This is a genomic window from Tellurirhabdus rosea (assembly GCF_026278345.1).
Lineage (GTDB): Bacteria > Bacteroidota > Bacteroidia > Cytophagales > Spirosomataceae > Tellurirhabdus > Tellurirhabdus rosea.
Genome location: NZ_CP111085.1, coordinates 1814072 through 1870338, shown reverse-complemented (window position 1 = coordinate 1870338; position 56267 = coordinate 1814072). Strand labels below are relative to the sequence as shown.

53 protein-coding genes (2 of these 53 running past the window's edge) are annotated in these 56267 nt (G+C 57.9%); 30 read left to right on the top strand and 23 right to left on the bottom strand.

Annotation, left to right across the window (positions count from 1 at the left end):
* The 3 genes from ORG26_RS07835 to ORG26_RS07825 all read right to left on the bottom strand — a co-directional run.
* Window positions 1-205 carry the 5' end (the start) of an SMP-30/gluconolactonase/LRE family protein gene (locus ORG26_RS07835; protein ID WP_266368231.1) on the bottom strand. 647 nt of this gene lie to the left of the window's left edge, so only the first 205 of its 852 coding nucleotides appear in the window; its start codon is at window positions 203-205; the stop codon falls past the left edge of the window.
* 77 nt (window positions 206-282) lie between these two features.
* Complete coding sequence (locus ORG26_RS07830) at window positions 283-1020, bottom strand: hypothetical protein (protein WP_266368230.1); 738 nt, start codon at window positions 1018-1020, stop codon at window positions 283-285.
* Between the two features lie 104 nt (window positions 1021-1124).
* Window positions 1125-2360, bottom strand: a complete 1236-nt coding sequence (locus ORG26_RS07825; protein ID WP_266368228.1) for an MFS transporter — start codon at window positions 2358-2360, stop codon at window positions 1125-1127.
* A 145-nt stretch (window positions 2361-2505) separates the two neighbouring features.
* Here ORG26_RS07825 and ORG26_RS07820 point away from each other — a divergent pair, with 145 nt between their 5' ends.
* A complete protein-coding gene (locus ORG26_RS07820; RefSeq protein WP_266368226.1) occupies window positions 2506-3153 on the top strand; it encodes a phosphoribosylanthranilate isomerase in 648 nt (215 codons plus the stop codon).
* A 111-nt stretch (window positions 3154-3264) separates the two neighbouring features.
* On the opposite strand, the gene ORG26_RS07815 is transcribed toward ORG26_RS07820, so the two are convergent.
* Complete coding sequence (locus tag ORG26_RS07815; protein WP_266368224.1) at window positions 3265-3675, bottom strand: Hsp20/alpha crystallin family protein; 411 nt, start codon at window positions 3673-3675, stop codon at window positions 3265-3267.
* 255 nt (window positions 3676-3930) lie between these two features.
* Here ORG26_RS07815 and ORG26_RS07810 point away from each other — a divergent pair, with 255 nt between their 5' ends.
* Window positions 3931-5271, top strand: a complete 1341-nt coding sequence (locus ORG26_RS07810) for a tetratricopeptide repeat protein (RefSeq protein WP_266368223.1) — start codon at window positions 3931-3933, stop codon at window positions 5269-5271.
* 68 nt (window positions 5272-5339) lie between these two features.
* Here ORG26_RS07810 and ORG26_RS07805 read toward each other — a convergent pair whose 3' ends face one another.
* Window positions 5340-6035 carry a M15 family metallopeptidase gene (locus ORG26_RS07805; RefSeq protein WP_266368221.1) on the bottom strand — a complete coding sequence of 232 codons (696 nt, stop codon included), beginning with the start codon at window positions 6033-6035 and terminating at the stop codon, window positions 5340-5342.
* A 118-nt stretch (window positions 6036-6153) separates the two neighbouring features.
* On the opposite strand from ORG26_RS07805, the gene ORG26_RS07800 reads away from it, so the two are divergent.
* The 7 genes from ORG26_RS07800 (at window position 6154) to ORG26_RS07770 (ending at window position 14169) form a co-directional block, all read left to right on the top strand.
* Window positions 6154-7389: a nucleoside recognition domain-containing protein gene (locus ORG26_RS07800; RefSeq protein WP_266368219.1), complete on the top strand. Its 1236-nt coding sequence runs from the start codon at window positions 6154-6156 to the stop codon at window positions 7387-7389.
* Window positions 7390-7451: 62 nt separating this feature from the next.
* The gene (locus tag ORG26_RS07795) at window positions 7452-7622 is read left to right on the top strand and encodes a hypothetical protein (protein WP_266368218.1); all 171 of its coding nucleotides are present in this window, start codon (window positions 7452-7454) and stop codon (window positions 7620-7622) included.
* Between the two features lie 584 nt (window positions 7623-8206).
* Window positions 8207-10972 (top strand): beta-galactosidase, encoded by a 2766-nt coding sequence (locus ORG26_RS07790; RefSeq protein ID WP_266368216.1) that lies wholly within the window; start codon window positions 8207-8209, stop codon window positions 10970-10972.
* A 159-nt stretch (window positions 10973-11131) separates the two neighbouring features.
* Complete coding sequence (locus ORG26_RS07785; protein ID WP_266368214.1) at window positions 11132-12328, top strand: PQQ-dependent sugar dehydrogenase; 1197 nt, start codon at window positions 11132-11134, stop codon at window positions 12326-12328.
* 58 nt (window positions 12329-12386) lie between these two features.
* Complete coding sequence (locus ORG26_RS07780; RefSeq protein ID WP_266368212.1) at window positions 12387-12716, top strand: DUF3140 domain-containing protein; 330 nt, start codon at window positions 12387-12389, stop codon at window positions 12714-12716.
* A 92-nt stretch (window positions 12717-12808) separates the two neighbouring features.
* Window positions 12809-13579: an MBL fold metallo-hydrolase gene (locus ORG26_RS07775; RefSeq protein ID WP_266368210.1), complete on the top strand. Its 771-nt coding sequence runs from the start codon at window positions 12809-12811 to the stop codon at window positions 13577-13579.
* 128 nt (window positions 13580-13707) lie between these two features.
* Window positions 13708-14169 carry a GNAT family N-acetyltransferase gene (locus ORG26_RS07770; RefSeq protein WP_266368208.1) on the top strand — a complete coding sequence of 154 codons (462 nt, stop codon included), beginning with the start codon at window positions 13708-13710 and terminating at the stop codon, window positions 14167-14169.
* 45 nt (window positions 14170-14214) lie between these two features.
* On the opposite strand, the gene ORG26_RS07765 is transcribed toward ORG26_RS07770, so the two are convergent.
* A complete protein-coding gene (locus ORG26_RS07765) occupies window positions 14215-14994 on the bottom strand; it encodes a MerR family transcriptional regulator (protein WP_266368207.1) in 780 nt (259 codons plus the stop codon).
* Between the two features lie 176 nt (window positions 14995-15170).
* Here ORG26_RS07765 and ORG26_RS07760 point away from each other — a divergent pair, with 176 nt between their 5' ends.
* Window positions 15171-15587 (top strand): hypothetical protein, encoded by a 417-nt coding sequence (locus ORG26_RS07760; protein ID WP_266368205.1) that lies wholly within the window; start codon window positions 15171-15173, stop codon window positions 15585-15587.
* 27 nt (window positions 15588-15614) lie between these two features.
* On the opposite strand, the gene ORG26_RS07755 is transcribed toward ORG26_RS07760, so the two are convergent.
* Window positions 15615-16058: a hypothetical protein gene (locus ORG26_RS07755; protein WP_266368203.1), complete on the bottom strand. Its 444-nt coding sequence runs from the start codon at window positions 16056-16058 to the stop codon at window positions 15615-15617.
* Between the two features lie 141 nt (window positions 16059-16199).
* Between ORG26_RS07755 and ORG26_RS07750 the strand changes: the two genes are divergently transcribed.
* From ORG26_RS07750 to ORG26_RS07740, 3 genes are read left to right on the top strand one after another with little or no spacing between them, the layout of a single operon-like run.
* Complete coding sequence (locus ORG26_RS07750) at window positions 16200-19178, top strand: glycoside hydrolase family 3 N-terminal domain-containing protein (RefSeq protein WP_266368202.1); 2979 nt, start codon at window positions 16200-16202, stop codon at window positions 19176-19178.
* Window positions 19178-20935, top strand: a complete 1758-nt coding sequence (locus ORG26_RS07745; protein WP_266368200.1) for a hypothetical protein — start codon at window positions 19178-19180, stop codon at window positions 20933-20935. Before ORG26_RS07750 ends, ORG26_RS07745 begins: the two co-directional genes overlap by 1 nt.
* Before the next feature lie 12 nt (window positions 20936-20947).
* On the top strand, window positions 20948-21586 hold the full coding sequence (locus tag ORG26_RS07740) for a hypothetical protein (RefSeq protein ID WP_266368199.1): 639 nt from the start codon (window positions 20948-20950) through the stop codon (window positions 21584-21586).
* Here the strand turns inward: ORG26_RS07740 and ORG26_RS07735 are convergent, their stop codons facing one another.
* Complete coding sequence (locus ORG26_RS07735; RefSeq protein ID WP_266368197.1) at window positions 21587-22159, bottom strand: Maf family protein; 573 nt, start codon at window positions 22157-22159, stop codon at window positions 21587-21589.
* 125 nt (window positions 22160-22284) lie between these two features.
* On the opposite strand from ORG26_RS07735, the gene ORG26_RS07730 reads away from it, so the two are divergent.
* The 5 genes from ORG26_RS07730 (at window position 22285) to ORG26_RS07710 (ending at window position 26798) form a co-directional block, all read left to right on the top strand.
* Window positions 22285-22824, top strand: coding sequence for a GNAT family N-acetyltransferase (locus ORG26_RS07730; protein WP_266368195.1), 540 nt, complete (start codon window positions 22285-22287; stop codon window positions 22822-22824).
* Entirely contained in the window at window positions 22821-24743 is a 1923-nt protein-coding gene (locus tag ORG26_RS07725) for a BamA/TamA family outer membrane protein (RefSeq protein ID WP_266368193.1), read from the top strand. The genes ORG26_RS07730 and ORG26_RS07725 overlap by 4 nt, the downstream gene beginning before the upstream one ends.
* Before the next feature lie 142 nt (window positions 24744-24885).
* Window positions 24886-25344, top strand: coding sequence for a MarR family winged helix-turn-helix transcriptional regulator (locus ORG26_RS07720; protein ID WP_266368192.1), 459 nt, complete (start codon window positions 24886-24888; stop codon window positions 25342-25344).
* 41 nt (window positions 25345-25385) lie between these two features.
* Window positions 25386-26021: a YceI family protein gene (locus tag ORG26_RS07715; protein WP_266368191.1), complete on the top strand. Its 636-nt coding sequence runs from the start codon at window positions 25386-25388 to the stop codon at window positions 26019-26021.
* A gap of 141 nt (window positions 26022-26162) precedes the next feature.
* Complete coding sequence (locus tag ORG26_RS07710; protein ID WP_266368190.1) at window positions 26163-26798, top strand: N-acetylmuramidase family protein; 636 nt, start codon at window positions 26163-26165, stop codon at window positions 26796-26798.
* 15 nt (window positions 26799-26813) lie between these two features.
* Here ORG26_RS07710 and ORG26_RS07705 read toward each other — a convergent pair whose 3' ends face one another.
* On the bottom strand, window positions 26814-27263 hold the full coding sequence (locus tag ORG26_RS07705) for a type I restriction enzyme HsdR N-terminal domain-containing protein (protein ID WP_266368189.1): 450 nt from the start codon (window positions 27261-27263) through the stop codon (window positions 26814-26816).
* Between the two features lie 110 nt (window positions 27264-27373).
* Between ORG26_RS07705 and ORG26_RS07700 the strand changes: the two genes are divergently transcribed.
* Window positions 27374-28144 carry an AMP nucleosidase gene (locus ORG26_RS07700; protein ID WP_266368188.1) on the top strand — a complete coding sequence of 257 codons (771 nt, stop codon included), beginning with the start codon at window positions 27374-27376 and terminating at the stop codon, window positions 28142-28144.
* 21 nt (window positions 28145-28165) lie between these two features.
* Here the strand turns inward: ORG26_RS07700 and ORG26_RS07695 are convergent, their stop codons facing one another.
* Together ORG26_RS07695 and moeB are read right to left on the bottom strand one after the other, a co-directional pair.
* A complete protein-coding gene (locus tag ORG26_RS07695) occupies window positions 28166-28984 on the bottom strand; it encodes a class I SAM-dependent methyltransferase (RefSeq protein ID WP_266368186.1) in 819 nt (272 codons plus the stop codon).
* A gap of 192 nt (window positions 28985-29176) precedes the next feature.
* Window positions 29177-30364 (bottom strand): molybdopterin-synthase adenylyltransferase MoeB, encoded by a 1188-nt coding sequence (moeB, locus tag ORG26_RS07690; RefSeq protein ID WP_266368185.1) that lies wholly within the window; start codon window positions 30362-30364, stop codon window positions 29177-29179.
* Between the two features lie 190 nt (window positions 30365-30554).
* On the opposite strand from moeB, the gene ORG26_RS07685 reads away from it, so the two are divergent.
* Complete coding sequence (locus ORG26_RS07685; protein ID WP_266368184.1) at window positions 30555-31088, top strand: DinB family protein; 534 nt, start codon at window positions 30555-30557, stop codon at window positions 31086-31088.
* Between the two features lie 84 nt (window positions 31089-31172).
* On the opposite strand, the gene ORG26_RS07680 is transcribed toward ORG26_RS07685, so the two are convergent.
* The 3 genes from ORG26_RS07680 to ORG26_RS07670 form a co-directional block, all read right to left on the bottom strand.
* Window positions 31173-31835 (bottom strand): GNAT family N-acetyltransferase, encoded by a 663-nt coding sequence (locus ORG26_RS07680; RefSeq protein WP_266368183.1) that lies wholly within the window; start codon window positions 31833-31835, stop codon window positions 31173-31175.
* A 95-nt stretch (window positions 31836-31930) separates the two neighbouring features.
* Window positions 31931-33724, bottom strand: coding sequence for an aspartate--tRNA ligase (aspS, locus tag ORG26_RS07675; RefSeq protein WP_266368182.1), 1794 nt, complete (start codon window positions 33722-33724; stop codon window positions 31931-31933).
* Between the two features lie 208 nt (window positions 33725-33932).
* Window positions 33933-35414, bottom strand: coding sequence for a gluconokinase (locus tag ORG26_RS07670; RefSeq protein WP_266368181.1), 1482 nt, complete (start codon window positions 35412-35414; stop codon window positions 33933-33935).
* A 138-nt stretch (window positions 35415-35552) separates the two neighbouring features.
* On the opposite strand from ORG26_RS07670, the gene ORG26_RS07665 reads away from it, so the two are divergent.
* The 3 genes from ORG26_RS07665 to ORG26_RS07655 all read left to right on the top strand — a co-directional run bounded on the left by ORG26_RS07665 (window position 35553) and on the right by ORG26_RS07655 (window position 38156).
* Window positions 35553-37055 carry an FG-GAP repeat domain-containing protein gene (locus tag ORG26_RS07665; protein ID WP_266368180.1) on the top strand — a complete coding sequence of 501 codons (1503 nt, stop codon included), beginning with the start codon at window positions 35553-35555 and terminating at the stop codon, window positions 37053-37055.
* 114 nt (window positions 37056-37169) lie between these two features.
* Window positions 37170-37754, top strand: coding sequence for an SET domain-containing protein (locus ORG26_RS07660; protein WP_266368178.1), 585 nt, complete (start codon window positions 37170-37172; stop codon window positions 37752-37754).
* Between the two features lie 60 nt (window positions 37755-37814).
* Complete coding sequence (locus tag ORG26_RS07655) at window positions 37815-38156, top strand: hypothetical protein (RefSeq protein ID WP_266368176.1); 342 nt, start codon at window positions 37815-37817, stop codon at window positions 38154-38156.
* Here the strand turns inward: ORG26_RS07655 and ORG26_RS07650 are convergent.
* Together ORG26_RS07650 and ORG26_RS07645 are read right to left on the bottom strand one after the other, a co-directional pair.
* Window positions 38153-38743, bottom strand: coding sequence for a YdeI/OmpD-associated family protein (locus tag ORG26_RS07650; RefSeq protein ID WP_266368175.1), 591 nt, complete (start codon window positions 38741-38743; stop codon window positions 38153-38155). The genes ORG26_RS07655 and ORG26_RS07650 overlap by 4 nt on opposite strands.
* Window positions 38744-38755: 12 nt before the next feature.
* A complete protein-coding gene (locus ORG26_RS07645) occupies window positions 38756-39241 on the bottom strand; it encodes a YdeI/OmpD-associated family protein (protein WP_266368173.1) in 486 nt (161 codons plus the stop codon).
* 79 nt (window positions 39242-39320) lie between these two features.
* Between ORG26_RS07645 and ORG26_RS07640 the strand changes: the two genes are divergently transcribed.
* The gene (locus ORG26_RS07640; RefSeq protein WP_266368171.1) at window positions 39321-40226 is read left to right on the top strand and encodes an oxygenase MpaB family protein; all 906 of its coding nucleotides are present in this window, start codon (window positions 39321-39323) and stop codon (window positions 40224-40226) included.
* 98 nt (window positions 40227-40324) lie between these two features.
* On the opposite strand, the gene ORG26_RS07635 is transcribed toward ORG26_RS07640, so the two are convergent.
* From ORG26_RS07635 to ORG26_RS07610, 6 genes are all read right to left on the bottom strand, one after another.
* Complete coding sequence (locus ORG26_RS07635; protein WP_266368170.1) at window positions 40325-41581, bottom strand: glutamate-5-semialdehyde dehydrogenase; 1257 nt, start codon at window positions 41579-41581, stop codon at window positions 40325-40327.
* A 42-nt stretch (window positions 41582-41623) separates the two neighbouring features.
* A complete protein-coding gene (proB, locus tag ORG26_RS07630; RefSeq protein WP_266368168.1) occupies window positions 41624-42661 on the bottom strand; it encodes a glutamate 5-kinase in 1038 nt (345 codons plus the stop codon).
* 265 nt (window positions 42662-42926) lie between these two features.
* On the bottom strand, window positions 42927-43553 hold the full coding sequence (aat, locus tag ORG26_RS07625; protein ID WP_266368166.1) for a leucyl/phenylalanyl-tRNA--protein transferase: 627 nt from the start codon (window positions 43551-43553) through the stop codon (window positions 42927-42929).
* Between the two features lie 141 nt (window positions 43554-43694).
* Window positions 43695-45290, bottom strand: a complete 1596-nt coding sequence (locus ORG26_RS07620) for a RagB/SusD family nutrient uptake outer membrane protein (protein ID WP_266368164.1) — start codon at window positions 45288-45290, stop codon at window positions 43695-43697.
* Window positions 45291-45392: 102 nt separating this feature from the next.
* A complete protein-coding gene (locus ORG26_RS07615) occupies window positions 45393-48491 on the bottom strand; it encodes a SusC/RagA family TonB-linked outer membrane protein (protein ID WP_266368163.1) in 3099 nt (1032 codons plus the stop codon).
* Window positions 48492-48526: 35 nt separating this feature from the next.
* Window positions 48527-48661 (bottom strand): hypothetical protein, encoded by a 135-nt coding sequence (locus tag ORG26_RS07610; protein ID WP_266368162.1) that lies wholly within the window; start codon window positions 48659-48661, stop codon window positions 48527-48529.
* A 358-nt stretch (window positions 48662-49019) separates the two neighbouring features.
* Here ORG26_RS07610 and ORG26_RS07605 point away from each other — a divergent pair, with 358 nt between their 5' ends.
* The 5 genes from ORG26_RS07605 to ORG26_RS07585 all read left to right on the top strand — a co-directional run bounded on the left by ORG26_RS07605 (window position 49020) and on the right by ORG26_RS07585 (window position 54688).
* Window positions 49020-49730, top strand: a complete 711-nt coding sequence (locus ORG26_RS07605) for a GNAT family N-acetyltransferase (protein WP_266368160.1) — start codon at window positions 49020-49022, stop codon at window positions 49728-49730.
* A 146-nt stretch (window positions 49731-49876) separates the two neighbouring features.
* Complete coding sequence (locus tag ORG26_RS07600; protein ID WP_266368158.1) at window positions 49877-50410, top strand: hypothetical protein; 534 nt, start codon at window positions 49877-49879, stop codon at window positions 50408-50410.
* 185 nt (window positions 50411-50595) lie between these two features.
* Window positions 50596-51807 carry an argininosuccinate synthase gene (locus tag ORG26_RS07595; RefSeq protein WP_266368156.1) on the top strand — a complete coding sequence of 404 codons (1212 nt, stop codon included), beginning with the start codon at window positions 50596-50598 and terminating at the stop codon, window positions 51805-51807.
* Window positions 51804-52784, top strand: a complete 981-nt coding sequence (argC, locus tag ORG26_RS07590; protein WP_266368154.1) for an N-acetyl-gamma-glutamyl-phosphate reductase — start codon at window positions 51804-51806, stop codon at window positions 52782-52784. The genes ORG26_RS07595 and argC overlap by 4 nt, the downstream gene beginning before the upstream one ends.
* A gap of 206 nt (window positions 52785-52990) precedes the next feature.
* Window positions 52991-54688, top strand: a complete 1698-nt coding sequence (locus ORG26_RS07585; protein ID WP_266368153.1) for an AMP-binding protein — start codon at window positions 52991-52993, stop codon at window positions 54686-54688.
* Between the two features lie 78 nt (window positions 54689-54766).
* On the opposite strand, the gene ORG26_RS07580 is transcribed toward ORG26_RS07585, so the two are convergent.
* A complete protein-coding gene (locus tag ORG26_RS07580; protein WP_266368152.1) occupies window positions 54767-55213 on the bottom strand; it encodes a LytR/AlgR family response regulator transcription factor in 447 nt (148 codons plus the stop codon).
* Window positions 55214-55472: 259 nt separating this feature from the next.
* Here ORG26_RS07580 and cysM point away from each other — a divergent pair, with 259 nt between their 5' ends.
* A protein-coding gene (cysM, locus tag ORG26_RS07575; RefSeq protein WP_266368151.1) for a cysteine synthase CysM crosses the window boundary here: on the top strand, window positions 55473-56267 show its 5' portion. The gene runs 78 nt beyond the window's last position; only the first 795 of its 873 coding nucleotides appear in the window; the start codon lies at window positions 55473-55475; the stop codon falls past the right edge of the window.

Genomic DNA, 56267 nt, shown 5'->3' with positions numbered 1-56267 from the left:
ACCCGGACCCGTCGAGTCCGTCCGGTTTGCCGTCGATGTTGGCTACGTAAATAAAGCCGTCCTTCGGGTTATACAGCGCCGACTCCGGGACACGCAGGGTGGTATCGGTTTCCCAGACTTTAACCAGCTTCTTTTCTTTTTTCGGGGGCGTCATTGCCAGCGCACCGGCAAGGAGGGCAATCAGCAGCAGGGGTAAACGATTCATGCAGGTATGTGATGGATTTTCGGCCAAAGTAAGGAATAATTCAAAAAGTTCCGCCGTCGGCCTTTATACCGCTCCCCTCAGCGGACCCGCCGGATGGTGACAGGCACGCAGACGGTGGCGGGGCAGCAGTCGTTGGTCGGGTCACAGGCGTCGGGCGTTCCGTCGCCGTCGGCATCCTGGGCGTCGCTGCCGGTCGGGCATTTGTCATAACAGTCGGCATAACCGTCGCGGTCGGTGTCCAGCGCCGGGTTTTCGCAGGTTTCCAGGCAGGCTGGCGGGCATTCGAAGGCGTAGTAGACCTTCAGTTTGACCAGCCCTTCGATGACCCCGCCGCCGTAGTAAATCTTGACGAGGTCGAAGTCCCGGGTCGTTTTGAAGCTAAGAATGTATTTGTCGGAACCCAGCGCCAGCGGTCGCACGGTCACCGGGGAGCCGGCTTCCAGAATTTCGCCGTTGCGGTACGTTTTTACTTCGAAAGACCAGCGGACGTCCCACGAAATCGGTCCGCCGATGGGACTGACCACAAAACCGGCCTCGCTGCCCGCCGGGTAATAATGAAGCGAATCTTCAATGGACAGGGCCGCTCCATCCTCCAGGGTCAGAATGCCGTAATCGGTCAGGTCCCCGTCGGTCAGGTCGGCTCCGTTCAGGTCGAATTTGAAGGTATGTTCGTGATCAATCACAACGCCCCGGCCGACGATCGGATCGAGGCAGACTTTATTGTCTTCCAGCGTTTCCTGCCCAAAGGATAACGTAGTCGTGACGGCCAGCAAAAAGGCCGTCCGGAAAAATAAGCGTAAAATGGTCCGGTACATAGATTTCAATAGAACAGGGTCCCGGGTAGGACAGATGTGCTCCTTGAGACCCGGTTCCCCGTTTTTAGTCACAAACCCAGCGGCCTTTACCAGACTTTTCAGGCTCAGGTGAGTTTGACAGACATCAGGTCTTTCGTCCGGACGTAGACAAAAGCGGCCACCAGCAGGGTCAGAACCCCGCCCATCACGACGGACGGCACCGTTCCCAGCAGCCGAGCCGCTACGCCGGATTCAAAGCCGCCGATTTCGTTGGAAGAACTGACAAAAATGCCGTTGACGGCCGCTACGCGCCCCCGCATGTGGTCGGGCGGGAAAAGCTGAAGGATCGTCTGCCGGATCACCACGCTGACGCTGTCGAAAACGCCGGTCATAAACAGGGCAAGCAGCGACAGCGCGAAGTTGGTCGAAAGGGCGAAGATCAGCGTGAAAACGCCGAAGCCGGCAATGGCAATAATCAGATTTCGCCAGGCATGGTAGGTGGGCGGGTAACGGGCCATGACGAGCATCGTCAGGATGGCCCCGACGGATGGCGAAGCCCTGAGCAGACCCAGTCCGTCGGCACCTACTTTCAGAATGTCTTCGGCAAAAACGGGCAGGATGGTAATGACGCCGCCGAACAGCACCGCAACCAGATCCACCGAAATGGAGTACAGCAGTATTTTGGTTTTGAAGACAAAGCGGAAGCCTTCGCGCAGACTTTCCCAGATGCCGGCCTGCGGGCCGGTGGTCGGCGGAGCGGGCTTGCGCTTGATCATCGAAAGCAGGAAAAAGCAGATCAGAAACAGCCCGATGACGATCAGCAGCGTATTGTCGAAGCCGAACCACTGGTAGAAAAAACCCGCAATGCCCGGCCCGACAATGGCCCCGGCCTGCCAGAACGAACTGCTCCAGGTCGACGAATTGCCGTACAGTTCGCGCGGAACCAGAAACGGCTTCAGCGACGAACTGGCCGGAGAATAGAACCCTTTGGCCGTCCCGATGAGCATCAGCACGCCGTAGATGGTCGCCAGCTGCACCGTTCGGGAAAGGTGAACGACCACCGAAGGCTGAAAAACAAGGTACAGAATGACCGAACCGGCCAGAATGACCAGCAGACTGACCTGGAGAATGGTCCGTTTGTCGCGGCGGTCGGCGAGGTGGCCGCCGTAGAGCGAAAGCAGGATGAACGGCAGCGCTTCGGCCAGCCCGACAAAGCCCAGCGCCAGCGGGTCGTTGGTCATCAGGTAAAGCTGATAGCCGACAATCACTTCCTGAATCAGCAGGGTAGCCGTAAGTAAAAAGCTGTTGGAGACAAAATATCGAAATTCGGGATAACGAAGCGCCGCGTACGTGTCACTCATCTTAAACCGGGATTACACTGATTATTGGATTAACTCGGATATTTTAGCGTTCGGTTCGCAGCAAAAGAATTTTATTTGCAAATGGACTCCCGGAAAGCGGGACAAAAGGCGGGGGAGACTGACTTTAGTACGTAAAAATAATCCAATGATACGCGTTAAAATCTGCTGCATCAGCAGCGTGGAAGAAGCCCGGATGGCGGTGTCTGCGGGCGCATCGGCGCTGGGGCTGGTCGGAAGGATGCCGAGCGGGCCCGGCGTGATCGGTGATGAACTGATCCGGACCATTGCCCGGACGGTGCCGCCGCCGGTGGCGACGTTTCTGCTGACCAGCGAGCCAACGGTCGAGGCGACCATCGAGCACCAGCGGCGGGTCCATACCAACACCATTCAACTGGTGGATGCCCTGCCCAAAGGAAGTTACCGGACCTTGCGGGCGGCATTGCCGGACATTAAACTGGTGCAGGTGATCCATGTGCTCGATGACGTGAGCGTGGATGAGGCTCTGGAAGCCGCCGAAGAAGTGGATGCGCTGCTGCTGGACTCCGGCAACCCGAAGCTGGCCGTGAAGGAACTGGGCGGAACGGGCCGCGTGCACGACTGGAAATTGAGCCGACGGATTGTGGAGCAGGCGAAGGTCCCGGTTTTTCTGGCGGGCGGCCTGAACGCCGGTAATGTCAGACAGGCGCTGGACCACGTGCAGCCCTACGGCCTCGACATCTGTAGCGGCGTCCGGTCGGAAGGAAAACTGGATGAGCGCAAGCTCGGGGAGTTTTTTGAAAAAATAAATGATTGAATGAGCGGTCCGCCGCCGCGGTGATTGACTAAATAGCTTCGCAAATTTTAACTCTGCAAAGCCAATCAGCCAATCACCGCGGCGGCGGACCGCTCATTCAATCATTAGATATTACGCAATCGCGATTTGCTTCGCTTCGGGCTGCTTCACTTCCACTTTGGGAACCGTAACGGTCAGGATGCCGTCGGTGTAAGTGGCCTGAATTTCGTCGCTGTTGACGTGCTTCGGCAGCTGGAAGCTCCTTTCGAAGGAACTGAAGCCGAACTCGCGCCGGGTGAACGTCCCGCTGGCCTCTTCTTTTTTCTCTTCCTGACGGGCGCTGATGGTCAGACGGTTCAGCAGCACGTTGATGGAGAATTCTTCTTTTTTATAACCCGGAGCCGCTACTTCCAGGTGGTACGCCTTTTCGTCCTCGCGGATGTTGACGGCCGGGGCCGTGGTACGGGTCTGCGGCACTGTCGGCATGGTGTACAGACGATCAAACAGAGAGGGAAGGCGGTTGTATTTTACAAGCGTTGCCATGGTATGTTACTTTGTTAAGTTTCAGAATTAAATTCGGATACCCTTTATTCAATTTGTGTACCAGGCCGTTTTTGCGGACATTTTGTCTGTTTATTCTTCTTTTGGTAAAATTAGCTGTCAAATTGTCCTGTCTGGAGTGTGTTATTCTGCCATAAGGTTTGCATGAATAAATTAATATAGGCAACTTGTTGCCCTGCCTGAGCGGAACGGTTAACTTTAGCCGCCTAAAGTGATTCTGTCTACCTACCGTCTCGTATGAGAAACCATATTCTATCCTCAGCACTGATACTCAGTCTGCTGGCGGGAGGCTCCGCCGCTTTTGCCCAGCAGAACGCCGCCGAATTCTTCGAGTCGGGCCTTACCAAAAGCAAGGCGGGCGATTTTGCCGGAGCCCTGCAATCCTTCAGCATGGCCATCAACCTGAATCCGGAAAACGCCGTCAGCTATTACAACCGGGGGCTGGCCAAAGCGAACCTCAAAGACCACCGGGGCGCCATTCTAGACTATGACCGGGCCATCGAACTGAATCCGCAGGATGCCCTGGCCTATCTGAGCCGCGGCATGAGCAAAAGCAAGCAGGACGATTACCGCGCGGCGCTGCTGGATTTCAGCCGGGCCATCGAACTGGCCCCCAACGACGCGCAGGCGTTCTACAACCGGGGGATCAGCCGTGCCAAGATCGATCAGAACCGGGGCGCCCTTCAGGATTTCAGCAAAACCATCGAACTGGACCCGTCCAACGTGGCCGCCCTGTACGCCCGGGGAATTACGAAGCAGAAACTGGCCGATTACACCGGTAGTCTGGCCGATTTCGGGAAAGTGATCGAACTGAATCCGAAGCGGGCGCAGGCCTTCGCCGGTCGCGGCGTGTCGCTGGTGCAGCTTGGCGATTACCGGAAGGCCATCGACGATCTGACCAAAGCCATTGAACTGAACGCCGAAGATGCCGAATCGCACTTCAACCGGGCCTTTGCCAAAAGCAAACTGGAAGATTATAAAAGCGCCCTGGCCGACTACGACCGGGCCATTGCGCTCGACGGCAGCAACTACCGGGCTTATTACGGCCGGGGTTTCTGCAAAGGCAAACTCGGCGACCAGCGGGGCGCTATTCAGGACCTGAATCTGGCGATTGAAACCAACAACACCAACGCGGAAGCCAAGGTCGTCTACGCCGGGAAAATGACCCGGGCAACGCTGGACCAGCTGCGGGAAGTGGTGCAGGAGCGGAACAAGATCAATGCCTTATCGACCGACCGCGCCGAGGCGTACTTCAGCCGGGCGGTGAGCCGCACCAAAGTGAACGAAGTGAAAGGGGCCCTGGTGGACCTGAACCGGGCCATCGAACTGAACCCGTCCTACGCGGAAGCTTATTTTACCCGGAGCCTCATCAAGTCCCAGCAGGGCGACCAGAAAGGAGCGATTCTCGACTGCAACAGCGCCATTCAGATCAACCCGCGCTATGCCGAAGCTTACTACGTCCGCGGCCTGATCAAACACAGCCTCGGCGACGAAAACAACGGCTGCCTCGACCTCAGCAAAGCCGGCGAACTGGGCTACACCCCGGCGTATAAGGTAATCAGTGAGTATTGCAATTAATGAAGTCTTTCGGTCGTCAGTCGCTTCGCCTTAATTTAAATCCGGCGGAGCGACTGACGACCAAAAGGCTATTCTACAATTTTATACGTCTGTTTGGCTTTGGCCCTTGAAATGGCGTTGAAATGCCACCATTCGGTTTCGATGGGCGAAAAACCCGCCCGGCGCATGACCGACCGGAGCAGCCGGCGGTTTTCGACCTGCTGCCGGGTCAGTTTCCCCGCTTTTAGAAGCTGTTCTTCCTTCTCGGGATAGGCCAGATGGCCGAAATAATCGAACGGAGTGCCCATGTCCAGCGCCATCGGTTTTCCGTCGCGGCCGTTGACCAGCGCCAGGGTTAAATCGACGGCGCATCCGTAGTTGTGAATCGAGCCGATGCGCGGGTCGGCCACGTACTTCTGCCGTTCCTTCTCCGAATAGTTGGGCAGCGCCTTCCAGAGATTCCACTGGGCCGTACGCGGGCGGGCGGCGTCGTACACCAGCAGCCGGTAGTTCGGCTTCGCCTGTTGCAGAAACCGGCTGGCCTGCGCCAGCTTCCGGGCGGCCATCGGCTGGAGATAAGCGCGGGTCAGGTCGCCGTACACGTCTTTCCCGACAAAATTATCCCGCGTGGAATACTTCAGATCGACCAGAATGGACGGGTCCAGTTTCTGGATGTCCACCAGACCCTGACGAAGCATCGCCTGTTCCAGAACGTCCTGACTGCGGGCCGGAAAGGCGAGGGCGTGGAGGGCGAAAATTAAACTCAGAAAGCGGCTGAAACGCATGAATTTTGGTTCGCAAAAGGTGAAACGTGCGGATTGAACGGCGAAACTACTATTTTTAGCCTTGACAATCGACTCCTGAGAGACGACTTGCCGACGTACCGCCTTACCGACTTGCTTTATGGCCCTCAATTACATCTGGGTAGCATTTTTTCTGATTGCCTTTCTGATTGCGCTCTTCAAGCTGATTTTTCTGGGGGATACCGAAATTTTTAAAACCATCGTGGAGGGCCTGTTCGATTCGTCGAAGGTCGCGGTGATGGACATTGCCCTGCCGCTGGCGGGCGTCATGACGTTCTTTCTGGGTCTGCTCAACATCGCGGAGAAAATCGGGGCTATCAACGTCATTGCCCGGGTAATCGGCCCTTTCTTCAACAAGCTGTTTCCGGAAGTGCCGAAAGACCACGCCGCCAACGGGCAGATGATCATGAACTTTTCGGCCAACATGCTCGGTCTGGACAATGCCGCCACTCCCTTCGGGCTGAAGGCGATGCAGAGCCTGCAGGAACTCAATCCCCAGAAAGACACCGCTTCCAACGCCCAGATCATGTTTCTGGTGCTGCACACGTCGGGGCTTCAGATCATTCCGTTAAGCATTATGGCGCAGCGGGCCATCGTCGGGGCGCAGAACCCGGCCGACGTTTTCATTCCCTGCGTCATCGGCACCTACGTTACCACGGTAGCCAGCGTCCTGATTGTGGCCCTCAAACAGCGGCTGAATCTGTTCAACGGCGTCGTGATGGGCTGGCTCGGCGGCGTGACGGCCTTCCTCGGACTGGCGCTCTGGTATCTTTCGGGCCTGCCCAAAGAACAGGTCGAACAGGTGTCGAAGGTGGTCGGCAACGTGCTGTTGCTGGGCATCATTACCACGTTTCTGGTCGGGGCCATCCGCAAAAAGATCGACATCTTCGACACCTTTATCGAAGGAGCCAAAAGCGGGTTTGAGACCTCCGTGCGCATCATTCCGTATCTGGTCGGGATGCTGGTCGCCATCAGCGCCTTCCGCAACTCCGGGGCGATGGAGTTTCTGGTGGGCGGATTAAAATACCTCTTCAGCCTGACCGGACTGAACACCGATTTCACGGATGCCCTGCCGGTAGCCCTGATGAAGCCGCTGAGCGGCAGCGGTGCCCGGGCGCTGATGATCGACGCCATGAAACAGTTTGGTCCCGATTCGTTTGTGGGCCGCCTCGTTTGTATTTTTCAGGGTTCTGCCGACACCACCTTTTACATTGTTGCCCTGTATTTTGGCTCGGTAGGCATCAAGAAAACGCGTTATGCGATTGTGGCGGGCCTGATCGCCGACCTGATCGGGGTATTGGCGGGCATTGCGCTGGGCTATCTGTTCTTTCATTAACAAACGTTTCCAAACGTTCTGCCGAACACCGGGTTTTTGGCATAAAACAACAGAAATTACTTATGAATATCACCGAAGTTCGCGAGCAACTGCACCAGTTGATTGATGAAATTGAGGATATCTACGTCCTTAACGGTCTGTACCGGAACCTGGTAGCGGAGAAACGCCACCGGGACGAATACGAAAAAGAGCAATCCGAGCGGAAGCAGAAAACGGCGGGCCGGAAGCGGTAACCGCCGGGGTATAGTCCTGACAGTCGGGAGGTAGCCACATTTTTTTGGCGGCCTCCCGACTTTTTTTTCGGCCGGTCGGCGCAGAAGGTTGGTTCTTTGCCATACAAAAAAAAGAGGGTCGCCAGAAACGCTTAATTAGAGCGAATCGGCAAAAAACGCTTCTTGTCTGATAATTACCGATCAATAAAAAGGGCTTTGATAATTAGAAAATTACCCGATTAGCACTAAATCAATATATGTCTATTGAAACGACAGGGTTTGTCTGGTAAAAACCGATTAAATTAAAGTTTAAAGCGAGCAAATGGACCTAAATGGCTATACATGAAGGATTTGTAATATATTTTTTATAGTGATTTTAATGCTGGGGCTGATTTGATTGTGAGATTTCGTCTTTAGTTTTGTGTCCGATAAACGACCGGCGAAACAAAGCCGCCGCATCAGTTTAACGTACTTAACTCATATTAAAAACAGCGTAACTTACTTAACACCGTAACGTGATGAAGAACGCAATGAGACCGGCGTCAAAGACCGGGGGAGGCTTTTTTGCCTTTATTTCACTACTTTGCCTATTGGCAATACAGGCAATGGGGATTACCCCGCCCGCCTCTCCGCTGGCCCTGAACCGGGCCATGAACCTGCCCGGTCAGCAACGCTACATTGGACCGATCATTTACAATTACGATGATGGAATAGGATTTGGTCTCGACCGCGTCGACAACGCCGCCAACAACGGATGTAACATGGTCGAACTGAGTGTACACTGGGACAAAATTTATTCTTCACCCGGTGCCGCCGCCGACTGGCAGAACGTAGACGCCCAGATTGAACGGGCCCGCCAGCGCGGACTGAAAATCGGTATCCGCATTCTGATCGCCCGCGAAATCGGCAAAACGGCTGGTTTCTGGAACGAAAACGAAGAGCAGCGGGGCGCGGACCATTCCCGCCTGTCGCGGGGTCGCCTGACCATCGGCAGCTTCGTCAACCAGAGCTGGCACGACAAAGCCTCCAGCTTTATCCGCGAAGTGACCAACCGGTACCAGTTTCTCCAGGGCGAAGGCCGGCTGCTGTTTATGTCGGTGGTAACTTCCCCGATCCAGGAAAACGAATTCTCCATTCTGAACTCCGACAGCAACGGCGAATATTTCATGCCGTTCGACTATAACGATTCGATGCTGAACGCTTACCGCCAGTGGCTGCAGGGCCGTTTCGACCTCAACACGCTGAACGCACGCTGGGGCTCGAGCTACAACAACTGGAATCAGGTAGAGCCGATCCGCGTCGGACGCGGCAACGCCTGGGATTCCTTCAGCGGCCAGCGTGGCCTCGACTGGTACGTCTTCCGCAGCAACGTGCTGAAAAACTTCCTGGTGTCGATGAACAACGCCATCCGGAGCGTCAACGGCTCGATCTCGATCGTCAACCAGTTCGGTTCGGTCTTCGATCCCCTGAGCAGCCTGCGCGGTACGTTCGCCTTCCGGGGCATGTGCGAAAACACCGACGGTATCAAGGTAAACGACGGCCCGGAATACAACCACCGCTTCTCGATTGACCTCGCCCGCAGTAACGTCCGCCCCGGTGCCTGGGTTGCCCAGGAAGTGGACGGCATGTACGATAACCTCCCGGTTGATGACTTCTACCGCTACGTTTCCGAAAGCTACGAACACGGTGCCCAGCTGATTATCCTGGCGAACTTCAACTCGCCTTACCAGATGGACCGCATGAACCAGCTGATGGCCCGCGTCCGCAACGCCGGATGGCTGAACCAGCCGGTTCCGAATATCCAGCCTTCCCAGACGGTTTACTGCAACCTTTCGACGGTCGTTCGTCAGGGTTATGCCGAAAGCGGCTACATGGGCCAGTGGAGCAGCGCCTACTGGAACGGCGGTCAGCGTCCGGTGAACATCGTCCTGAACGAAGACCTGATCAACTCCGCTCCGGGTGCCGCTCCGTCACAGCCGATTCCGGCCCCGGTTCCGGTAGCGCCGACTCCGGCTCCGGCTCCTGCCCCAGCCCCGGCTCCCGCCCCCGTACAGCCTTCTCAACCAGTGACCGGCAGCGGCGAGTTCGCCATCCTGGACCCGGCCTACGACTGCCAGTCGGGTCAGCTGACCTTCCGCACCAGCGGCGGCAACGGCTCCGAAGTGCAATACATGGCTCCGGGCCTGACCGGCTGGACCACCAACGCCACCCACATTATTGACGCCTGGCAGCGCAACGGCACGACGTTCGACCTGCGTGCCCGCCAGAGTGGCCAGACGGTTTCCCGTTCGTTCACCACGAGCTGCAACACGGCTCCGAGCAGCACGCCGGCTCCGGCTACCCAACCGGCTCCGGGCGGCTCAACGACCTACCAGAACCCGGCCGGTTTTGTGGACGCATCAAGCTGCAACAGCATCATCGGCTGGGCCGCCGACCGCGGTCGCCCGAACCAGTCGATCGAAGTAGACGTGTACATCGACGGCCAGTTTGCAGGCAGAACGCCGGCTAACCAGCACCGTCCGGATGTGGGCGCTTCGATGAACGACAACGGACTGCATGGCTTCGCCTTCTCGGTTCCGGCCCAGTTCAAAGGCAACGGCACACATACGGTTGAGGTTCGCTACGCCGGTTCCAACCAGGCGCTGAACAACAACAGCCGCCAGTACAACGGTTGTGTCGAAGGCACCGTCAACGCAGCTTCCACCCCGGCACCGGCTCCCACGACGACCACGTCCGGAAACGTTTCGGCAGCCAGCACGGCGACGACCTACGGCAGCCCCGAAGGCCACCTGGATTACGCAAGCTGCGTGTCTCTGGGCGGTTGGGCGGTTGACCGCTCACGGCTGAACCAGTCCATCAGCGTAGACGTGTACATCGACGGTCAGTTCGCCGTAACGGCCAAAGCCGACCAGTACCGCGGCGACATCGCCAGCTACCTGAACGACAACGGCAACCACGGCTTCCACGTCAACATTCCTGCCCGTTTCCAGACGGCCGGAACGCATACGGTAGAGGTATTCTACGCCGGTTCACAGCGTCGCCTGAACACTTACACCCGCCAGTTCAGCGGCTGCGGCCAGCAGGCCCGTGTCGGTGGCAAGTCGGAGCTGGTAAACGGCGGCTACAAACTGTACCCCAACCCGATTGCGGACGAGTTCCACATCGAAGTGCCGACCGAAGTACCTGCTGCCGAACTGACGGTGGTGATGAGCGCGCTGACGGGTGAAATCATCCTGAAAGAAAAAGCGACGGTCGAGAATGGTGTCATCGACGTGGTTCTTACCGACCGCATCCTGCTGCCCGGCGTTTACCTGGTATCACTGTACCAGAACGGCCAGCTGCTGAAATCCATGAAAGTAATTAAGCGCTAAGTGGCTTCTGATTTCTCAACGTTATAGAAAGCGCAGGCCCGTTCGCAAGGACGGGCCTGCCTGTTTTGGGGCGAAAAAGAAAAGGCAACAAGTTTTCTGAACGCGGGGTTTACCGGTCAGAGAATCCCTTTCGTTACCATAGAACAATCCGCTCCTCCGATGAAAACCTGGTTTATGCGACTGCTGCTGGGCGGCAGTTTTCTCTGGCTAATAGCCTGCGATTCCGGCGAAACTCCTTCGGCCACCACGCCCACTACCCCGACGCCGGGTAATCCAGCGGCCCGCTGGCAGGTGACCGACGCCTTTCCGAACCTGACCTTTGCCAGCCCCGTCGAGCTGCTGGCGGCAGGCGACGGCTCCAACCGGCTGTTTGTGCTCGAACAGCGGGGCGTTGTCCGGGTGTTCCGCAATGCCCCCGCCGCCACGGGCAGCGACGTTTTTCTGGACATCAGCAGCCGCGTGGCCTCGGGCGGCGAAACCGGGCTGCTCGGCATGGCCTTTCACCCCAATTTTAGCACCAACGGGCAGGTATTTGTGCATTACACGCGCCGCCAGAACGGACAGTTGCAGTCGGTCATCGCGCGCTTTGGGTCGGACCGGACCCGTGTCGATGCCGCCAGCGAGGAAGTGCTGCTGGCCTACGACCAGCCGTTTGCCAACCATAACGCCGGGTCGATTCTGTTTGGAAAAGACGGGCTGCTTTACATCACCACCGGCGACGGCGGCAGCGGCGGCGACCCGCAGAACAATTCCCAGAACCTGAATACGCTGCTGGGAAAAATCCTGCGCATCGACGTCAACAGCCGCACCGGAAACCTGCCGTATGCCATCCCGGCCGACAACCCGTTCCGCACCACGACCAGCGCCCGGCCCGAAATCTACGCCTACGGCCTGCGCAATCCCTGGAAAATGACCGCCGACCGCACCACGGGCCGCATCTGGATTGCCGACGTAGGGCAGAGCACCCGCGAAGAAATCAGCCTGCTCGAACGGGGCGGCAACTACGGCTGGCGCCTGACCGAAGGCAGGGAATGCTTCAATCCGTCCAGCAACTGCAACCGCGCCGGACTGGTAGAGCCGGTCTTCGACTACGGCACCTCCGAAGGGCGGTCCATCACGGGCGGTTACGTATATCGCGGCAAACGCTGGCCTACCCTTCAGGGGCAGTACATCTACGGCGATTACGTGAGCGGCAACCTCTGGGCCCTGCGCTACGACGAGGCTACCCGGCAGGCCACCAACACGGCGCTGACCCGGCTCATCGGCTCGCTGTCGTCGTTTGGAGAGGATGAGGCGGGCGAACTGTATCTGCTCAACCACCAGTCAGGCCGGATTCAGCAGCTGGAACTTAAGTGAGACGGTAAACCCTGGTGGAGCACAAGTCGTTAATCCCGCAAACCAAACCGCAAGCGGTATGACGGACAACGAGAAAAAGGAGATTTACGCCGAATTTGACGAACTGGTCAACATGTCGGCGTCGCAGCTGAAGAAGTGGCTGCAAAGCGAAGAGTCCTCCAACGTAGGGATGGACAGCGGTGACGGCGAGTCGGTGGGCCATAAGTCCGGCGAACACATCATCGAGATTCTGGACAGAAAAAAGGCCGACCTCAGCGACGACGATTACGCGCACATGCGCAAAGTGGTCGGCTATATCAAACGCCACCGGGCGCAGCGGCCGAAGGAAGTGGCGGGCAGCAACTGGGCTTATTCCCTCAAAAACTGGGGTCACGACCCGGAGAAGTAGCTTTTCGGCGGGCCGTGTTCGCACGGCCTGCTTTTTCAATTCGTTTTGTAAAAAATGTACCCAAAAACCGTAAAAACCCGTTTCTTTGCTGTATGAGGCCACTTTTTATTACCTCCCTCAATTCGGGCAGCAACGGAAACTGTTATTACATAGGCAACGAGCAGGACGCCGTTCTGGTCGATGCGGGAATTTCCTGCCGCGAAACCGAGCGGCGCATGGAGCGGCTGGGCCTGACGATGCGGAAGGTCCGGGCCATTTTTATTTCCCACGAACACAGCGACCATATCCGGGGCGTTTCGCGCCTGGCCGGGAAGTACCACCTGCCGGTCTACATCACCCCGCTGACCCACCAGCAGACGCGCTGGCCGGAGCCCAGTTTTCCCATCCGTCCGCTGCGGGCCTACGAGCCTGTTCCCGTGGGCGAGCTGAGCGTGACGGCCTTCCCCAAACGGCACGACGCCTGCGACCCGCACAGCTTCGTGGTCGCCTACCACTCGACCAAAGTGGGCGTTTTTACCGACATCGGCCATCCCTGCCAGCACGTCATCGACCATTTCAGCCAGTGCCATGCCGCTTTTCTGGAAGCCAATTACGACGAGGAAATGCTGGACCGGGGCCGTTATCCGTATTTTCTGAAACAGCGCATCCGGGGCGGCGACGGACACCTGTCCAACGGGCAGGCGCTGGCGCTTTTTCAGCAGCACCGGCCGCCCTACATGAGCCACGTGCTGCTTTCGCACCTTTCCAAAGACAACAACTGTCCGCAGCGGGCGCTCGACCTGTTCCGGCCGCATAGCGAAGGCACCGAAGTGGTAGTAGCCTCGCGGTTTGAGGAGTCGGCCGTGTACCGGGTAGGAGCCTGAGGCCGGGGCGTGGAACCTGCGCATTGGCCTTGAACACCGGTTCTGGCACCGGAAAAATGTATTCCCTGAAAGAACAAAAGCGTTGAGTGAGTCTTTAGCGGGCTTATCCATCAAATCCTTTTCTGAAAATGATTACTCTTCGCCGAACCACCGCCGCTGACCCCGATTTTCACTCGCTGGTGGCCGAACTGGACATTGTCCTGCGCGAAATTTACGGCGGCAAGCAGGACCAGTACGATGCCCTGAACAAAGGGCTGGATAATGCCTGTGTCGTGGTTGCCCTGCAGGACGGTGTCCCGGCAGGCTGCGGCTGTTTCAAGCGGATTAACCGGCCCGACGCCGTCGAAATCAAGCGGATGTACGTCCGGTCCGCCGTCCGCCGAACGGGGATTGCCCAGGCCCTCCTGACAGAACTGGAACAGTGGGCGCAGGACCTTGGCTACCCGGCAACCGTTCTGCAAACCGGCAACAAACAGCCCGAAGCGATTGAACTCTACCGCAAAACCGGCTATCGGACCATCTCACCGTACGGCTCCTACGCCGACGACCCGGATAGCGTGTGCATGGAAAAGGCGCTCAGCCGCGGGTAATCCGAAAGACAACCGGGCCGGATGGCTCCGGCCCGGTTTGAACGTTTATTGACTTAGGTTCGTGTCCGCAAAATGAACCATCGCCTGTTGCAGAAAGGCCGCGTACGCGGGGTTCGGTTCGCCCCCAAAACGGGTGTAACGCGGGTCGTCCAGGTACAGTTGGGCGAGACCTTTGTAAGCGGCGGCCATGTCCTTGCCGGCACAGACCGCTTCGCCCCAGAAGCCCCGGATGTTGGCGTAATGCCGGGCGATCTGCTCCTGCACCGCCGGACTGGCCGGGTCCTGGCCGACGAGGGACAACAGCTTCGTGGCGATGTCCTGCGCATCGGTTTTCAGTTGCTCGAAACCTGTTTTCCCGAGCTGGCGGAGGTTGGTTTCACTGGCGGCCACCTCGTTTTCTCCGTATCTGGCGACGGCTTCCGCGCGGTAGGCTTCCGTTTGTTCTTTCGAAAAGCCCGCGTATAGTTCTTCGTTGGTTAACATGTCTCTTTCTCCTTTTACTGTGGAAATGGTTTTGTCAATCGTCGTCAGCAGGGTGGTCAGACGTTCCTGTCGCTGCTGAAGGCCTTTTTTATGGCTCTCCAGGGCGTGTAGCAGATCAAAATCCGGGTCCTTCAGCAGCGCCAGAATCTCGTTGAGGGAGAAATCCAGTTCTCTGTAAAAAAGAATCTGCTGAAGGCGCAGCAATTCATCTTTCCCGTACAGCCGGTACCTGGCCTCGGTCCGGACGGAGGGTTTGAGCAGGCCCAGCCGGTCGTAGTGGTGCAGCGTGCGCACACTGACCCCCGCCAGCTTTGCCAGCGCTTTGACGGAATACGGTTTCATTTTGACACTGATTCGATTGACGGATCAAAGGTAGGCTATGACGTAAGGGGAGAGTCAAGCGAAATTTTGACTTTTTTTGAAAGGGTTCTCAAGCCAAAAATCGATTGGAATAAAGCAGGGAGCGTTGACAACCCTTCGGGCCGCCGGGGAGTCTATCACAAAAACTACGTCTGCTGATGAGATACCGATTTTTCACCGTTCTGCTGATCGCCCTATCGCTCACCGCCTGCAATGGCTTTCTGACGCCCGATGACAAGTATACGACCAGCGTGGCCAAAGCCCGCCGATGGTTGGTAGGGGAGTGGAAACTGACGAAAGTCTCCGCGATGATGCCCAATCCGCCCGTTCCCAACGTGCGGCTGGTGGCTTCGGAGGAAGCGATTATTGTCTTTAAAGACGGAAAAGAGATTGACCGCGTCGGGTACGAACTAAGCCGGAAAGACGATTATCTGGAGCTAAAAACCAGTGCGGAGCCTAAAGCCGACAACTGGTACGTTCGTAATTCGACGGCGAAGGTCGCCCGGAATCGCCTGTTTCTGGATACCGGCATGGCTTTCGACGCGCCGGGGTACGAATTTGAGCGCATCGAATAACGGAACAGAAGCCATTCCCTCGCTTAATTAAAAAAATTGATTCAAATCCAGTTCCAGCACCTCGGCATACGAAGTTGGCTGGGTCAATCCGCCGTCTCCCTGACGGTAGCGGAACCATTGTGCCGTCCGGTAATTGTAAACGAAGCCTTCCCGGATGCCGTACCAATCGGCATCAATAAGCCGGATGACCTTTTGCAAATCTTCCCGAAGGCCGTTGGTGTGACAGATTTCAATAATGACCGGCGTCTGCTCCGTCTGGTTGTTGTATAACGATAAATCCGGCACAAGGCTCGCTTTGCTCTCGTCGAGCATTGTACCGGGAAGCGGTTCGAGCCGGATGCGGTTTTGCTGGTAGTACATCGGAGCCAGACCACCGGTCAGCCTGGCAATGACGCGCTGGTGCTCTCGGGGCGCCCAGACACCCTGACCTTCAGCGGCAAAAAAGGGGTCGGAGACAGGCGGTTGGTACATGGAACGATCAGCAGAGGAAGAACAAGATAAAGCCGAACTTCTGGTTTCGCAAACCGGCGGCGTGGAAAACGGCATTAGGCTTTCGCCCGCCGCTTTGTTACTTTTGTTCTTCCGATCGTTCAACAAACCCCCTTTTTGTAAATGTCATCCCGGCTTGCCAACTTTTTAGCCGCTCTCGGTCTTGTTTTCATTTTCCTTATTGCCGGTACCAATGCCCGCGCGCAGACCGTACCGTCGTTTCTGAAGGCGAACCCGGCCTGGGTAGATTCGGTGTTCAATAAACTGACGCCGGATGAGCGCATCGCGCAGTTGATTATGATCGCGGGGTATTCCAACCGCACCCGCCAGTACGAAGATTCGCTGATGAACGTCGTGCGGCAATACAAAGTGGGCGGACTGGTCTTTTTTCAGGGCGGACCCATCCGGCAGGCCCGGCTGGTCAACCGCCTGCAAACCGTCGCCAGCGTGCCGCTCCTGATTGCGGTGGACGGCGAGTGGGGGCTGGCCATGCGTCTCGACAGCACGGTTCGTTTTCCGTACCAGATGACCCTCGGCGCCATCCAGCAGCGCGATGATTTAATTTACAAAATGGGGGCCGCCATGGCCCGGCACTGCCGCCGGATGGGCATTCACGTCAATTTTGCTCCCGTTGCCGACGTCAACAACAACCCGAACAACCCGGTCATCAACTTCCGCTCGTTCGGCGAAGACAAAGAATCCGTGGCCCGCAAGGCGCTGGCCTACATGCGCGGCATGCAGAACAACGGCCTGCTGACGTCGATCAAACACTTCCCCGGCCACGGCGACACGGGCACAGACTCCCATTACGACCTCCCGCAGATTACGCACGACCGCCAGCGTATTGACAATCTCGAACTGTATCCGTTCCGGCAACTGATTGAGGCCGGAGCCGCCGGAGTAATGGTGGCTCACCTGAACATTCCGGCGCTGGACACGACCAAAAACCTGCCCACGACGCTCTCCCGCCGGGTGGTCACCGACCTGCTCAAAAACGAACTAGGCTTCGGCGGCCTGGTTTTCTCGGACGCCATGAATATGAAGGGCGTTACGAAATACTACCCCTCGGGCATCGCCGACCGCATGGGTCTGGAAGCCGGTATGGACGTGCTGGAATTTACTGAAGACGTCGCCAAAGCCATTGCCGAGGTGAAAGCCGCCATCGCCGCCGGCCGGATCACGCAGGCCGAGATCGACGCCCGCTGCCGCAAGGTGCTCGCCGCCAAAGCCTGGGCCGGTCTCGACCGCTACAAACCCGTGGACCTGATGAACCTCGTGCAGGACCTCAACGACCCGGAATCGAACCTGATCAACCGCCTGCTGACTGAGGAGTCGCTGACAATCCTGAAAAATGGGCAGAACGTGCTGCCGCTGTTCAAGCTCGACACCATGCGGATCGCCAGCGTCTCGCTCGACGCCCCGCAGACCACGGCTTTCCAGACGATGCTCGGCAACTACACCACGATCGATCATTTCAACCTGACGGCCACCACGCCCGATACCACGGTGCAGCGGGTGATGAACGATCTCAAAAAGTACAACCTGCTGCTGGTGGGCGTTCACCTGAACAACATCCGCCCGCGAACCTACGGCATCACGCCCCAGACGGCCGCCCAGCTCAAAACGCTGGCCGAAACCGGCAAGGCCGTCGTGACCGTGTTTGGCAACCCGTATTCCCTCGGTAAGCTCGAAGGGCTCGACAAGGCCCGCGCGCTGGTGATGGCCTACCAGCTCACGCCGTTTGCGGAAGAATTGTCGGCGCAGTTGATTTTTGGGGCCATTCCGGCCAAAGGCAAGCTGCCGGTAACGGTCAACGAAACCTACAAACTGAACGACGGCATTCTGACGGCTCCGCTCGCCCGGCTCAAATACACCATTCCGGAGGAAGTGGGCGTCGATTCGCGCTTCCTGACCGTTAAAGTCGATTCGATGATGCAGAGCGCCATCCGGCTCAAGGCGTTTCCGGGCGGCGTGGTGCAGATGGCGAAAGACGGCAAGGTGATTTTCCGGAAAGCCTACGGCACCCATACCTACGAAGGCATGACGCCGACCAAACTGACGGACCTTTTCGACATGGCGTCGGTGACCAAAATCTCGACCTCGACGCTGGCCCTGATGCGGCTGGTCGATGCCGGGAAGTTTAACGTGGACAAAACGATGGCCGAATACGTGCCCGAATACCGGAAATCGAACAAGGCCAATCTCGTCTGGCGCAACGTGCTGACCCACCAGGCCGGGCTGAAAGCCTGGATTCCGTTCTGGCGCGACGCTCTCAATCCGGACGGAACCTGGAAGGACAAGACCTTCAGCGACGAGAAGCGCGGACCTTACACGGTGGAGGTGACCGATAACCTGTTTCTGCACCGGAGATACCGGAAAACGATTTTTGAGCAGATTAAAGAGTCGCCGGTGAGCGAGAAAAAGGACTACGTGTATAGCGACCTGTCGTTCTATCTGTACCCCCAGATCGTGAAGCGGCGGACCGGCCAGGAGTTCGAAGAATACCTGAAAAAGAACGTGTACGAGCCGATGGGCGCCACGACGCTGACCTTCAACCCACGCCGTTTCTTCAACCTGACCCGGATTGTCGAGACGGAGTACGATTCGCTGTTCCGCAAAACGCTGATTCACGGGCGGGTTCACGACGAAGGCGCGGCCATGCTGGGCGGACTGTCGGGCCATGCGGGCCTGTTCGGGACGGCCAACGACCTGATGAAGCTGATGCAGATGTATCTCCAGAAAGGCTACTATGGCGGAACGCAGTACATTCAGCCGGCGACGCTGGAGGAATTTACGCGCTACCAGTTTCCGGAGCGGGGCAGCCGCCGGGGTCTGGGCTTCGACAAGCCGACGTTCAAGTTCTCGGGGAATGCGGCCCGGTCGGCCAGCGCCCGGAGTTTCGGCCACTCGGGCTTTACGGGCACCTTCACCTGGGCGGACCCGGACTACGGCATCAACTACGTCATCCTGACGAACCGCGTTTATCCGACCCGCAACAACAATAAAGTCAGTGAATTAAACATTCGTACCAATGTCAACGAAGTGCTCTATGAGGCCCTGCGGCGCGGCACTTCGCCTTTCCTGCGCGAAATTCTGAACTAATGGAGCCAATCATCCGCTACCAGGGTGAACTGTATCAGGGCCTCCGGGCGCTGATGCTGGCGCTGGGATCGTCGGTCAACAAAGTCTGGATTGCGGGCGGACTGGGCTGGCTGCTGCTCGTGTGTGGCTGGGCGCTCTGGTCCCTGCGTTTGCCGGGAAAAGAGCGGGCCGTGCGCTGGTGGCTGCCGCTCCTGCTGCTCGGAATTGTCGTTATCCGGCTGCCGCTGCTGGGGGTGGACGAACAGAATACCGACGAAAGCCAGTGGGTCGCCAGTGCGGGAACGCTCATTGCCGACCCGCGCTTCTGGATTTCCGTCGATGGCACTACCAGCGGCCCGCTGAACGTGTATCCGCTGACGCTTCCCTGGTTTTTCGGACTGAGTATCGACTTCGCCACTATTCGCCTGGTCGGCCTGCTAGCGTTTGCGGCGGCGGTTGGGCTGCTCTACCGCGCCTTTGCCAACCTGGCCGGTTCGCGGCGGGCGCGGATCGCCGTGCTACCGTTTGCCGTGGCCATCGCCTTTATGCAGCAGGGCGACGGACCGGCCTACAATAGCGAACATTTTCCCAGTCTGCTTTTTGCGACGATTCTCTGGCTGCGGAGTACCGTTTTCTGGCGGCCCGAGCCGGTCTGGAAGACGGTACTGACGGGTTTTCTGCTGGGCTGTATTCCCTACACCAAACTGCAGGCCGTTCCGCTGGCGCTGGTGCTGACGGGCGGTATCTTTCTGCAACTGCTGCTGACGACGCCTCCCGAAAGACGCTGGCGCCTGCTGCTGGCCCTGACGGTCGGCGGGCTGCTGCCGAGTGGTCTGCTGGGAATTTACCTCTGGCAGACCAGCAATTTTGAGTTTTTCTATAAATCCTTCCTGCTGGCGAATCTGGGTTATGCGCAGAAAGGCAGTTTTGGAAATGGGGTACAAAACTGGTCGGAGAAGCTCACGGTGCTGGTGCCCGTGATTTTTGCCGCTTTCGGCTCCACCAAAGCGTTCTTTTTTGCCCTGCCCGCAATGGTGCTGGCGGCGTTAGGGCTGGTGCTGGTCAATCCGTCATGGCGGCGAAAGAGGACCGGAGGCACCTCCGACGAGGGCATCAACCCCCTGACGCCCCGGGTGCTGCTGGTATTCTCTATTCTCTGGCTGCTGACGGCGCTGTATTCTGTGCTCCAGCCCGGCAACGGCTTTTATCACTACCAGATCCTGAGTTACATTCCGGCCTTCTGGCTCGCCGGGCTGGTGATTATGCTGGGACTGGATGCGGTCCGGACGGGGTGGAGAATGCCTCTGGCGGCAGGCTGGCTGCTGCTGCTGGCGGTCGGGCCGGGACTTATTCTGGGAAGTCGGCGCAACAGCGGAATCCGGCAATTGATTGAAGGCGTACGGCTGAAAGACAGCGGCCTGACGGCGGCGGTTGCGCAGTATACCGTTCCGAATGACAAAATGGTGGTCTGGGGCTGGCAGAATAAATACCACGTCTGGACCGGCTTGCTGATGGGTTCGCGGTTCATCCCGCTCTACTATCCGGTGGTGGAAAGCGAACTGCAGCCGTATTTCATGAAGCTCCACCAGCAGGACATTGTCCGCAACCGACCGGCGATCATCGTCGATGCGACGGCAAGCCATCCCGGTTATCATTCGTTTCAGCCGGAGTGGTATCCGTTCATGCGCAAGCTGCTCGCGGCGGAGTACCGGCACGTCGGAACGCTGGGTGGCAGTCGGCTGTTCGTCCGGAAAGACCGGGTTGCTCCTTCACGCTGAAGCCTGTTGTTCATGCCCCGCCACCTTCAAAAAACCCTTCCGGCTTTTCTGGTGCTGGCACTGGCCTACGCCACCGCGGCCCGGCTGGTGCCGTGGCTTCCAGGCTACCACGCCCTGTATTTCACCCCCGGAGGCTATACCGAACTGCTCCGCCGGCAGGCCGCCCAGCGCGAAGTCAACCTGACCGGAGCCGAGCGCATTGCCCAGTTCCGGCAGCTTTTGCCTTTCTGGTACGGCACCCGTTATGGTTTTCACGGGCAGACAGCCGTGCCGGGGGAGGGGCGGATTGCCTGCGGCTATTTCGTCACCACCGTCGTGCAGCACCTCGGCTATGCCTGCGAACGGACGAAACTGGCCCGCCTGCCGTCCGAAACCATGATTCAGGCGCTGGTGAAGCCCAAAACCATCCGGCGCTACAGCGGTTTGTCCTTTCCCGAATTTCTTGAAAAAATGAAACGGCAGGAGCCGGGACTCTACCTTGTCGGGCTGGATACGCATACCGGCTTTCTGCTCCACCAGCGGGGCGAACTCCGGTTTGTCCACGCCAGCGGGCGCTTTCCCTACTGCGTCGTGAACGAACCGGCCGCCGAGTCGGTCGTGCTGCGGGAGTCGCGGTATCGGGTGACGGGCCGGTTGCTGGCCGCCGACTGATTAGCGGAGATACGGTTTCAGCAGGTCATACACCCGGTGGACGGGCAGGCCCATGATCGTGTAGAACGAGCCCTCGATCCGTTCGATGCCCACCATCCCGATCCATTCCTGCACGCCGTAGGCCCCCGCTTTGTCGAACGGGCGGTAATGGTCAATGTAGTAGGCGATCATGTTTTCGGTCAGGTCCCGGAACACCACCGTGGCGACGTCGGTCAGGGTAACCGGACCTTCCGACGAGAGCAGACACACGCCCGTCATGACCTGGTGCGCCCGGCCCGATAGCTGCCGGAGCATGCGCGCGGCCTCGTCGGCGTCGGCGGGTTTGTTGAGAATGTCGTTGTCGACCACCACAATCGTATCGGCGCAGAGAATCAGCTGGTCGGCCAGATCCGGGCGAAACTGTTCGGCTTTGTGGTGGGCGAGGTAAGCCGCCACTTCGGCCACCGGCAGGTCGGCCGGAAACAGCTCGTCGGTTGGCCGCACGTCGACGCGGAAATCAAAACCGGCTTCGCGCAGCAACTGCTGTCGGCGGGGTGAATTCGAAGCCAGCACCAGGGGGCGGGATAACTGCATAATTTTTGTAAATTACCTGTTCTGAACTAGTTTAAAGAGTAAAGTTTAGGGTTGATTACCGTCTCGGCCGGGTTGTTGTAGTTAACCCTGAACGCGAAACCAAACCAAAAGTAGACGATTATCCTGTGAGTACCGCCGATATTATCATTCGCCCGGCCGTAACCGCCGATAGCGAAGCCCTGTGCCGCCTGGCCCGTCAGACCATGTGGGAAGCGTTTGGGCCGCCCCACAACCGGGCGGAGGACGTTCTGGCTTATCTGGACGAAGCCCTGACGCCCGACCTGACCCGGGAAGAACTGGCCGATCCGAAAGCCCGGTTTCTGGTTGCCGAAACGGCGGCGGGCGAACTGGTGGGCTATGCCAAACTGCGCCGCCAGCGGCCGCCCCGCCAGCTCCGCGGGCAACAAGCCATTGAAATTCAGCGTTTATATGTAGCCCACAATCAGGTGGGGACGGGCCTCGGCCGCCGACTCATGGATGCCTGCCGGGAGCTGGCACGGGCAGAAGGGTTTCAGGTGTTCTGGCTGGGCGTGTGGGAGCGCAACGAACGGGCGATTGCGTTCTATAAAAAGATGGGTTTCAGCCGGATTGGCTGGCATTACTTTCAGTTTGGTTCGGAACGTCAGCGCGATTACTGGATGAGCAACAATTTACTGGAAACGTGAGTACAATCAGGACGGAGCTTCAGTGTGTCTTCCGGCCGGCGTTTGCCTGCGGCTGGCTGACTCTGCTTTGCCTGTTCTGTAGCACCGAACCCGTTCGGGGTCAGACGCCCCTGCGCGGTGATTCGGCCTCGCACCGGCTGGCCGACAGTGTGCTCATCAACCGGGACAGCGTTTTTTATCTTCAGTTAAAGCAGCGGATGTACAAGCGCAAAGTGACCCGCGCCATGTACGACCTGCTGTTCCGCGATGTGTACAACAGCCGCGTCCGATCGGGCGAAGTCAGCGCCATCGAGGCCAATCCGTTTCAGGAACACGAAGGAAAGATAATCGGCGATATTTTCATCCGCCGGTTGGAAGTGTTCGGGCAGACCGTCTACGATACCACGCGGTATTCGGCCAACTGGGTGGAAAAGGTCGGCAACCGGCTGCACCGGGATACGCGCGAAGGCGTTATCCGCCGCTCCTTTCTGCTGTTCCGGAAAGGCGATGCGGTCAACCCGAACCAGTTGCGGGACAACGAACGTCTGCTGCGGAATTCCAACATCTTCCACGACGCCCGCATCATCTTGGTGCCGCGTCCGGGCAGCACCAGTTTTGTCGATGTGTACGTCATCACCCAGGACGTGTGGTCGCTGCTGCCGGGCGGCTCGGTCGGGGCGCTCAACCGCTGGGATTTTTCGCTGGAACAGCGGAATTTCCAGGGCTTCGGTCACACGTTTTCCAACGCCATCGCCTACCGCGGCGACGACCCGATCCAGCGGCTGAACTACCGGGGCCGTTATTTTATTCCGTACATCGGCCGAAATCTGATCAGCGCCCAGGCCGACGCGATTTACGAGCGCGACTGGCGTCAGCTCGGCGTTCGGGTGTACCGGCCTTTTCTGACCCCCGACACGCGGGTGGCGGGGGCGCTGGAGTTTACCCACACCCAGCTGCCCCGCAACCGGATTTTCCTCAACGACGGCACCGACAGCGTCCGGCTTTTTCCGCTGTATTACAACTATAGCGACGTCTGGCTCGGGTACGCCTTTCGTCCCCTGACCGGGTTTCTGGACCCCGAGGACCGGACGCGGCTCGTGGTCGCCGGCCGGATTTCCAATTACACCTTTCTGCGGCGGCCGGAGGTGACTTCTGACACAAACCAACTCTACCAGAACAGCCGGACGGTGCTGCTGAGCGTCGGGCTCTCGCAGCGGCGCTACACCCGCGACGTGCTGATTTACGGCTTCGGGCGCACCGAGGACGTGCCGTACGGCAGCCAGTTTTCCATCATGGGCGGCGTTGATTATGCCGAACTGGGCAAACGGATGTACATGGGCGTGAAGTACTCGAAAGGCGGCTACATCCGGAAGGTCGGCTATCTGTACGGCCTGTTCAATGTGGGCGGTTTTCTGAAATCCGACCGGGGCGTGCAGCAGGGCGTTTTTGCGCTGGAAACCAACTATTTCAGTCCGCTGCGGACCACGAGCTGGGGCAACTGGCGGCACTTCGTCAACATCCGGTACACGCACGGCCTCAACCGGTTCGACAACGAATTTGTGACGCTTTCGGGCCGCGACCGCTTTGGCCTGACCAACGACGCCCTGCGCGGCACCAAGTTTCTGCTGACCAACTTCGAGAACGTGCTGTTTTCGAAACTGGACGTGCTCGGCTTTCGGGTGGCCATCATCACGTTTGCCAATTTTGGCCTCATTACCTACAACCGAAGTCTCTGGAAAGCCCCGCTCTATCAAAGTTACGGCTTCGGGTTCCGCTTCCGGAACGAAAACCTCACCTTCAACAGTTTTCAGATCAGACTGGCCTGGTATCCCAACATTCCGGCCAATCCGAGCCCGCTGCGCTTTGCCTTTGATGCCGTACCCACCCTGCGGCTGCGGGATTTCGACGTATCGGCGCCCGAAATTATTTCGTACCGCTAAAAACTTTTTTCATTTAGATGTTGTTACAATAAATGTACCGACACTATATTTGCAAGACAATTAGCTAACTGGATGTCGGACGGAAATTGGGGAATTAATGCAGGATGCATAGATTCGACAAACGAACGAAACAAGGTCTCTCATGTCAATTGAAGCGGACATCAAACAAACTTCCTCCTTCCGGACGCCTTACCACCGGCTGACGGTCAACCTGATGTTTACCAACAACTGGTTGTGTAACCGCCAGATGCAGGTCCTCAAGCCATTCGGACTGACGTTGCAGCAGTACAACGTCCTCAGGATTCTGCGCGGCCAGCACCCGAAGCCGGTCAAGGTGGCGGACATCACGGAGCGGATGCTCGACAAAATGTCGAACGCTTCGCGGCTGGTGGATAAACTTTTGGCGAAGGATCTGGTCCAACGCACCGAATGCCCCAGCGACCGGCGCGCCGTGGACGTGCTGATTACAGACAAGGGCCTTGATCTGCTCAAAAAGCTGGACAAGGTCATCAACGAACAGGAAGCGGAAATCCAGCGGCTGACGGAAGAAGAGGCCAGCCTGATAAGTCGGCTGCTCGACAAACTGCGCGGCTCAGAGTAAGCAAGAAAGAGTACTTTAATTAACTAATACAACCTAAGACGATGAAAGTTAATCAACTTTTCGCTGGCCTGATGGCCGCTGTACTGCTGGCTTCAGCCCCGGTTATGGCTGAAAACCCCGGTAAAAAAGTTGCCAAAACCACGGCTAAAGCAACAACCTACACCGTGGACGCCACCCAGAGCGTTCTGAACTGGAACGGAAAGAAAGTAACCGGCGAACACTACGGAACGGTGAACATCAGCAAGGGCAACCTGATCGCGGACGGCGGCAAACTGACCGGCGGTACCGTCGAAATCGACCTGCGTACCATCACGTCCACGGACCTGAAGGACAACAAGGAGTACCACGACAAGCTGATCGGACACCTGAAGAACGACGATTTCTTCGGTGTGGACAAGTACCCGACCGCTACCTTCAAAATCACGAAAGTGACTCCGAAAGGCGGTAACCAGTACGACATTGTCGGCGACCTGACCATTAAGGGCAAAACGGCCCCGGCTACGTTCCCGGCCACGGTGACGACCAGCGGCAACACGATCACGGCCAACGGAAAAGCTACCATCGACCGCACGAAGTACGACATCCGTTACGGCTCGAAGTCGTTCTTCTCGAATATCGGCGACAAAGCCATCAACGACGATTTCACGGTGGACATGAAAGTGGTCGCGAAGAAGTAATTCGTCCGTACGTCCCTGTAACTTGAAGCCCCGGCCTGCCAGGTCGGGGCTTTTTGTGCTCATTAAATTGTGTAAACGGAGAGTTACCTGTGTTCATTTTCAGTAACTTGGTTCATCCTTCACCCTTTAACTTTTACCCATATGGCTGTTGTTACGCTTCAGGAACAGGATTTTCAGGACGCCGCCCGGCGGCTGCGCTGTGATGTGCCCGCCATCCGGGCCGTTGCCGAGGTGGAAAGCAGTGGAAGCGGCTTTCTGGCCGACGGTCGCCCGCGCATTCTCTTCGAAGGCCACATTTTCAGCCGTTATACCAAGGGCATTTATAACGCCAACTATCCGGACATCAGCTATCCCAAATGGGACGTCTCCAAATACGCCAAAGGCCCCAATGCCGAAGCCCGCGGGCAGGGCGAGTGGGCGCGGCTGATCAAGGCAAAAATGCTGAACGAGCGGGCGGCCCTGTTTTCGGCCAGTTACGGCATGTTTCAGATCATGGGCTTCAACCACTCCCTTTGCGGCTACACCAGCGTGGATACGTTCGTGGAGGACATGGGCGAAAGCGCCCGGAATCATTTGCTGGCCTTCTGCGAGTACATTGTCCATGTCCGGCTCGACGACGAACTCCGGAATCATTACTGGAAAGAATTCGCCAAACGCTACAACGGGCCGATGTATCAGAAAAACAGGTATGACGAAAAGCTGGCGCTGGCCTACGCCCGTCACGTGGCGGCCCTGAAACCCAAGGCACCCACCCCGACGCTGGTAGCCAAAAAATAACGGCGTCCGGCGGAGTCAGGCGTCAAAGAACTTCGGGAAGTCGGCCAGAAATTCGGTCGTGCCGCTTTCCGGATCGATGCGGCAGCAGTAGTGAATCATTCCATTGGTGACCAGCAGGTAAGGGGCCCGGTGAACGTGGTTGTACCGCGCCGCCTGGTCGAAGACCTGCTGGGTCAGCGGGATGTGCGGCGCTTTGCATTCGACCAGCAGAAACGGCCTGCCCTCCCGGTCGAAGGCCATCACATCCGTCCGTTTCTGCAGGCTGTTGAGCGTCAGTCCGCCCTCCGCCCGGAGCAGGGGTTTGGGATACCCATACTGCGAAATCAGGAGATGAACCACGTGCTGACGAACCCATTCCTCCGGCGTAATGCGCACGTACTTCTTCCGCAATACATCAAAGATGTAGGCTTTCCCCTCAATCTGCTTAATTTTGTGCTCAAATTCCGGTAAGTTCAGCGACACCATACGCCAAAATTAAAAGAGAATGACCGAATGACTGATTGACCGAAGGATTAAATCTGCTTTCGGCTTTCCCATCAGTCATTCGGTCATTCAGCCATTCAGTCATTGACACAATGAAAACCAAAGAAGAGATCGTCCAAAACTGGCTCCCGCGCTATACGGGAACTCCCATCGAGCAGTTCGGGGAGTATATACTGCTGACGAATTTTATCAATTATGTAGAAATGTTCGCCCAGCAGTTCAACGTGGAAATCTACGGAATGGGGCGGGCCATGCAGACGGCTACGGCCGACAACATCACCATCATCAACTTCGGGATGGGCAGCGCCATGGCGGCCACGGTGATGGACCTGCTGACGGCCATCCAGCCCAAAGCGGTGCTGTTTCTGGGCAAATGCGGCGGCCTCAAAAAGACCCAGATCGGCGATCTGGTCCTGCCGATTGCGGCCATCCGCGGCGACGGAACGAGCAACGACTACATGCGGCCCGAAATTCCGGCCCTGCCGTCGTTCCGCCTGCAGCGCGCCGTGTCGTCCATGATCAAAAAACACGAACTGGATTACTGGACCGGTACCGTCTATACGACCAATCGCCGCATCTGGGAACACGACGAGGAGTTTAAAGAATACCTGCGCGAAATCCGGGCGATGGCCATCGATATGGAAACGGCCACGGTCTTTACCGTCGGTTTTGCCAATTCCATCCCGCACGGGGCGCTGCTGCTCGTTTCCGACAACCCGCTCGTTCCGGAAGGGGTGAAGACGGAAGAAAGCGACAAACGGGTCACGTCCATGTTTGTGGAAAAGCACCTGCTCATCGGCATCGATTCCCTGCGCGAACTGGCGACGTCGGGCGAATCGGTGAAGCACCTGCGCTTCGAATAACCCAGGTGCTCCAGCAATTCATCAATACAACGGGCTGACCGGCTTTTGCCAGCAGGTGTAGAAGCCGCTGGCGCAGTTGGTCGGCAACAGGTCGGCCAGGCGGCAATCCAGGCGTTGCAGGGGATACAGGCGGTTGGCCAGCAGCGAGTACGGGAAAACGCGGTCGATGAAATTAGCCTTCGCGAACGTTACGGGCCGGAAGCCATGCTTCTTCAAGAGCGCCTCCAGCGAAGTCCGGCTGAAAAACTGAATATGCGTCAGGTCCGGGTTGGAGCTCTGGCTGGTGGCGTTGGCGTAACCCAGCGACCGTTTGACGGTCACCAGCCAGTCGCCGTAGCCTTTCTTGTTGATCCACTGCATAGGCTTGGTCATCAGCACTTCCCGCGGTCCGTGGCCGTTCGGAACAGTGACGATCAGCCGCCCGCCCGGTTTCAGCAGCCGGTAGGCCGTTTCGACGAGGCTGCCCGGTACGTCGAGGTGTTCGAGGACTTCGCTGCAGACCAGCACGTCGAATTCTCCGGCGGTCGGCAGCGATTCAGCGTCCATTTGTTCAAAGCGGACATTCGGGAAGGCGTTGCGCTTCCGGGCTTCGGCGATGGATTCGGGGTCGATGTCGACGCCCAGGACCGAATACCCGAAACCGCCCAGCACCCGGGCAATGTTCCCGTTGCCGCAGCCGATGTCCATGATGGTCACATCGGGCTTTTGCAGACTTTGGACCTGTTTGACGATAAAATCCAGCCGTTTGAAATCTTCGGCATGCTGGTATTCGGTCAGCGCCTGGTATACTTCCCGGGGCTCGGCACCGGCACTCAAGACCGGCTGTAGCTTCGTGTCCATTCCGTTCAGAACTCTCGTTTTAGACAAACCAAAACGGGTTCTGGTCTGTCCGGCAAATTTTGCCAGTGAATAATCAGATCACAACCAGGAAAGAGAAATGACTTTCTCTTTCCTGGTTGTTTTGTCTGATAATGGCAAAAGTAGTGCCAGTTTACGGCTGGCCTGAACGGCGAAAATGAAAACTCTTCCGGGTTAGTACACTTCCATCTCCGGCTCCACCTCACGGGCCCAGGCATGGATGCCGCCCTGCAGGTTCTTGAGGTTGGTAAAGCCGTGTTCGGTCTGGAGGTAATCGACCACGTACTGGCTCCGGATGCCGTGGTGGCAGTAGACGACCACCGGCCGGTCGGCGGGGATGCGCTTGATGTTGTTGGCGATGATGTTGACCGGAATCAGCACGGCCCCTTCGAGGTGGCAGATGTTGTATTCGGGCCGTTCGCGCACGTCGAGGAGGAAAATTTCTTCGCCCTGGCTCAGCCGGTCAGCCAGTTCTTTCGGCGTGATCTTGCGCTGGGCGGCGGCCGCGGCACCGACTTTGATTCCTTCTTCCCAGCCCCGGCGGGCGGCGGCATCGGCATCGGCCCGCCGACGGACTTTGATCTTCTGAAAACTCATCGCCAGCAGATCGACCATCAGCAGCGAATCCGACAGCGGGTGGCCGATGCCGGTAATTAGCTTGATGGCTTCGTTAGCCTGGTACGTCCCGATCACGCCCGGCAGCACGCCCAGCACGCCCGTGTCGGCGCAGTTGGGAATCTCCATCTGGTTCGGGTGTTCGGGAAACAGGCAGCGGTAGGTGGGTCCGCGCCGGACGGCATTCTGTGACTCTGCGTCCGGGGTTACGGAATTGGGGGCAATGCCCACTGTCAGGGCATCGGCAGAGAGCGGGGCGTTCAGCACGGCAACCTGGCCTTCGAAGCGGTGGATAGCGCCGTAGATGAACGGTTTTCCGAGGAGCACGCAGGCGTCGTTAACCAGATAACGCACCGCAAAATTATCCGTACAGTCGATCACCAGATCGTATTCATCAATGAGCGTCCGGGCGTTGGAGCGGTCCAGCGCGTGGGCGTAGATTTTCAGCCGGATTTCGGGATTCAGTTTCCGGAGGTGATTGGCGGCCATGACGGCTTTGGGCTGCCCGACCTGCTCGGTCGTGTACAGGACCTGCCGCTGCAGGTTGCTGATGTCCACCGTGTCCGGATCAATAATGCCCAGCGTCCCTACCCCCGCCGCTGCCAGATACAGCAGAACCGGACAGCCCAGCCCCCCCGCGCCGACGACCAGCACCCGGGCCTGTTTCAGTTTCAGTTGTCCTTCGGTTCCAATTTCCGGCAGATTCAGATGCTTCTGGTACCGGGCAGTTTCAGCGGGCAGTAACATAAGTATTGGTTGTTGTCTTGATTTCCTTTCTCACAAATGGCCGAGCGCTCTTCTCGTACAGTTTACAACGAAAGTTCGACTTCATTTGCATCCCGTTTTCAAAATTTATTTAATGAGTTAGTTTACATATTGAGAAAAGTGGTAAACTTCAATGATTTTGATAAAATCATCCTGTAAACCCCGTTTAACCATGAAAAAACCACTCTACCTTTTGCTGGTAACCTGCCTGTTTTCGCTGAGCAGCTTCCAGTTGCACGCCCCCGGCACGCTGGCCCAGATGCTGGCCGACTGGCAGCGGGCAAAGGACTACACCAAGGAGTACCTCGACGCCATGCCGGAGGACGGTTACGGCTACAAACCGACACCCGAAGTTCGCAGTTTCGCCGAGCAGATGCTTCACCTGGCCAACGCCAACTTCAACTTCTCCGCCGCCGCCAGCGGAAAGGCTAACCCGTACCAGGGCAAGAATCTGGAAAAGATGGACGAAATGAAAACGAAGGCGGGCCTGACCAAAGTAGTGATGGAGAGCTACGATTTCGCCATGGACGCCCTGAAAGGCATGAACGACAGCCAGATGGGCGAAAGCGTCAAGATTTTTGGCCGCGACATGACCAAAGAACTGGCCTTCGCCAAAGCCTTCGAACACCAGACGCACCACCGCGGCCAGGCAACCGTCTACATCCGCATGCGAGGCGTCAAGCCACCGAATGAGAAGCTTTTTTAGGAAGGTTGAATGATTGAATTTTGAATGATTGATTAGCTCCGCTAAGCAGCCACTGCGGCGGACCGCCTATCAATCATTCAAAATTCAATCATTCAAAATTCCTTCCGAGTGCATTTCCACGATCGCCCAGTCGAAGGGGAGCCATTGGTTGGTGGCTTCGTCGAAGACTTCGGTCGCGGCTTCGCAGGCGAATAGTTTATAGTCAAATTTGGGGTATCGGTGAATCAGGTAGCCGGGGTAATAGTAGGCTTTCTGCTGCTGGCGGGCGTACTCGATCTTCTGGAGCATCAGGTATTTTCCGAGACTGAATTTCCGGTAATCCGGGTCGTAGAAGTTCATAATGCCCGCAATGCTGTCGTAGCCGCAGTCGAAGATGCCCCCGGCAATGAGTCGGGTTCCGTCGCGGACCTCCACCAGTTGCGTATCGAAGGTCGTGTACCGGTCGCCGTCGTAAAGCCAGGACTCGACGGAAAGCGGGGCGTCAAAATTGACCGAAGCCCGGTAGCGCGCGTACAACTCCTCCATCTCGTCGGTAAGCACAAAAGGCTGGACCCGGACCGAAAAACGGCTGTTGGCCTTCAGGACCTGCTGCTGTTTTTTTCCGTAGACAACATCTGCCAGCACAATCCGGAGCCAGTGTACGGAATAAAACGCCTCGTCGAAGCAGACAATCCGGCACGTAAATATATTCTGGTGCATTCGGAAATAGCCGTAACTCAGGTATAAGTCAAGTTGGCTGCCTCGCATGGGAAGAGATATAAGCTACTTTTTAGGGACTAACTTACAAAGAAAAGTGGCCGATGCCAAAGCACCGGCCACCGGAAAGCAGGGGGAAGGCGTCTTTATTTAACCGCAATTTTCAACTCATCCAGCTGCGCCTGGGCGATGGTGGAAGGCGAGTCGATCATCACGTCGCGGCCCGAGTTATTTTTCGGGAATGCGATGAAGTCACGGATCGAATCGGCCCCGCCGAAGATCGAGCACAGCCGGTCGAAGCCGAACGCAATGCCGCCATGCGGGGGCGCGCCGAACTCGAAAGCGTCGAGCAGGAAGCCGAACTGCGCTTTGGCCTCCTCCGGCGTAAAGCCCAGCTTGCCAAACATCATCGACTGAAGTTCCTTCTGGAAGATCCGGATGGAGCCGCCGCCGACTTCCGTGCCGTTGATGACCATGTCGTAGGCGTTGGCGCGCACCGAACCCGGGTCCGTTTCCAGCAGCGGAATGTCCTCCGGTTTGGGCGACGTGAACGGGTGGTGCATCGCAAACCACCGGCCCGTTTCGGGCTTGCCGTCTTCCTCGCCCCATTCGAGCAGCGGGAAGTCGAGGACCCACAGGGCGCTGAACTTATTCGGGTCGCGCAGGCCGAGGCGGGTGCCCATTTCCAGACGCAGTTCGTTCAGCTGCTTGCGGGCCTTCGCGGTTTCGCCCGCCATGATGAGCAGCAGGTCGCCCGGTTCGCAGGGTTCGCCGCTGGTGTTGAACTGAGCCACCCAGCCTTTCAGGTCTTCTTCCGAATAGAACTTGTCGACCGACGATTTGAGCGTGCCGTCCGGGTTGTAACGAACGTACACCAGCCCCTTCGCGCCGATCTGCGGGCGTTTGACCCATTCGGTCAGTTCGTCGAGCTGCTTGCGGGTATACCCGGCGCAGCCTTTGGCGTTGATGCCCACGACGAGTTCCGCCGCGTCGAAGACCGGGAAGGCCTTGCCGGACGTCAGGTCCACCGTGTCGAAGGCACCCTTCAGTTCCACAAACGGCATTCCGAAGCGGGTGTCGGGTTTGTCGGAGCCGTAAAACTGCATGGCGTCGGCGTAGGTCATCCGCGGCACCTCGGGCAGGTCGATGCCTTTCACATTTTTGAACAGGTGCCGGATCAGCCCTTCGAACATCTGAAGAATGTCTTCCTGCTCGATGAACGACATTTCGCAGTCGATCTGGGTGAACTCCGGCTGCCGGTCGGCGCGCAGGTCTTCGTCCCGGAAGCACTTCACAATCTGGTAGTACCGGTCGAAGCCCGACACCATCAGCAGCTGCTTGAAGGTCTGCGGCGACTGCGGCAGGGCGTAAAACTCACCTGGGTTCATACGGCTCGGCACCACAAAATCGCGGGCCCCTTCGGGCGTGGATTTGATGAGCACCGGCGTTTCGACTTCGATAAAGTCCTGTCCGTCCATGTAAATCCGCGTCTGCTGGGCCATGCGGTGCCGCAGTTCGAGGTTCCGGCGGACGCTGCCCCGGCGCAGGTCGAGGTAGCGGTATTTCATGCGGAGGTCGTCGCCTCCGTCGGTTTCGTCTTCAATCAGGAACGGCGGCAGTTTGGCGGGGTTCAGGACCTCCAGGCCCGTCAGCCGGATCTCGATATCGCCTGTCGGCAGGTTCGGGTTTTTGGCAACCCGTTCGATGACCTCGCCGGTCGCTTTTACGACAAATTCACGACCCAGGGTGCGGGCCGTCTGAAGCAGTTCGGGGGCGGTTTTGCTTTCGTCCAGAATGAGTTGTGTCAGGCCATAGCGGTCGCGGAGGTCGATCCAGATCATACCGCCTTTGTCGCGAATGCGCTGCACCCAGCCGCAAAGCGTAACTTCGGTGCCGGTGTGTTCCATGCGGAGTTCACCGCAGGTATGGGTTCGTAGCATAAGGAGCTTTCGTTAATACAAAGGAAAGTGGCGCAAAAGTAACGATTTCAGCTTTATGTAACGCGGAGTGATACTCCGCGCCGCCGAAGGTTGACGAAATACCCGGTAGAATTCTGGATTACGCGGTTCTGCACCCGTAACGCGGAGTATCACTCCGCGCAACCTAAGCTTAAAAGAAATACCTGGTAAATTATTAGAACCATCGGTTCTACGCGGAGTACCACTCCGCGTTACAGTGGGCGGCAAACCGCTGAAACGCCTGCCGATAAACGGCATGGCAGGCCGGGTCCGGCTCAAAGGTTCGTCCGAAACCAACCAGTCGGCTCGCCTCCTGCAGCGTGGGTACCAGGCCGGTCGCTTTCATGCCCAGCAGAATCGCCCCGGTGGAGCCGCTTTCGTTGCTGTCGTTGAGCCGGACCGGTACGCCCGAAATATCGGCCAGCATCTGCACCCAGAGGTCCGAATTGGCAAAGCCGCCGTTGGCGTGGATGATTCGGGTGGGGCCGGTTCGTCGGGCCAGCAGGTTTTCAATCGTTAACAGATTAAAAAGCACCCCTTCCAGCGCCGCCCGGATGAAATGCGCCTGCGTGTGGTGCCAGGCCACATTCAGGTACGCGCCCCGGGCGTGGGCATTCCAGAGCGGCGCCCGTTCGCCCTGCAGGTACGGCAGAAACAGCAGGCCGTCCGAACCGGCCGGGACGGAAGCGGCCTGCTTCAGAGTTTCCTCCGTGTCTTGTAAAGTCAGGTTTTCGGTCAACCATTGAAGGACATTCCCGCCGTTGTTGGTCGGGCCTCCCACGATGTAGCGTGGATGGTCGGCATCGTCGTCCAGAATGTAGCAGAAAAGGCGCTGCTCCGGGTCGGCCATCGGTTTATCGACCGTTCGGCGGATGGCGCCGCTGGTCCCGATGGTCAGCGTGGTCACGCCCGGTTCGATCGCGGCGGCCCCCAGATTGGCCAGACAGCCGTCCGAAGCCCCCGCCACCAGCCGTACCCCTGCCGGAAAGCCAGGAAGTTCGCCCACCCGACCGTCGTATTCCACCGTAAACGTCGTCGGGACGGGTTCGGAGAGCTGATCGGGGCGAATTCCGGCGCGGTCGAGCGCCGGGGCGTACCAGCGTTTGCGGCGCGTGTCGAACAGGCCGGTAGCGCCCGCCATCGAAAAATCGATCTGGTAGCGGCCCGTCAGGCTGTGCCAGATATACTCTTTCAGCGAAATCCAGCGGTCCGTGCGGGCCGGGATGCGGCGGGGATTGTCGGCAAACCACAACAATTTGCTGAACGGCGTCATCGGATGAAGCGGAATCGTGGTCTGCCGGTACAGTTTGGACACGAAATCGGGCGAGTCTTTTTTCAGCCGATCGACCTGCTTCTCGGCCCGGTTGTCCGACCAGAGAATGGCGTTCGTCAGGGGCTTGCCCGCCGCATCCACCGCCAGCAGGCTGTGCATGGCCGTACTGAACGTCATCACGTCGGGGCGCAGGCCCTTCGCGGCGAGCTGCTCACAAACCGACCGAAGCACTTGGTAGAACGCCGCCCGAACGGCCACGGGTGACTGTTCGCTGCAGCCGGGTTTGGGCTGAAGGGTATCGACCGACTCCGAGTCGTGGGCCACCACGGTGCCGTCGGGGGTCATGGCCAGAATTTTTACGTTGGTCGTGCCGAGGTCGGCGCCGAGAAAACAATTCATGAACGGTGTAACAGGTTAGCGTAATGTGCCGGGCCCGCTGAGTGCTTCTGCGTTCGGCGGCCCGACGCCCCGGACGCGTTTTGCTGGCGGAAAAACTGTATCTTCGGAAGATAAACCCAATTCAGCCCGCCGCGCCGGATGATTTTCTTCCAGTATAAACCGCTTGCCGTTTACTTCCTACTCTTTGCCGCCATTCTGGCCGGCTGCTCGTCCTCAAATTCCGCCAGCGAACCCTCAGGTCTGTCCGGTTCCGAACTGGCCAGAACGCACTGCGGAAACTGCCACCAGTTGCCGTCGCCTTCGCTGCTGCCGAAAAAATCGTGGGCCGAAGGCGTGCTGCCGGTGATGGGCCTGCGGCTGGGCTTTCGGTCCGACACGCTGGATTTGTATAAACAGGAAGCGGAGTTCCGGGATTATCAGGAAGGCGTCAAACTGGGCGTGTATCCGGCCGGGCCCGTTCTGCACCGCGACGACTGGCTGAAACTGGTCCGCTATTACCTCGAAAACGCGCCCGACGAATTACCCGCCCAGACCCGGAAAATACCCGTTACGGATGATCTGACCCTTTTTCAGCCGAGAGCCCTGCCGGGCGTGGAGCCATTAGTGACGGCTTTCGGCTTTGACTCCGTGCAGCAAACGATGCTGGTCGGGACGCGGTCGGGAAAGGTGAGCGTCTTCAACCGGCAGTTTCAGAAAACGGATTCGTCCCGGCAGACGAGCGCCGTGGCGGGGCTTTACCCACGGCCAAATGCCCCGCTTCAGGTGCTGACGATGGGCAAGATGGACCCGAACGACGACTCCACCGGCACGCTCGGGCCGCTGACGGGTCTTCACCGACCGGTGCATGCGGCCTATGCCGACCTGAACCGGGACGGCCGCGAAGATATGGTAATCAGCCAGTTCGGCTACCGGACTGGCCTGCTGACCTGGCACGAAGCCACGGCGAACGGCTTTCGGCAACATGTGCTGGACGGCAATCCGGGCGCACGAATCACCCACATCCGCGACGTGAACCAGGACGGCTGGCCCGATGTGGTGGCGCTGCTGGCGCAGGGCGATGAGCAAGTGGTGGTTTTTGTCAATCAGAAGAACGGCACCTTTGCCCGCCGGACGCTGCTGCGTTTTCCGTCCGTATATGGGTCCAGTTACCTCGAACTGGCCGATATGGACGGCGATGGTGACGAAGACCTGGTGTACACCAACGGCGACAATGCGGACTATTCCCACACGCTGAAACCCTACCATGGCGTCCGGATTTTTCTGAACGACGGCCAGTTTCGGTTCCGTCCGGGCTGGTTTTATCCGCTTCATGGCGCGACCCAGGCGCTGGCCCGCGACTTTGACGGCGACGGCGACGTGGATGTGGCGGCCATTGCCTATTTTCCGGATTTTGGCCGGAAGCCGGGCGAAAGCTTCGTGTTTCTGGAGAACGCCGGGAAGCTGCGTTTCCGGCCCCGTACTTTTTCTGCCGCCGACCGGGGCCGCTGGCTGACGATGGCGGCGGCCGATGTGGACCGGGATGGCGATACCGACCTGCTGCTGGGTTCCTTTTTCATGTCCGTGACGCCCACGCCGCCCGACCGCATCGAGCAGTGGCGGCGCTTGCCGGGTGCCTGGCTGCTGGAAAACCGGTCCCGGTGAGGGAAAACGGAAAAGACTCTACGCTCGAATCTTTGCTTTTCCGGCCAACTGTTTGCCGGTTCAAACGGTTTGCGGTATACATTATAGAAAAATCAGCCAACGCCAATCGCTTCGATGATTCATCCGGATACTTACGTGAAGGACACGCCCAAAGGACTGGGCCTCTTTGCCAAACGCCCGTTCCGCCGGGGCGAAATTTTGTGGATAATCGATGAGGTGGACGCCCGGATTCCGCTGGCTGAGTACGAAGCCCTGTCGGATTTCCAGCGCAATAAAATCAATATCTACTGCTACCTCGACTACCTGAACCGCGTAATTGTGCCCTGGGATGAAGGTAAGTACGTCAACCACTCCTGCGAACCCAATTCGACGGGACTGCTGGAGTTTGATAACCTGAGTATCGCCCTGCGGGACATTGCCCAGGACGAGGAGATTGTCGAAGATTATTATTGTTACTACGGTCATTTCGAGACGTTTACCTGCCGGTGTGGCTCGTCGAACTGCCGGAACCTGATTGCGCAGGAAGCCTCGTTCGACCCCGGCCTGCGGATTCCACTGGAGGAAATCGCACCCCTCATCCTGAGTTTGCCGCAGCCGCTGCTGGCCGTGGTGTCGGTCGAAAACCGCGCGTTGTTCGAGCGCCTCGATGCGTTTCGGCAGCCGGTGGAGGTACATCTTAATGGAAAATTAAAAACATAAATTTTCCGCTCTGCCAATTAGTTTGTAGATTTGTAAGTTCTACCGTAACTAATTGGCAGTATGCTTTTTAAGATAAATGGAGTTTGGTTGTTGATCGTTCTGGAAATTGTATCTCTTGTAGCTGATTACCTCATTAAAAAAGCTTCTCTACAAAACGGCCTTTCGGGCTGGAAGCCGCTGGCCGCGGGAGCGGTCGTCTACGGGGCCACGGCCATCGGCTGGTTTCTGATGATGCGTTCCTACAAACTGGTGACGGTCAGCGTCATGCACTCTTTCGGCGTCATGGCCCTGAGCCTGCTGATGGGTCTGTTCATCTTCCGGGAAACCATTACCCCCCGCGAATGGACAGGTGTGGCGCTCGGCCTGGTGGCGCTCTACCTGCTGATGCCGACCGATTCCTAAGGCCGGTATTGGTTCGCTTTGACGTTTTCGGCCGCCAGCCGCACGGTCTCCTCCACGCGCTTCTGCCGGGTTTCGGGCCGCCGGGCGCTTGCAATCCAGTAATAAATGCCTTTTTTGACCGACTTGCTGAACGCCTCGAAATACTGCCGGGCGGTCGGGTTGGCAGCCAGCGCTTCGGCCAGATCGGCGGGCATGATCAGTTCTTCAATGGCGTCCAGCGACGTCCACGAGCCGTTTTCCTTCGCAATGTCGATGCACCGCTGGCCCGCTGGGGTCATGAGCCCGTCGGCAATAAGCCGTTCGATACGCGTTTTGTTGAGCTTCGACCAGACGCTTTTGGGCTTGCGGGGCGTGAACGCCTGTTTGTAACGGTTGTCGTCGAGCTTGTTGGGCTTGCTGTCGATCCAGCCGAAACAAAGGGCTTCCTCCACAGCCTCCTCGTACGAAACGCGGGCTTTGCCGCTGCCTTTTTTATAGCTGACGAGCCAGATGCCGGGCGACGACGCATGGTTGGCGGCCAGCCAGTCGCGCCATTCCTGCCGGTTGTAAGCGGTAAAAACGTCCAGGGTATCAAAAAATCCGGCCATCGGCAAAAGAGGTTAGTTGTTGGTTTTCCAGAGCTTCTGTCCTTTCAGGACGTTATCGATCATCTTCACGATTCGCTCCACGCGCGTTTCGTCTTTTTTGGCCGAATAAATCCAGTCGACGTAGACCTTCTGTTCGCCTTTGGGAAGCCGCTGAAAATGGTCGTAGGCGGGCGGCTCGGCCTGCAGACAGTCGATGAGTTCCTGCGGAATCTCGTCGGGTGTATCGTCTTTAAACAGAACTACCCGGACCAGATCGCCTTCTTTCTTCCCGATGCGCTTCCGGATTTCGGCTTTAACGGGCAGAAACAGTTTCCCGTTGCCCATCGGCATCAGCCGGTACTGTTTCAGTTCGTAGCCGTCGATGCTGCCCCGGACTTTCACCCAGCCGAACCACGCTTTCCGGTCGGGCAGGATTTCCGGGATTTCGGCGTATGTCCAGCCGCCTTTACCGGGGAATTTGTGGAGCCGGTAGTCCTGATCGACAAGAGGTTCTTCCATAAGATTTTCCAGGGTAAAGGTCAGATCGGTTCCGGCAAATTATTCTATATTTCCGTTTATTTCCAAAATTCAACGCCGCATGCTTGCCACCGCTCCCTATCCTCCGGTTTACGCCAAAAAGCTGGGCCTGTTCCGCAATCCGGCCGTTCGGGACGAATTACGGCGTCTGGACCCGGAGAAGGACTACCAGCGCATGGTTCAGTTGCTGGTCGGTTACGAATTTTCCTTCGACATCACGCGGGCGCTCGAACTGGCCCTGTTTCATACCTACGCGAGTCCGCGCATTTCGGGCCTGCTCGCCCGCACGGGCGAATTCGAGCGCCGCGGACAGCAGCGTTACGACGATACGAGTATGCTGATTTCGTGGTTCATGCAGGAAGGGCTGGACAGCGAACCCGGCCGCCGCGCCATCGAGCAAATGAACCGCATCCACGGCCATTACCGGATTGCCAACGACGATTACCTGCTGGTCCTTTCGACGTTCGTGTTTTACCCAATTGACTGGATAGCCCGGTACGGCTGGCGCAAACTGACCGCCGCCGAAGAGCGGGCCCTGTTTCTGTTCTGGATGGAAGTAGGCCGCCGGATGCACATTCAGCATATTCCCGCCACGGTGGACGAACTCCGGGCCTTCACGGATACTTACGAAGCGAACCATTTCCGGTACACCGAAAGCAACCGCCGCATCGCCGATGCCACCGTCCGCATTGTCGAGAACTGGTTTCCGGCCCCGCTGCGTCCGCTGGTGCAGCCATCGTTTGCGGCCCTCATTAGTCCCAAACTGCGGGAAGCGTTCGGTTACCAAACGCCGCCCGGCTGGTTTAAGGGCATGCTCCAGGCTGCTTTCTGGCTCCGCAAATGGCCCCTGCGCTACCTCACCTTCGAGTCCTACCCGGCGCTCATCGCAAACCGCCACTACCGCTCCTACCGCAAAGGCATCCCGGAAATCGAAGAACTGGGACCCCCCCAAAAAGTTAAGAGTTAAAAATTAAAAGTTAAAAGTAAGGCTCCGCCAGGTCAGGACACCCGATTAAGCGGAGCCTTACTTTTAACTTTTAATTTTTAACTCTTAACTGTAGTTTCTTACCTTGTTTGCCCATCGCCCACCACGACCCATTTTTCGGTGACCAGTTTTTCGAGGGCGAAGGGGCCGCGGGCGTGGAGCTTCTGGGTCGAAATGCCGATTTCGGCGCCCAGGCCGAAGCAGCCGCCGTCGGTAAAGCGGGTGGAGGCGTTGGCGTAAACGGCCGCGGCGTCCACTTCGGTCAGGAAACGGTCGATCACGGACGGGTTCTGCGAAATAATGGCTTCCGAGTGCCGCGACGAATACTGCTGAATGTGCGCCAGCGCCTCGTCGGGGCCGGAAACGACCCGAACGGCGCATTTATAATCCAGAAATTCGCGGCCAAAATCTTCCGGCTGGGCCCGTTGCAGCAGGGGATACCCCGCTTCGTGCAGGATCGAAAAGGCCGTTTCGTCGGCAAAGACTTCCACGTTCCACTTCGTAAAATCGTCTTTGAGCATCGGCAGAAAGGCCGGAGCCACGGCGGCATCCACCAGCACGCAGTCGAGGGCGTTGCAGACCGAAGGCCGCGATACTTTGGCGTTGACTACAATGTTCCGGGCTTTCAGCAGGTCGGCCGAGGCTTCCACGTACGTATGGCAGACGCCCGCGCCGGTCTCGATGGTCGGCACGAGCGAGTTTTTCCGGACAAACTGAATGAGCCCTTCGGAGCCACGGGGAATGATGATATCGACGTAGCGGGTCGCCGTCAGCAGTTCGTTTACCACCGCGCGGTCAGGCGGCAGCAGCGTAACCGCCGCTTCTGGAACGCCCGCTTCGCCCAGCGCCCGGTGAATGAGGCTCACCAGCGCCGTGTTGGAGTAGTGTGCCTCCTTGCCGCCTTTCAGCACGCAGGCATTGCCCGACCGCAGGCAGAGGGCCGCCACATCGAGCGTCACGTTGGGTCGGGATTCGTAGATAACACCCACCACGCCCAGCGGAACGGCAATTTTCCGGAGTTGCAGTCCCTGTTCAATCGTCCGCTGAAGCAGCACCTCGCCGGTCGGGTCGGGCAGGGCGGCCACGTCGCGTAGGCTGTCGGCGAGCGCCCGGATGCGGCTTTCGTTCAGCAGCAGTCGGTCTTTTTTCGGGTCGCCGTCCGGCATGGCGTCGAGGTCTTTTCGGTTTTCGGCCAGAATCAGCGCTACGTGGTCGTTCACCAGATCGGCCAGGCGGAGCAGCAGATCGGCTTTTTTCTGATCCGACAGCCGCCGGACCGCTGCCGAGGCGGTCTGGGTTTGCTGCAGGAGGGGCATTATGGAGATTGTCGTCGTCATCGAGGTTTAGAAGGAACGCTTTACAGTTTCAGGAAGGACCGCTTACAGCAGCACAATGTCGTTGGCGTGGGCCACTTCCACGTTGGGCAGGCCGCGCTGCTGGTCGATGCCGTCCGAGGACAGACGGGCCCGGGCCACGGCCACCGCCCGGCCTTTCTCGTCGCAGATTTCGACCACTTCGCCCGTAGCAAACTCGCCTTCCACGGCCCGGACGCCCACGGCGAGCAGACTGCTCCGGCGTTCGAGAGCGGCCACGGCCCCGGCATCGATGCGGAGCCGACCGGCCGTCAGGCTGCCGCTGCCGAGCCACCGCTGCCGGGCGGGAAGTCGCCGGGCCGAAAGCGCGCTTTCCTGCGGCGGAAAAGTGGTGCCGGTTTGTCCGTCGAGCGCCCGGATAATACCGTCGGGCTGGTTGAGTCCGAAAATGGTCGTGCGGATACCCATGCGGGTAGCCAGTTTGGCAAAGGTCAGTTTGGAGGCCATGCCACCGAGTCCGAGCGCCGATTTTTCGGTCCGAACGAGGCCAAAAACCGCCTCATCGACCTGCGGAATAGTCGGAATGATTTGTCCAGACGCGTCGAGCAGCCCGCCGACGGAGGTGCACAACATGAGGTGCGTGGCTCCGAAGCCGACGGCGATGAGTGTAGCCAGTTCGTCGTTATCCGAAAACTTCAGTTCGCGGTCGCTGACCACGTCGTTTTCGTTCGCAATCGGAATAATGCCGTTTTTCCACAGTTCCTGCACTGTTTCCTGTAGTTGCAGAAACTGCGTCCGGTTGGCAAAATGCCGCCGTTCGCAGAGTGCCTGGGCCACCGGAATGTTGTATTGGGAAAAGTATTTCGAATAAATATTGAGCAGCAGCAGATTACCGACGGCGGCGGCGGCCTTGCGCTGGGCGAGTTCGCCCCGGTAGCCCTGGATAAGCCCCCGGCCCGCGCCCACCGCCCCCGACGACACCAGAATCACCTGATACCGGGTATGCAACTGCGCCACCTGCCGGGCAATGTCGGCCATGGCGGTTTCGTTGAGCGAACCGTCCGAATGGGTAATGGAGGCCGTACCGAATTTAATGACAATCATCCTGAACTTGGATTACACAGATTAATGGATTTACCGCGATGGAGCGCAGAACGGCAAGTCCCGCGCTTTTCAGGAAGATGAAGCGTAGCGGCCACAAAAGTACGGCGATTTATTTTAATTGAGTGAATGAGTGATTGAGTGAATGAGTGATTGAGTGAATGAATGATTGGGTGAATGAGTGATTGGGTGAAGTAACGAGTTGCGGCAACGCCACCCAATATCTTGCAATCAGTCATTCAGTCATTCAACCATTCAATCATTCATTTCACTCCGCGTGATTCCGGAAGAGGTGTTCGAGGACGGGCTCGGAGAAGCGGGCTTTTTTCTGGATCACCCGTTTCAGGATCTTCATGTATTCGGTGCGGGGAATTTCGAGGGCGCCGAAACGCCGGACGTTGTCGTTGATGAACTGGGTATCGAGCAATTCGAAGTGCTGTCTGCGGAGAATTTCGATGAGGTAATGAAAGGCAACTTTGGAAGCGTTGGGGGCCAGATAGAACATGGATTCGCCGAAAAAAGCCGCTCCGAGCGCCACGCCGTACAGCCCGCCAACTAAACGTCCATCTATATACGTCTCGACGCTGTGTGCAAGCCCAAGCTGGTGAAGTTCAACATAAGCCTCGATGATTTCGTCTGAAATCCAGGTGCTGTCGCCGCTGTAGCGGGGTTCGGCACAGTAGCGCATCACCTGTTCAAAGTTGGCATTCAGCCTAATTTCAAATGTTCCTTTGTTCAGGATGGGGCGAAGCGAACGGGAAGGGCGATAGGTCTCCAGCGGAATCACCGCGCGGGGGTCCGGCGAGTACCAGTACAGGGTACCGTCGGAATCGGCCATCGGGAATATACCGTTGATGTAGCCGTAGATGAGGTCATCGGCAGACAGGCGATTCATGAAGTGGGGAAGGTTTTGTAACAAATATGGCGATTCAGGTTGAGATAAACAATTATTTTCCGGTCTAAAAGCCGCCCCAAAACGAGCGTTAAGCGGCTTTTAGACCGGAACCTGAGCAGCGCTGTAACCGGCTGGTTAATTTCACCAGCCCGGATTCTGCTTCAGAGCCGGATTGGCCTGCGTTTCCTTGAACGGAATCGGCAGCCAGTAGTTACGGTCGGCGAAGCGGCGCTCCTGTACCGTCGTAACCTCGTGCTTCAGCGTTCCGTCCGGATTTTTGGTGACGATGATGCCGCGGGCGGGCTGGCTTTCGGTCTGTCCGGCGATCTGCCATCGGCGCACGTCGTAATAACGATGTTCTTCAAAGGCCAGTTCTACCTGCCGTTCGCGGCGGATGGCCTCCCGCATCTGGGCCTGCGACAGTCCGGCCGGAAGGGTCGGCATGCTGACCCGCGCCCGAATCTGGTTGACCGCGTCGTAAACCGTCGCGTCGGGTCCGGAGGCTTCATTGCGGGCCTCGGCATAGTTGAGCAGCACTTCGCCCAGCCGGAAATGAATCCAGTGCGTGGTGCTGCCGTTGCTGAAGTCTTTCAGTTGTTTGCGCTCGTTCATGAACTTACGCAGGTAATACCCCGTGATGCTGGTGTTCCATTCTTCCGGCCCGTCCTGCGAATCCTTGCCGCCGGGCACAAAGGTTTCGACCGCCCGATCTTTGTATTTCGCGCCGTTGTACAGAATGGTGGCGTAGAAACGGGGGTCGCGGTTCAGGTAAGGATTCTGCGGATTATAGCCCGAAGTCGGGTCGGTGATGTTCTTGCCGGTACTGGTCTGGTAGGCATCCACCAGATTTTGCAGCGGCATGTTTCCGCCCCAGCCGCCGTAGCCGTTCGGACCGTTCGACAGTTCGAGATGCACCCAGCCGTCGCCCACGGCGACCCGCGCCCGTTCGAAAATCACCTCCGCATTGTGCGGCGTCAGGAACAACTCCTGATAGTTGGGATAAAGCTGGTATTGCCCCAAATCCAGAACGGCTTTGGCGGCATCGGCGGCCTGCTGCCATTTGGCGGCGTCGCGGGACGGGCTGTAAAGCGGGCTGGCGGCGTAGAGCAGCATCCGGGCTTTCAGGGCCAGGGCCGCGCCGCGGGTCGCCCGCCCGACGTCGGCGCCTTCGTAGGCGAGCGGCAGCAGCGCCGCGGCTTCGTCGGCTTCCTTGACCACAAAGGCGGTGCCTTCGGCCAGCGGTGCCCGGCGGACCTGCGTAAAGTCGTCGTTTAGCCCGAACGTCTTCGTAATCAGCGGGACTTCGCCGTAGTTCCGGATCAGATCAAAGTATCGAAACGCCCGGATAAACTTCATTTCGCCCATCAGCCGCTTTTTAAGCGCTTCATCCATCGGCACGTCGTCAATGCGCTCGAAAAACAGGTTCACGTCGCGGATGTAGCCGTAATTTTTGGTCCACGAATTGGTGATGCCGAGGTTCGACGGGCCTACTTCGCCCCGGTTGACGAGATGGGTGCCGTAATCGTGCTTGAACATGGCTTCGTCGGAAAGCGAGGCCCACAGCACTTCGTCAAAGCCCCAGCCGATGCTGTTGTATTTCGAATTGACGAAGGGCACCACAAGCTTCGGGTCCGACCAGACGGCCTCATCGGTAAACTGGTCAATCGGCTGTTTCTCAAGAAAATCGTCCTGGCAGCCGGTGAGGGCGAGGAAGAGGAGGAGGGTTGTCTTTTTCATTACTGGTTTATGGTTTAGGGTCTATAGTTTATAGTTTGGCGAAGAGCTTAGGTGTTGATTTACAACCATTAACCCTAAACTATAAACCATAAACCCGTTTGTTCACAATCTCACATTCAGTCCCACATTGAAAATCCGCTGCTGGGGGTAGAACCAGCCGAGGGCGCTGCCCCCTTCCGGGTCGATGGTTTTGAGCCGGTCGAGCGTCAGGAGGTTGAAGCCGCTGGCGTAGAGGCGCAGGCTCTGGATCTTCAGCCGGTCGAGCAGGGAGCGCGGAATCGTGTAGCCGAACTCCACGTTTTTGAGCCGGACAAACGCCGCATTTTTCAGCCAGAACGTGTTCGGATACGCGCCGTTGACGCCGTCGTACATTTTGTCGGCCACCCGCGGGAACGTGCCGTCCGGGTTATCGGGACGCCAGCGGTTGGCGGCATCCTCGGCGAAGAAATTACCCGTCGAGCCGGATTCCAGCAGCAGGTATTGCGACACGCGGGCCTGTCCCTGCACGAGCAGATTAAAGTCGAAGCCCTTGTAGCTCAGCGTGAGCGGGACGCCGTACACAATTTCCGGAATGTTGCTGAAACGCGGCCGGATGCGGTCTTCCGGCGTAATCTGCCCGTCGCCGTTCACGTCTTCGTAGCGCAGATCACCCGGCCCGGCCCCCAGCACGTGCGGGTAAGCGTCCACGGCCGACTGGTCGCGGAAAATGCCGATGGCGTTGTAAAACAGGCCGTTGGTCGTCAGGTCGCGGATGGGTGCCCAGATGGGTTGGCCTTCCTGCCGCTGGTAGTCGGGCAGGCCGGTCGGTTCGTCGAGGTACACGGCTTTGTTGCGGGCAAACGTGAAATTGACCCCGGCCGAGAGATTGATGCCGCCGTAGGTGTGGCTGTGCATCAACTGCAAATCGACGCCCCGGTTGACCACGATGCCAATGTTTTCGTCGGGCAGAATAATGCCCGTGTAGTCCGGCACCGACAGATTGCGTTTGGTCAGGATGTTGTTGCGGCGCGAATGGAAGTAATCGACCGTAAAGTCCAGTTTTCCGCCGAAAAGAGCTCCTTCCACCGCGACATTGGCCGTGCGGGCCACTTCCCAGGTAATGTTCGGATTCGGTACGCCGGTCGGCCGCAGCCCTTTGACCAGTGCCGGATCATCGCCCAGGACGTAATAGTCGTAGCCGTACGCTGCCAGATACTGGAACTGCGGAATGCGGTCGTTGCCCATCAGGCCGTAAGAAGCGCGCAGTTTCAGGTTGTTGACAAACCCCAGTTTTCCTTTGAACCACGGCTCCTCGGACAGGCGCCAGGCGACCGAAGCCGCCGGGAAAAAGCCAAAACGCCGGGCCCGCGGAAAGTTCTGCGAACCGTCGTACCGCGCCTGAAACTCGGCAAAGTAGCGTTCGGAAAAATGGTACTGCACCCGCCCGAAGTAGTTCTGCCGCGCCGATTCAAAGGCCGTTCCAAAGTTGCGCATGCCCGTTTCGTCGCCCGCAAACAACTGGTCGATGCGGTCGCTGAGGAAACCCGTCCGGAAGGCGTCGAAATAATCGCGGCGGTAGGTGCTTTGCTCGTAGGCGACGAATCCGGCGAAGCGGTGCGGACCCAGCGTTCGTTCGTAAGCCAGCCGGGCGTTCAGCGTCAGCAGGGTTTCGTTCCACTGCCGCTGCGACAGCTCGGGCGTGGGCGGCCCGCTCGGAATGGGCTGGTATTGCCGTGTCGTAGCGTCGTACTGGTACACCGTCCAGGGCGTGTCCCATTGCCGGTCGAACCGAAACTGCTTGTCCACGGCCACAAACCCGTCGACCGACAGGCCGGGCACAAAGGGCAGTTGTTCGGCCAGCCGGAGCGTGGCGTTGAGGAAGGTGCGGCGGTCGCGGAGGCGGCCCAGGGCGTCGGTGACCTGTAAAACGGGGTTCCGGCCCTGGTCGGTGCCGGGGCCTGCGAGGCCATTTGGATAATAAGCCGGGAGCGTGGGGTAGGCCCGGAGTGCGTACCGGAAAATGCGCGAAGCACTGTCGCGGGGGGCGTTGCGGTCTTCCTGCCGCCCGTTCAGGTCGAGGCCGATGCGGAGGTTCTTCCCGATGCTGGCGTCCAGATTCGCCCGGACGCTGTACTGGTTGTAGTTGGCCGTACCGTTCCGGTAAAACCCGTCCTGAAACAGATTGCCGACCGAAATGAGGTAGCGAAGCGACTCGGTGCCGCCGCTGACACCCAGCGTATGCCGGTGCTGGGGCGAGACCGGTTTCAGAATCGTGCGCAGCCAGTTCGTGTTCGGATAGCTGATCGGGTCGGAGCCGTTGCGGAATTTTTCGATTTCGTCCGGCGTGTAGACGTACTGCGGGGCTGTGGGGTTCTGATAGTACCGGATTTCGTTCTGAATAGTGGCGAAGGTGGCCGCGTCGGCCATGTCGGGAATGCGGGTCGGGGTGGCCAGTCCCTGATTGAAGCTGTAACTGACGGTCGGTTTGCCCGTTTTGCCCCGTTTGGTGGTGATCAGCACGACGCCGTTGGCCGCCTGCGAGCCGTAGATGGCCGCGGAGGCGTCCTTGAGAATGCTGATGCTTTCGATTTCGGTGGGGTCTATACGGTCAAAACTGCCGAGGCGATTGGCGACCCCGTCGATGACAATGAGCGGCGAGGCGTCCCCGAGCGTGCCGCGTCCCCGGATAAAGAGCTGGGCCGCGTCGTTGCCCGGCTCGCCCGAGCGGTTGACGGCGATCAGGCCGGGCGTGCGGCCGACGAGCGAGTTGGTGACGTTCGGCTGCGGACTCCGGATCAGTTCATTGCCCGACACGTCGGAAACGGCCCCGGTGAGCGTCGAGCGCCGCTGCGCTCCGTAACCGACCACCACCACTTCACTCAGGGCGCGGGTATCTTCCTGCAGTGTCAGCGTGAAGTTCGTCTGCGCCCCAACCGGCACTTCCCGGGTGGTGTAGCCGACAAAGCTGACGGTCAGTGCCCCGTCCGGCGGGGCGGTCAGCTGAAAGTTGCCGCTGGCGTCGGTCTGGGTGCCCCGCGTGGTGCCTTTGACCACGACGGTAACGCCGGGCAGAGCCTCGCCGGTTTCGGTCAGAATACGGCCGTTTATGACGTTGCCGGTGTTCTCGGGGCGGGTGGCGCGTTGGGCCCACAAGACATCAAGCGGAAAAAAGCAGAGCCAGGCGAGCATCAGCACGGCCAGCGGGCGTAGAAATGAAGGCATATAAGGTGTGGATTGGGTGACGAATGCAGGACAGATCAGCGGCGGCCGGGGCGTTGCGGATCGCAGGGAAGGGCCACAGCGACGGCAAAAGAAGCGACGGGAGCGGCAGAAAAAGGCATGGAGGCGCCGACGACCCGGGCGGGGGAGGTGAGCGGTAAGAAAGTTTTCATAACGAAAGGAGAGTGGTATAGTTTTGGTTTTAGCCGGTATACCCGGTGTTCGTATGAAATGTTTTATCCGGCCCCCGAACCATTCGTAAAAAAATCCGTTATAGCTTTTGCGAGACACCAACAATTTCCCTAACATTGTCCGCTTTTTCAGACCGAAATGGGTAAGACGAATCACATACTGACCTTCTACCATACCACGCCATTCCGGTTCAGGGCCGAAAGGTCCCGACGCTGATTGCCTGCCTACGTGGCAAGCCTTTTCGCCCCTATCCTTATTTTATCCAATTCTTTCTTATTTTTTTATCAGCTCCCATCCGGATAAGGTCGTCTCCGGGGAGGAGTGCAGTTTTTAACGACGATGAATCCCGAGGAGAAACAGGACATTTATGTAGTTCAGGTTGCCAACGAAAACCATCTAACGCTGGCCGATACGATTTGTGAGGAGATGGAACAGAGCGCCAAGGCCCGGGGAACCGGCATTGCCAAACGCTCGCCCGTCTATCTGATGGAGAAAATGACAGAGGGGAAGGCCATTATCGCCACCACCAACACGGGCGAATGGGTGGGATTCTGCTACATCGAAACGTGGGAACACGGCAAGTTTGTCGCCAACTCGGGCCTCATCGTCCATCCCGACCACCGCAAGAGCGGCATCGCCACGCGCATCAAGGCCGAGGCGTTCAAGCTCTCGCGGACCAAATACCCCAATGCCAAGATCATCGGTCTGACCACCAGTCTGGCCGTCATGAAAATAAACTCGGAACTGGGTTACGAGCCGGTGACGTTCAGCGAACTGCCCGCCGACGACGCGTTCTGGAAAGGCTGTTCGAGCTGCGTCAACTACGACATCCTGAGCCGGACCAACCGCAAGCACTGCCTTTGCACCGGCATGCTCTACGAGCCCGAAAAAGTGCAGCAGAAACCGGCCGAAAAAGAGCCCGAACCCTGGGACTTCATCAAGGAATCGAAGCTTTACGAACGCTGGATGCGCATCAAACAGCGGATTCTGCTCCGTTTTCAGGATCGCCAGCGGGCGCGGAAAGTGGAGCGGGAACTGGAATCGGTATAGAGCACCCACGGGCTTCGGCCCGCACGTAAAATGCCGCCCCATGGATCCCTTCCGACCCTGCCGTTGGAAGGGATCTTTAGTTTTGTCGGTTACTCACGGAAGAAATACCAAACCCTCTGATGGTAGACAAAAAGGAGAAAAGTGCCGTGACACGGCAACGTGTTTCTGTTGACATTCTGTTAAGCATTACTGCGGTCATTACCAGCGTGTGCGCCCTGGGAATTACGTTTTATCAGGCGTATCTGCAACGGACACAGCAGTATGCATCCGTCATCCCCATCCTGCAAACCTTCAACACGAGTGGAATCGATGACGACAAAACCGGGTACGCCTTCGTGGTCGCCAACAAAGGACTGGGACCAGCCTTTATCGAAGCGGTAACGCTCGATTATGAAGGGAAGTCGTACGACGATATCGACAAGTTACTGCCGCAGCTCAAAGATTCCACCGCATTCGCTAACCATGTCACTACGTCCACCTTGTCGAAGGGTCTGGTCATTCCGCAGGGTGAAAGCATCCGGCTGGTCGAAATTGCCGGGGGCCGGGAGGGAAGCTGGTTAAGAAGAAAAATCGCCGACAGGATGAAGGTGACGATTGTTTACCGGTCGGTATACAAACAGAAGTGGCGTTTCACGAACCAGAGCGAGACGATTGACGACGCGAATGTCGAACTGGAGTAGAATCCTGGTGAGCAGGTAGTTGGATTCAGGGAACTTGGCAGCCCGAGCGGGTTTTTTGCGCTCTTTATTCCCATCGTCTTTGAAATAGAGGTACTTTTGCAGCGCCAATTGCTTCATCAACGCCTTTCAACGCTTATTCGTTTCTTTTACTGCCCGCCTAAACACGGGCTTAGTTACTAATAATAATGTCTAAAAAAGTCGTACTTGCCTTCAGCGGAGGTCTGGATACCTCGTTTTGTGTCAAATATCTTTCCGAAGAACTGGGCCACGAAATTCATTCCGTGCTGGTTGACACGGGTGGGTTCTCCGAAGTGGAGCTGAAAGCCATCGAAGAACGGGCGTATTCGCTGGGCGTGAAATCCCACGCGACGGTCAGCAAAACCGACGATTACTACCAGCACTGCCTCAAATACCTCGTATTCGGGAACGTGCTGAAAAACAATACGTATCCGCTCTGCGTCAGCGCCGAACGGATTTTTCAGGCCATTGCCGTGGCCGAATACGCCAAGAGCATCGGGGCCGACGCCATCGCCCACGGCTCGACGGGGGCCGGCAACGACCAGGTGCGCTTCGACATGGCCTTCCGCATCATCATTCCGGAGGCCGAAATCATCACGCCCATCCGCGACCTGCGGCTTTCGCGCGAGGCCGAAATCGAATTCCTGAAATCCAAAGGCGTGGAGCAGGAGTGGCACAAGGCGGCGTATTCCATCAACAAGGGCCTCTGGGGAACGTCCGTCGGCGGGAAGGAAACCCTGACTTCCCACGGCTACCTGCCCGAAGAAGCCTGGCCGACGCAGGTCACGCAGACCGAGCCGACGCAGATCACGCTGCACTTCGAGGCGGGCGAACTGAAAGGGATTGCCGGGCCGACGATTGGCGAGGAGCGTTTTGACAACCCCGTCGGGGCCATTCAGAAGCTGACCGAACTGGCCGGACCGTACGGCATCGGCCGCGACATTCACGTGGGCGACACCATCATCGGCATCAAAGGCCGCGTGGGCTTCGAGGCCCCGGCCCCGCTGATTATCCTGAAAGCGCACCACACGCTCGAAAAACACGTGCTGACCAAGTGGCAGCTGACCTGGAAAGAACAACTGGCCAACTGGTACGGCACGATGCTGCACGAAGGCCAGTTCCTCGAACCGGCCATGCGCAACCTCGAAACCTTCCTGACCGATACCCAAAGCCAGGTGACGGGCAAAGTCCACGTCCAGCTGGCTCCGTACCGCTTCACGGTGCTGGGCATCGAATCCCCGTTTGACCTGATGTCGGCGAAATTCGGGTCGTATGGCGAGATGAACAACGCCTGGACGGGCGACGACGTGCGCGGCTTCTCGAAGGTGATGTCCAACCAGGTCATGATTTACGAAAAAGTGAAGGAATCGGCGAAATGAGCGTAAACATCGGAATCATCGGCGGAGCGGGCTATACGGGTGGCGAACTGCTCCGCATCCTTGTCAACCATCCGGATGTCGCCATCGCCTTCGTTCACAGCAAGAGCCAGGCGGGCAAACCCGTGTACAGCACCCATACCGACCTGCTGGGCGATACGGACCTGCTGTTTTCGGGCGAAGAAACCAGCGAACTGGTGCAGCAGCCCGGGCTGTCGGCGCTTTTTCTGTGCTCGGGCCACGGCGAGTCGGCGAAATTTCTGGAAACGAACAACGTGCCGGAGTCTGTAAAAATCATCGACCTGAGTACCGATTTCCGCGACGAGTCGAACGGCTTCGTGTACGGCCTGCCGGAGCTTCAGCGCGACCGCATCCGGACGGCGACCCGGATTGCCAATCCCGGCTGCTTTGCCACGAGCATCGAACTGGCCCTGCTGCCGCTGGCCAAAGCGGGCCTGCTGACCGCCGACGTGCACGTGAGCGCCATCACCGGCTCGACCGGCGCGGGACAGGCCCTCAGCCCGACGACCCATTTCACCTGGCGCAACAACAACGTATCGATTTACAAAGCCTTCACGCACCAGCACCTGACCGAAATCCGCCAGAGCCTGACGGCGCTTCAGCCGGGTTTTGACAAGGCGGTGAATTTTGTGCCCTACCGGGGCGATTACACGCGCGGCATCATGGCGAACGTCTACACGGCTTTCGAAGGCAGCCGCGAAGAGGCCAGGGCGCTGTATCAGGACTATTATGCCGGCCACCCGTTCACGCACGTGAGCGACGCGCCGATCGATCTAAAACAGGTGGTCAATACCAACAAATGCCTGATTCACCTCGAAAAGCACGATGGACAGCTGCTGATTACCAGCGCCATCGACAACCTGACGAAGGGTGCCTCGGGGCAGGCTGTGCAGAATCTGAATTTGCTCTTTGGCCTGCCTGAAGACCGGGCGCTGCGCCTGAAAGCGGCGGCGTTTTAAGTAGTCAACTCGGTTCTCGCAGATTTCCGCTGATTTTGCTCGCAGATTTCCGCAGATTTAATTCTGCGAATATCAGCGCTAAAATCGGCGGAAATCTGCGAGAACTTTTTTATGCTATTTTACATAAATCGAAAGCCCTTAGAACGTTTACAATATATCGTTCCGGTTTAAATCTTATTTTTACCGAAAACCTTTATACTTCACTCATGGAAACGTCCACCGCGAAATACCCTTGGCTTAAATTTTATCCCAAAGGCATACCCTACGAAATAAACCCGGATGCTTACCCTTCGCTGGTCGAACTGATGGAGGAAGGTTTCCGGAATTTTTCCGGCAAGGCGGCCTATTCCTGCATGGGCAAAGAGATGACCTACGGGGAACTGGATACGATGACCCGCAACTTTGCCGCTTACCTGCAAAGCGACCTGGGCCTGCAGAAAGGCGACCGCATTGCCATTCAGATGCCGAACCTGCTGCAATACCCCGTCGCCCTGTTTGGCGCGCTGCGGGCGGGCCTGACGGTGGTGAATACCAACCCCCTGTACACGCCCCGTGAAATGCAGCACCAGTTCCGGGATTCGGGGGCAAAGGCGATTGTCATTCTGGCAAATTTTGCGGTCAATCTGGAAAAAGTATTGCCGCAAACGGATATCAAACACATCATCGTCACGCAGATCGGCGATTTGCTGGGCTTTCCCAAAAAGCAGATTGTCAATGCGGTGGTGAAATATGTGAAGAAAATGGTGCCGGCGTATAGCCTGCCGACTGCCGTTTCGTTCGGGGACGCCCTGAACCGGGGCAGCCGTTCGGAATACCGGAAACCCACGTTGTCGGGCCACGATCTGGCTTTCATCCAGTACACCGGCGGCACCACGGGCGTTTCGAAAGGAGCCATGCTGAACCACCGCAACATGATCGCCAACCTGGAGGGCCAGAACGAGTGGATGAAGCCCGGCATGAGCACCGACGGTCAGGACGTGATCGTAGCCGCCCTGCCGCTGTACCACGTGTACGCGCTGACCTGCAACGCTATGGCGGCGCTGAAAACGGGGGCCATGAACCTGCTCATCACCAACCCCCGTGACCTGAACGCCTTCATCGACGATCTGAAAAAATACAAAGTGACCATGTTCACGGGCCTCAACACGCTTTACAACGGCCTGCTGAACCATCCCCGCATCGGCGAAGTGGACTGGAGCCGCCTGAAAATCACATCGGCGGGCGGCATGGCGCTGCAAACGGCCGTGGCCGAACGCTGGAAGGCCATGACGGGCAACGTCCCGGCGGAAGGCTACGGGCTTTCGGAAACCTCGCCGGTTCTGTCGTCGAACCCCGTGGACGGCACGGCCCGGATCGGCACCATCGGCGTTCCCTGGCCGAGTACGGAACTGAAAATTATGCAGGAAGACGGCACCGAAGCGCCGCAGGGAGCCCCGGGCGAAATCTGGGCGCGCGGTCCGCAGGTGTTCACCGGCTACTACAACCGCCCCGACGAAACGGCCAAGGTCATGGAGGGCGAGTGGTTCAAGACGGGCGACGTGGGTGTGATGGACGAGGACGGCTTTTTCCGCATCGTGGACCGCAAGAAAGACATGATTCTGGTGTCGGGCTTCAACGTGTACCCCAACGAAATCGAGGAAGTGCTGGCCAAATGTCCCGGAGTGCTCGAAGTCGCCTGCATCGGGGTGCCGGACGACAAATCGACCGAGGCGGTCAAAGTCTTCATCGTCAAGAAAGACGAAGCTCTGACGGCCGAGTCGGTGAAAGCCTACTGCGCCGAAAATCTGACGAACTACAAGCGGCCCCGGCACATCGAATTCCGGACGGAACTTCCGAAAACCAACGTCGGTAAAATCCTCCGGCGTGCCCTGAAGGAAGAAGAGATGGCCCGGAAAGCCCGGTAACACCGGCCGCAACCAAACCGAAACGCGCCGGTAAAAGGCCCCGATTGTCAGATTCGGGTCTTTTGCCGGCGCGTTCGTTTATGCCTGCAGCGCCAGTTCTTCCTGCTGCATGAATTCCTGCTGGAAAGCCCGGTACTGGTTCAGAAACTTCGCCGTTTTCCGTCGGGAGACTTCAATCTCGTCGCCGTTGGAAAGTCGCAGAATCAATCCGTCGGCGTGGATAATCTCCTCGATATACAGCAGGTTCACGATGTTCTTCTTGTGCGGACGGACAAAAATTTCCGGGGATAACCGGGCCTGGAGTTTCTTGAGCGTCAGAGAAACAACGAGAGTGGTGCGGTCGTCAAAATGCAGCCGCGTGTAATTACCTTCTCCCTCCAGCCGGATCAGTCGGTACGCAGGTACTTTCTTTCGGTAGCCCCAGAAAGGAAGGGTCACTTCCGGGAGCGTCAGACGCATACCCAGGACTTTCATCTGTTCTTCGGAAAAAGAAAGCGGTAATGAGGCCTGTAAAAATGGTTTCATGTTTCATCCGGTGTAGAGATTCCTTTAAAAGGCTGGAAGTAAAGGGGTAGTGAACGTAAATATGTGAAAAAGTAACATATTTAGCTCGTCAAAGCAAGGTAAAAAAGCGGCCGATGTTACTCATTAATTGAATTTGGTAGAATTAGTTAGAATTACCCATTTATTAAGCGGTAAGCTGAGTCTAATTTAAACGGCTGCAACTTTGTGAATTGGGGCTGCGTTCCCGATTAAAGACAATTGGGATTCAAAAAAAATTTCTATGAGCAAATTGCTTGATTTTGTGGGGAATACTCCGCTCGTTGAGTTGAGCCGAATCAATAAAAAATCGTCCGTCAGGCTGCTGGCGAAGCTGGAAGGCCATAATCCGGGCGGCAGCGTGAAAGACCGCGCGGCGCTCAGTATGATCAAAGGGGCGCTGGAACGGGGCGACCTCCAGCCCGGCACCAAACTCATCGAAGCCACGAGCGGCAATACCGGGATCGCCCTGGCGATGATTGCCCGGTTGTACGGCGTCGAAATCGAGCTGGTGCTCCCTGCCAATTCGACCCGGGAGCGGGTGCTGACGATGGAGGCGTTCGGGGCGAAAGTGACGCTGACCGAAACCATCGAAGGCGCGCGCGACTACGCGGAAGCGAAAGTGCAGGAAGGCGGTTACCTCCTCCTCAACCAGTTTGCCAACCCCGATAACTACCTGGCCCATTACCGGACAACCGGCCCCGAAATCTGGCGCGATACGGCCGGTCAGGTGACGCACTTTGTCTCCTCGATGGGAACGACGGGCACCATCATGGGCACGTCCCGCTTTCTGAAAGAAAAAAATCCGGCGGTCCAGATCGTGGGCTGTCAGCCTACCGAAGGGTCATCCATTCCGGGCATCCGGAAATGGCCGACGGAGTATCTGCCCAAAATTTTCGAACCCGAGCGCGTGGACCGCATCCTGGACGTTTCGCAGGAAGAAGCCACGGCCATGACCCGGCGGCTGGCCCGCGAAGAAGCGGTTTTTGCCGGCATGAGCAGCGGCGGCTGCGTAGCCGCGGCCCTGCGCCTGATCGAC

Bases quoted from the DNA above. Each gene is read 5' to 3' on its own strand.
- ORG26_RS07655 (WP_266368176.1), top strand. From the start codon at position 37,815: ATGCTTTTTAAGATAAATGGAGTTTGGTTGTTGATCGTTCTGGAAATT.
- ORG26_RS07715 (WP_266368191.1), top strand. From the start codon at position 25,386: ATGAAAGTTAATCAACTTTTCGCTGGCCTGATGGCCGCTGTACTGCTG.
- ORG26_RS07705 (WP_266368189.1), bottom strand. From the start codon at position 27,263: ATGGTGTCGCTGAACTTACCGGAATTTGAGCACAAAATTAAGCAGATT.
- ORG26_RS07795 (WP_266368218.1), top strand. From the start codon at position 7,452: ATGAATATCACCGAAGTTCGCGAGCAACTGCACCAGTTGATTGATGAA.
- ORG26_RS07750 (WP_266368202.1), top strand. From the start codon at position 16,200: ATGTCATCCCGGCTTGCCAACTTTTTAGCCGCTCTCGGTCTTGTTTTC.
- ORG26_RS07740 (WP_266368199.1), top strand. From the start codon at position 20,948: ATGCCCCGCCACCTTCAAAAAACCCTTCCGGCTTTTCTGGTGCTGGCA.
- ORG26_RS07765 (WP_266368207.1), bottom strand. From the start codon at position 14,994: ATGAAACCGTATTCCGTCAAAGCGCTGGCAAAGCTGGCGGGGGTCAGT.
- ORG26_RS07720 (WP_266368192.1), top strand. From the start codon at position 24,886: ATGTCAATTGAAGCGGACATCAAACAAACTTCCTCCTTCCGGACGCCT.
- ORG26_RS07635 (WP_266368170.1), bottom strand. From the start codon at position 41,581: ATGACGACGACAATCTCCATAATGCCCCTCCTGCAGCAAACCCAGACC.
- ORG26_RS07700 (WP_266368188.1), top strand. From the start codon at position 27,374: ATGAAAACCAAAGAAGAGATCGTCCAAAACTGGCTCCCGCGCTATACG.
- ORG26_RS07820 (WP_266368226.1), top strand. From the start codon at position 2,506: ATGATACGCGTTAAAATCTGCTGCATCAGCAGCGTGGAAGAAGCCCGG.
- ORG26_RS07810 (WP_266368223.1), top strand. From the start codon at position 3,931: ATGAGAAACCATATTCTATCCTCAGCACTGATACTCAGTCTGCTGGCG.
- ORG26_RS07735 (WP_266368197.1), bottom strand. From the start codon at position 22,159: ATGCAGTTATCCCGCCCCCTGGTGCTGGCTTCGAATTCACCCCGCCGA.
- ORG26_RS07640 (WP_266368171.1), top strand. From the start codon at position 39,321: ATGCTTGCCACCGCTCCCTATCCTCCGGTTTACGCCAAAAAGCTGGGC.
- argC (WP_266368154.1), top strand. From the start codon at position 51,804: ATGAGCGTAAACATCGGAATCATCGGCGGAGCGGGCTATACGGGTGGC.
- ORG26_RS07775 (WP_266368210.1), top strand. From the start codon at position 12,809: ATGAGGCCACTTTTTATTACCTCCCTCAATTCGGGCAGCAACGGAAAC.
- ORG26_RS07825 (WP_266368228.1), bottom strand. From the start codon at position 2,360: ATGAGTGACACGTACGCGGCGCTTCGTTATCCCGAATTTCGATATTTT.
- ORG26_RS07610 (WP_266368162.1), bottom strand. From the start codon at position 48,661: ATGAAAACTTTCTTACCGCTCACCTCCCCCGCCCGGGTCGTCGGCGCC.
- ORG26_RS07620 (WP_266368164.1), bottom strand. From the start codon at position 45,290: ATGAAAAAGACAACCCTCCTCCTCTTCCTCGCCCTCACCGGCTGCCAG.
- ORG26_RS07760 (WP_266368205.1), top strand. From the start codon at position 15,171: ATGAGATACCGATTTTTCACCGTTCTGCTGATCGCCCTATCGCTCACC.
- ORG26_RS07780 (WP_266368212.1), top strand. From the start codon at position 12,387: ATGACGGACAACGAGAAAAAGGAGATTTACGCCGAATTTGACGAACTG.
- ORG26_RS07785 (WP_266368214.1), top strand. From the start codon at position 11,132: ATGAAAACCTGGTTTATGCGACTGCTGCTGGGCGGCAGTTTTCTCTGG.
- ORG26_RS07615 (WP_266368163.1), bottom strand. From the start codon at position 48,491: ATGCCTTCATTTCTACGCCCGCTGGCCGTGCTGATGCTCGCCTGGCTC.
- ORG26_RS07815 (WP_266368224.1), bottom strand. From the start codon at position 3,675: ATGGCAACGCTTGTAAAATACAACCGCCTTCCCTCTCTGTTTGATCGT.
- moeB (WP_266368185.1), bottom strand. From the start codon at position 30,364: ATGTTACTGCCCGCTGAAACTGCCCGGTACCAGAAGCATCTGAATCTG.
- ORG26_RS07685 (WP_266368184.1), top strand. From the start codon at position 30,555: ATGAAAAAACCACTCTACCTTTTGCTGGTAACCTGCCTGTTTTCGCTG.
- ORG26_RS07595 (WP_266368156.1), top strand. From the start codon at position 50,596: ATGTCTAAAAAAGTCGTACTTGCCTTCAGCGGAGGTCTGGATACCTCG.
- ORG26_RS07680 (WP_266368183.1), bottom strand. From the start codon at position 31,835: ATGCGAGGCAGCCAACTTGACTTATACCTGAGTTACGGCTATTTCCGA.
- aat (WP_266368166.1), bottom strand. From the start codon at position 43,553: ATGAATCGCCTGTCTGCCGATGACCTCATCTACGGCTACATCAACGGT.
- ORG26_RS07800 (WP_266368219.1), top strand. From the start codon at position 6,154: ATGGCCCTCAATTACATCTGGGTAGCATTTTTTCTGATTGCCTTTCTG.
- ORG26_RS07645 (WP_266368173.1), bottom strand. From the start codon at position 39,241: ATGGAAGAACCTCTTGTCGATCAGGACTACCGGCTCCACAAATTCCCC.
- ORG26_RS07660 (WP_266368178.1), top strand. From the start codon at position 37,170: ATGATTCATCCGGATACTTACGTGAAGGACACGCCCAAAGGACTGGGC.
- ORG26_RS07580 (WP_266368152.1), bottom strand. From the start codon at position 55,213: ATGAAACCATTTTTACAGGCCTCATTACCGCTTTCTTTTTCCGAAGAA.
- ORG26_RS07665 (WP_266368180.1), top strand. From the start codon at position 35,553: ATGATTTTCTTCCAGTATAAACCGCTTGCCGTTTACTTCCTACTCTTT.
- ORG26_RS07710 (WP_266368190.1), top strand. From the start codon at position 26,163: ATGGCTGTTGTTACGCTTCAGGAACAGGATTTTCAGGACGCCGCCCGG.
- ORG26_RS07650 (WP_266368175.1), bottom strand. From the start codon at position 38,743: ATGGCCGGATTTTTTGATACCCTGGACGTTTTTACCGCTTACAACCGG.
- ORG26_RS07790 (WP_266368216.1), top strand. From the start codon at position 8,207: ATGGGGATTACCCCGCCCGCCTCTCCGCTGGCCCTGAACCGGGCCATG.
- ORG26_RS07770 (WP_266368208.1), top strand. From the start codon at position 13,708: ATGATTACTCTTCGCCGAACCACCGCCGCTGACCCCGATTTTCACTCG.
- ORG26_RS07605 (WP_266368160.1), top strand. From the start codon at position 49,020: ATGAATCCCGAGGAGAAACAGGACATTTATGTAGTTCAGGTTGCCAAC.
- ORG26_RS07830 (WP_266368230.1), bottom strand. From the start codon at position 1,020: ATGTACCGGACCATTTTACGCTTATTTTTCCGGACGGCCTTTTTGCTG.
- ORG26_RS07745 (WP_266368200.1), top strand. From the start codon at position 19,178: ATGGAGCCAATCATCCGCTACCAGGGTGAACTGTATCAGGGCCTCCGG.
- ORG26_RS07755 (WP_266368203.1), bottom strand. From the start codon at position 16,058: ATGTACCAACCGCCTGTCTCCGACCCCTTTTTTGCCGCTGAAGGTCAG.
- ORG26_RS07585 (WP_266368153.1), top strand. From the start codon at position 52,991: ATGGAAACGTCCACCGCGAAATACCCTTGGCTTAAATTTTATCCCAAA.
- ORG26_RS07695 (WP_266368186.1), bottom strand. From the start codon at position 28,984: ATGGACACGAAGCTACAGCCGGTCTTGAGTGCCGGTGCCGAGCCCCGG.
- proB (WP_266368168.1), bottom strand. From the start codon at position 42,661: ATGATTGTCATTAAATTCGGTACGGCCTCCATTACCCATTCGGACGGT.
- aspS (WP_266368182.1), bottom strand. From the start codon at position 33,724: ATGCTACGAACCCATACCTGCGGTGAACTCCGCATGGAACACACCGGC.
- ORG26_RS07805 (WP_266368221.1), bottom strand. From the start codon at position 6,035: ATGCGTTTCAGCCGCTTTCTGAGTTTAATTTTCGCCCTCCACGCCCTC.
- ORG26_RS07670 (WP_266368181.1), bottom strand. From the start codon at position 35,414: ATGAATTGTTTTCTCGGCGCCGACCTCGGCACGACCAACGTAAAAATT.